The 56,611-nt window shown below is 62.6% G+C and carries 54 protein-coding genes and 2 tRNA genes (2 of these 56 cut by a window edge); 33 read left to right on the top strand and 23 right to left on the bottom strand.

Going from position 1 to position 56,611, the window contains the following annotated elements; translation table 11 throughout:
* From carB to PQR27_RS15030, 3 genes are all read left to right on the top strand, one after another.
* Positions 1-1,727, top strand: partial view of a carbamoyl-phosphate synthase large subunit gene (gene carB / locus PQR27_RS15040; RefSeq protein WP_408524398.1) — the 3' portion only. The gene continues 1,528 nt to the left of window position 1, outside the view; the window shows 1,727 of its 3,255 coding nt (coding positions 1,529-3,255); its start codon lies beyond the left edge, outside the window; its stop codon occupies positions 1,725-1,727.
* 153 nt (positions 1,728-1,880) lie between these two features.
* Positions 1,881-2,357, top strand: coding sequence for a transcription elongation factor GreA (greA, locus tag PQR27_RS15035; RefSeq protein ID WP_408524397.1), 477 nt, complete (start codon positions 1,881-1,883; stop codon positions 2,355-2,357).
* 20 nt (positions 2,358-2,377) lie between these two features.
* Complete coding sequence (locus tag PQR27_RS15030) at positions 2,378-2,887, top strand: DUF4149 domain-containing protein (RefSeq protein WP_408525498.1); 510 nt, start codon at positions 2,378-2,380, stop codon at positions 2,885-2,887.
* Positions 2,888-2,982: 95 nt separating this feature from the next.
* Here the strand turns inward: PQR27_RS15030 and PQR27_RS15025 are convergent, their stop codons facing one another.
* The gene (locus PQR27_RS15025; protein ID WP_408524396.1) at positions 2,983-3,510 is read right to left on the bottom strand and encodes a YhbY family RNA-binding protein; all 528 of its coding nucleotides are present in this window, start codon (positions 3,508-3,510) and stop codon (positions 2,983-2,985) included.
* Between the two features lie 200 nt (positions 3,511-3,710).
* Here PQR27_RS15025 and PQR27_RS15020 point away from each other — a divergent pair, with 200 nt between their 5' ends.
* From PQR27_RS15020 to phoR, 11 genes are all read left to right on the top strand, one after another.
* Positions 3,711-4,373, top strand: coding sequence for an RlmE family RNA methyltransferase (locus PQR27_RS15020; protein ID WP_408524395.1), 663 nt, complete (start codon positions 3,711-3,713; stop codon positions 4,371-4,373).
* Positions 4,374-4,564: 191 nt separating this feature from the next.
* On the top strand, positions 4,565-6,454 hold the full coding sequence (gene ftsH / locus PQR27_RS15015) for an ATP-dependent zinc metalloprotease FtsH (RefSeq protein WP_408524394.1): 1,890 nt from the start codon (positions 4,565-4,567) through the stop codon (positions 6,452-6,454).
* 78 nt (positions 6,455-6,532) lie between these two features.
* On the top strand, positions 6,533-7,432 hold the full coding sequence (gene folP / locus PQR27_RS15010; protein WP_408525497.1) for a dihydropteroate synthase: 900 nt from the start codon (positions 6,533-6,535) through the stop codon (positions 7,430-7,432).
* 28 nt (positions 7,433-7,460) lie between these two features.
* On the top strand, positions 7,461-8,819 hold the full coding sequence (glmM, locus tag PQR27_RS15005; RefSeq protein WP_408524393.1) for a phosphoglucosamine mutase: 1,359 nt from the start codon (positions 7,461-7,463) through the stop codon (positions 8,817-8,819).
* A gap of 308 nt (positions 8,820-9,127) precedes the next feature.
* Positions 9,128-10,159: a phosphate ABC transporter substrate-binding protein PstS gene (gene pstS / locus PQR27_RS15000; RefSeq protein ID WP_408524392.1), complete on the top strand. Its 1,032-nt coding sequence runs from the start codon at positions 9,128-9,130 to the stop codon at positions 10,157-10,159.
* Positions 10,160-10,292: 133 nt separating this feature from the next.
* Entirely contained in the window at positions 10,293-11,294 is a 1,002-nt protein-coding gene (gene pstC / locus PQR27_RS14995; protein ID WP_408524391.1) for a phosphate ABC transporter permease PstC, read from the top strand.
* Complete coding sequence (gene pstA, locus PQR27_RS14990) at positions 11,291-12,187, top strand: phosphate ABC transporter permease PstA (protein WP_408524390.1); 897 nt, start codon at positions 11,291-11,293, stop codon at positions 12,185-12,187. The genes pstC and pstA overlap by 4 nt, the downstream gene beginning before the upstream one ends.
* A gap of 17 nt (positions 12,188-12,204) precedes the next feature.
* Positions 12,205-13,053: a phosphate ABC transporter ATP-binding protein PstB gene (gene pstB / locus PQR27_RS14985; RefSeq protein ID WP_408267660.1), complete on the top strand. Its 849-nt coding sequence runs from the start codon at positions 12,205-12,207 to the stop codon at positions 13,051-13,053.
* Between the two features lie 27 nt (positions 13,054-13,080).
* Positions 13,081-13,785 carry a phosphate signaling complex protein PhoU gene (gene phoU / locus PQR27_RS14980; protein ID WP_408524389.1) on the top strand — a complete coding sequence of 235 codons (705 nt, stop codon included), beginning with the start codon at positions 13,081-13,083 and terminating at the stop codon, positions 13,783-13,785.
* A 26-nt stretch (positions 13,786-13,811) separates the two neighbouring features.
* Complete coding sequence (gene phoB / locus PQR27_RS14975) at positions 13,812-14,513, top strand: phosphate regulon transcriptional regulator PhoB (protein ID WP_179733302.1); 702 nt, start codon at positions 13,812-13,814, stop codon at positions 14,511-14,513.
* A gap of 123 nt (positions 14,514-14,636) precedes the next feature.
* Positions 14,637-15,950: a phosphate regulon sensor histidine kinase PhoR gene (gene phoR, locus PQR27_RS14970; RefSeq protein WP_408524388.1), complete on the top strand. Its 1,314-nt coding sequence runs from the start codon at positions 14,637-14,639 to the stop codon at positions 15,948-15,950.
* 76 nt (positions 15,951-16,026) lie between these two features.
* On the opposite strand, the gene ppk1 is transcribed toward phoR, so the two are convergent.
* On the bottom strand, positions 16,027-18,090 hold the full coding sequence (ppk1, locus tag PQR27_RS14965) for a polyphosphate kinase 1 (RefSeq protein ID WP_408524387.1): 2,064 nt from the start codon (positions 18,088-18,090) through the stop codon (positions 16,027-16,029).
* A gap of 202 nt (positions 18,091-18,292) precedes the next feature.
* Here ppk1 and PQR27_RS14960 point away from each other — a divergent pair, with 202 nt between their 5' ends.
* On the top strand, positions 18,293-19,873 hold the full coding sequence (locus tag PQR27_RS14960) for a Ppx/GppA phosphatase family protein (RefSeq protein ID WP_408524386.1): 1,581 nt from the start codon (positions 18,293-18,295) through the stop codon (positions 19,871-19,873).
* 96 nt (positions 19,874-19,969) lie between these two features.
* Here the strand turns inward: PQR27_RS14960 and PQR27_RS14955 are convergent, their stop codons facing one another.
* From PQR27_RS14955 to PQR27_RS14935, 5 genes are all read right to left on the bottom strand, one after another.
* On the bottom strand, positions 19,970-20,782 hold the full coding sequence (locus PQR27_RS14955; RefSeq protein ID WP_408524385.1) for a GNAT family N-acetyltransferase: 813 nt from the start codon (positions 20,780-20,782) through the stop codon (positions 19,970-19,972).
* A 222-nt stretch (positions 20,783-21,004) separates the two neighbouring features.
* Positions 21,005-21,463 carry a phosphohistidine phosphatase SixA gene (gene sixA, locus PQR27_RS14950; RefSeq protein WP_408524384.1) on the bottom strand — a complete coding sequence of 153 codons (459 nt, stop codon included), beginning with the start codon at positions 21,461-21,463 and terminating at the stop codon, positions 21,005-21,007.
* A gap of 240 nt (positions 21,464-21,703) precedes the next feature.
* A tRNA-Pro gene (locus PQR27_RS14945) sits at positions 21,704-21,780 on the bottom strand.
* 106 nt (positions 21,781-21,886) lie between these two features.
* Positions 21,887-22,045: a DUF3309 family protein gene (locus PQR27_RS14940; protein ID WP_408524383.1), complete on the bottom strand. Its 159-nt coding sequence runs from the start codon at positions 22,043-22,045 to the stop codon at positions 21,887-21,889.
* Positions 22,046-22,267: 222 nt separating this feature from the next.
* Entirely contained in the window at positions 22,268-22,441 is a 174-nt protein-coding gene (locus tag PQR27_RS14935) for a hypothetical protein (protein ID WP_408524382.1), read from the bottom strand.
* A 152-nt stretch (positions 22,442-22,593) separates the two neighbouring features.
* Between PQR27_RS14935 and PQR27_RS14930 the strand changes: the two genes are divergently transcribed.
* Entirely contained in the window at positions 22,594-22,764 is a 171-nt protein-coding gene (locus PQR27_RS14930) for a hypothetical protein (RefSeq protein WP_408524381.1), read from the top strand.
* 57 nt (positions 22,765-22,821) lie between these two features.
* Here PQR27_RS14930 and PQR27_RS14925 read toward each other — a convergent pair whose 3' ends face one another.
* Both PQR27_RS14925 and PQR27_RS14920 read right to left on the bottom strand, forming a co-directional pair.
* Positions 22,822-24,177 (bottom strand): MATE family efflux transporter, encoded by a 1,356-nt coding sequence (locus PQR27_RS14925; RefSeq protein WP_408524380.1) that lies wholly within the window; start codon positions 24,175-24,177, stop codon positions 22,822-22,824.
* Positions 24,174-24,482, bottom strand: coding sequence for a DUF2288 domain-containing protein (locus tag PQR27_RS14920; protein WP_408524379.1), 309 nt, complete (start codon positions 24,480-24,482; stop codon positions 24,174-24,176). Before PQR27_RS14920 ends, PQR27_RS14925 begins: the two co-directional genes overlap by 4 nt.
* A gap of 111 nt (positions 24,483-24,593) precedes the next feature.
* On the opposite strand from PQR27_RS14920, the gene PQR27_RS14915 reads away from it, so the two are divergent.
* The gene (locus PQR27_RS14915) at positions 24,594-25,310 is read left to right on the top strand and encodes a pentapeptide repeat-containing protein (protein ID WP_408524378.1); all 717 of its coding nucleotides are present in this window, start codon (positions 24,594-24,596) and stop codon (positions 25,308-25,310) included.
* Between the two features lie 126 nt (positions 25,311-25,436).
* Here the strand turns inward: PQR27_RS14915 and PQR27_RS14910 are convergent, their stop codons facing one another.
* The 4 genes from PQR27_RS14910 to PQR27_RS14895 form a co-directional block, all read right to left on the bottom strand.
* Positions 25,437-25,760, bottom strand: a complete 324-nt coding sequence (locus PQR27_RS14910) for a hypothetical protein (protein WP_408524377.1) — start codon at positions 25,758-25,760, stop codon at positions 25,437-25,439.
* A gap of 216 nt (positions 25,761-25,976) precedes the next feature.
* Complete coding sequence (locus PQR27_RS14905) at positions 25,977-26,303, bottom strand: hypothetical protein (RefSeq protein ID WP_408524376.1); 327 nt, start codon at positions 26,301-26,303, stop codon at positions 25,977-25,979.
* A gap of 141 nt (positions 26,304-26,444) precedes the next feature.
* Positions 26,445-27,164, bottom strand: a complete 720-nt coding sequence (locus PQR27_RS14900) for a peptidoglycan DD-metalloendopeptidase family protein (RefSeq protein WP_408524375.1) — start codon at positions 27,162-27,164, stop codon at positions 26,445-26,447.
* A 182-nt stretch (positions 27,165-27,346) separates the two neighbouring features.
* On the bottom strand, positions 27,347-28,255 hold the full coding sequence (locus tag PQR27_RS14895) for an aldose epimerase family protein (RefSeq protein ID WP_408524374.1): 909 nt from the start codon (positions 28,253-28,255) through the stop codon (positions 27,347-27,349).
* 186 nt (positions 28,256-28,441) lie between these two features.
* Between PQR27_RS14895 and PQR27_RS14890 the strand changes: the two genes are divergently transcribed.
* From PQR27_RS14890 to PQR27_RS14880, 3 genes are all read left to right on the top strand, one after another.
* Complete coding sequence (locus PQR27_RS14890; RefSeq protein ID WP_408524373.1) at positions 28,442-28,567, top strand: UDP pyrophosphate phosphatase; 126 nt, start codon at positions 28,442-28,444, stop codon at positions 28,565-28,567.
* Between the two features lie 299 nt (positions 28,568-28,866).
* Positions 28,867-29,697 (top strand): undecaprenyl-diphosphate phosphatase, encoded by an 831-nt coding sequence (locus PQR27_RS14885; protein ID WP_408524372.1) that lies wholly within the window; start codon positions 28,867-28,869, stop codon positions 29,695-29,697.
* A gap of 305 nt (positions 29,698-30,002) precedes the next feature.
* Positions 30,003-30,076: transfer RNA gene (locus tag PQR27_RS14880), tRNA-Arg, on the top strand.
* Between the two features lie 64 nt (positions 30,077-30,140).
* On the opposite strand, the gene PQR27_RS14875 is transcribed toward PQR27_RS14880, so the two are convergent.
* Positions 30,141-30,524 (bottom strand): DUF427 domain-containing protein, encoded by a 384-nt coding sequence (locus PQR27_RS14875; protein WP_408524371.1) that lies wholly within the window; start codon positions 30,522-30,524, stop codon positions 30,141-30,143.
* Between the two features lie 144 nt (positions 30,525-30,668).
* Entirely contained in the window at positions 30,669-30,908 is a 240-nt protein-coding gene (locus PQR27_RS14870) for a hypothetical protein (protein WP_408524370.1), read from the bottom strand.
* Positions 30,909-31,201: 293 nt separating this feature from the next.
* On the opposite strand from PQR27_RS14870, the gene PQR27_RS14865 reads away from it, so the two are divergent.
* Positions 31,202-31,591: an RT0821/Lpp0805 family surface protein gene (locus tag PQR27_RS14865; protein WP_408524369.1), complete on the top strand. Its 390-nt coding sequence runs from the start codon at positions 31,202-31,204 to the stop codon at positions 31,589-31,591.
* 85 nt (positions 31,592-31,676) lie between these two features.
* The gene (locus PQR27_RS14860) at positions 31,677-32,126 is read left to right on the top strand and encodes an NUDIX domain-containing protein (RefSeq protein WP_408525496.1); all 450 of its coding nucleotides are present in this window, start codon (positions 31,677-31,679) and stop codon (positions 32,124-32,126) included.
* Between the two features lie 49 nt (positions 32,127-32,175).
* Here PQR27_RS14860 and PQR27_RS14855 read toward each other — a convergent pair whose 3' ends face one another.
* Complete coding sequence (locus PQR27_RS14855) at positions 32,176-33,153, bottom strand: transporter substrate-binding domain-containing protein (protein WP_408524368.1); 978 nt, start codon at positions 33,151-33,153, stop codon at positions 32,176-32,178.
* 142 nt (positions 33,154-33,295) lie between these two features.
* Positions 33,296-35,005 carry a glutamine--tRNA ligase/YqeY domain fusion protein gene (locus PQR27_RS14850; protein WP_408524367.1) on the bottom strand — a complete coding sequence of 570 codons (1,710 nt, stop codon included), beginning with the start codon at positions 35,003-35,005 and terminating at the stop codon, positions 33,296-33,298.
* Between the two features lie 480 nt (positions 35,006-35,485).
* On the opposite strand from PQR27_RS14850, the gene ggt reads away from it, so the two are divergent.
* Positions 35,486-37,240: a gamma-glutamyltransferase gene (gene ggt / locus PQR27_RS14845; protein WP_408524365.1), complete on the top strand. Its 1,755-nt coding sequence runs from the start codon at positions 35,486-35,488 to the stop codon at positions 37,238-37,240.
* Between the two features lie 43 nt (positions 37,241-37,283).
* Positions 37,284-37,847: an RBBP9/YdeN family alpha/beta hydrolase gene (locus PQR27_RS14840; protein WP_408524364.1), complete on the top strand. Its 564-nt coding sequence runs from the start codon at positions 37,284-37,286 to the stop codon at positions 37,845-37,847.
* Positions 37,848-38,021: 174 nt separating this feature from the next.
* On the opposite strand, the gene PQR27_RS14835 is transcribed toward PQR27_RS14840, so the two are convergent.
* Positions 38,022-39,242, bottom strand: coding sequence for a CaiB/BaiF CoA transferase family protein (locus tag PQR27_RS14835; protein WP_408524363.1), 1,221 nt, complete (start codon positions 39,240-39,242; stop codon positions 38,022-38,024).
* Positions 39,243-39,539: 297 nt separating this feature from the next.
* Here PQR27_RS14835 and alaS point away from each other — a divergent pair, with 297 nt between their 5' ends.
* Positions 39,540-42,164 carry an alanine--tRNA ligase gene (gene alaS, locus PQR27_RS14830; RefSeq protein ID WP_408524362.1) on the top strand — a complete coding sequence of 875 codons (2,625 nt, stop codon included), beginning with the start codon at positions 39,540-39,542 and terminating at the stop codon, positions 42,162-42,164.
* A 214-nt stretch (positions 42,165-42,378) separates the two neighbouring features.
* On the opposite strand, the gene PQR27_RS14825 is transcribed toward alaS, so the two are convergent.
* Positions 42,379-43,242 carry a LysR family transcriptional regulator gene (locus tag PQR27_RS14825; RefSeq protein ID WP_408524361.1) on the bottom strand — a complete coding sequence of 288 codons (864 nt, stop codon included), beginning with the start codon at positions 43,240-43,242 and terminating at the stop codon, positions 42,379-42,381.
* Between the two features lie 115 nt (positions 43,243-43,357).
* Between PQR27_RS14825 and PQR27_RS14820 the strand changes: the two genes are divergently transcribed.
* From PQR27_RS14820 to PQR27_RS14785, 8 genes are all read left to right on the top strand, one after another.
* On the top strand, positions 43,358-44,620 hold the full coding sequence (locus PQR27_RS14820; protein ID WP_408524360.1) for a YbfB/YjiJ family MFS transporter: 1,263 nt from the start codon (positions 43,358-43,360) through the stop codon (positions 44,618-44,620).
* Positions 44,621-44,763: 143 nt separating this feature from the next.
* A complete protein-coding gene (locus PQR27_RS14815) occupies positions 44,764-45,795 on the top strand; it encodes a threonine aldolase family protein (RefSeq protein WP_408524359.1) in 1,032 nt (343 codons plus the stop codon).
* A 121-nt stretch (positions 45,796-45,916) separates the two neighbouring features.
* On the top strand, positions 45,917-46,447 hold the full coding sequence (locus PQR27_RS14810; RefSeq protein WP_408524358.1) for an NUDIX domain-containing protein: 531 nt from the start codon (positions 45,917-45,919) through the stop codon (positions 46,445-46,447).
* A gap of 85 nt (positions 46,448-46,532) precedes the next feature.
* Positions 46,533-46,982 (top strand): acyl-CoA thioesterase, encoded by a 450-nt coding sequence (locus PQR27_RS14805; RefSeq protein ID WP_408524357.1) that lies wholly within the window; start codon positions 46,533-46,535, stop codon positions 46,980-46,982.
* Positions 46,983-46,986: 4 nt separating this feature from the next.
* Positions 46,987-47,925, top strand: a complete 939-nt coding sequence (locus PQR27_RS14800; RefSeq protein ID WP_408524356.1) for a branched-chain amino acid ABC transporter permease — start codon at positions 46,987-46,989, stop codon at positions 47,923-47,925.
* Positions 47,918-49,204: a branched-chain amino acid ABC transporter permease gene (locus tag PQR27_RS14795; RefSeq protein ID WP_408524355.1), complete on the top strand. Its 1,287-nt coding sequence runs from the start codon at positions 47,918-47,920 to the stop codon at positions 49,202-49,204. The genes PQR27_RS14800 and PQR27_RS14795 overlap by 8 nt, the downstream gene beginning before the upstream one ends.
* Positions 49,201-49,953, top strand: coding sequence for an ABC transporter ATP-binding protein (locus PQR27_RS14790; RefSeq protein WP_408524354.1), 753 nt, complete (start codon positions 49,201-49,203; stop codon positions 49,951-49,953). Before PQR27_RS14795 ends, PQR27_RS14790 begins: the two co-directional genes overlap by 4 nt.
* Positions 49,950-50,663, top strand: a complete 714-nt coding sequence (locus PQR27_RS14785; protein ID WP_408524353.1) for an ABC transporter ATP-binding protein — start codon at positions 49,950-49,952, stop codon at positions 50,661-50,663. The genes PQR27_RS14790 and PQR27_RS14785 overlap by 4 nt, the downstream gene beginning before the upstream one ends.
* A gap of 663 nt (positions 50,664-51,326) precedes the next feature.
* Here the strand turns inward: PQR27_RS14785 and iolB are convergent.
* The 4 genes in view from iolB to PQR27_RS14765 are tightly spaced (at most 10 nt apart) and all read right to left on the bottom strand, a layout consistent with a single transcriptional unit that may run on beyond the window.
* Positions 51,327-52,127 (bottom strand): 5-deoxy-glucuronate isomerase, encoded by an 801-nt coding sequence (gene iolB / locus PQR27_RS14780; RefSeq protein ID WP_408524352.1) that lies wholly within the window; start codon positions 52,125-52,127, stop codon positions 51,327-51,329.
* Positions 52,124-53,047 carry a myo-inosose-2 dehydratase gene (iolE, locus tag PQR27_RS14775; RefSeq protein WP_408524351.1) on the bottom strand — a complete coding sequence of 308 codons (924 nt, stop codon included), beginning with the start codon at positions 53,045-53,047 and terminating at the stop codon, positions 52,124-52,126. Before iolE ends, iolB begins: the two co-directional genes overlap by 4 nt.
* Positions 53,048-53,057: 10 nt before the next feature.
* Positions 53,058-55,034, bottom strand: coding sequence for a 3D-(3,5/4)-trihydroxycyclohexane-1,2-dione acylhydrolase (decyclizing) (iolD, locus tag PQR27_RS14770; protein WP_408524350.1), 1,977 nt, complete (start codon positions 55,032-55,034; stop codon positions 53,058-53,060).
* Positions 55,031-56,611 carry the 3' portion of a bifunctional 5-dehydro-2-deoxygluconokinase/5-dehydro-2-deoxyphosphogluconate aldolase gene (locus tag PQR27_RS14765; protein ID WP_408524349.1) on the bottom strand. Its footprint extends 459 nt past the window's final position, so 1,581 of the gene's 2,040 nt are visible here — the last part of the coding sequence; its start codon lies beyond the right edge, outside the window — the gene reads right to left on this strand; its stop codon occupies positions 55,031-55,033. The genes iolD and PQR27_RS14765 overlap by 4 nt, the downstream gene beginning before the upstream one ends.

The following is a 56,611-nucleotide window of genomic DNA, read 5'->3' as shown; positions in this document are numbered from 1 at the left end:
CGAAGCCGGCGGAAGTGCGTCAACGCCGTATCGAGTTGAACGTGCGCCCGGTCTACAAGCGCGTCGACACGTGCGCGGCCGAGTTCGCCACGAAAACCGCCTACATGTACTCGACCTACGAGGAAGAGTGCGAAGCGAATCCGACCAACAACAAGAAGATCATGGTGCTGGGCGGCGGCCCGAACCGGATCGGCCAGGGCATCGAGTTCGACTACTGCTGCGTGCACGCCGCGCTCGCCATGCGCGAAGACGGCTACGAAACGATCATGGTCAACTGCAACCCTGAAACCGTTTCGACCGACTACGACACGTCCGATCGTCTGTACTTCGAATCGCTGACGCTCGAAGACGTGCTCGAAATCGTCGACAAGGAAAAGCCGGTCGGCGTGATCGTGCAATACGGCGGTCAAACGCCGTTGAAGCTCGCGCTCGATCTCGAAGCGAATGGTGTGCCGATCGTCGGCACGTCGCCGGACATGATCGATGCAGCGGAAGACCGCGAGCGTTTCCAGAAGCTGCTGCAGGACCTCGGCCTGCGTCAGCCGCCGAACCGCACCGCGCGTGCCGAAGACGAAGCGCTCAAGCTCGCTGAAGAAATCGGCTATCCGCTGGTGGTGCGTCCGTCGTACGTGCTGGGCGGCCGCGCCATGGAAATCGTCCACGAGCCGCGCGACCTCGAGCGCTACATGCGTGAGGCCGTGAAGGTGTCGAACGATTCGCCGGTGCTGCTCGACCGCTTCCTGAACGACGCGATCGAATGCGACGTGGATTGCATCTCCGATGGCGAAGCCGTGTTCATCGGCGGCGTGATGGAGCACATCGAACAGGCGGGCGTCCACTCGGGCGACTCGGCCTGCTCGCTGCCGCCGTACTCGCTGTCGAAGGAAACCATTGCTGAGTTGAAGCGCCAAACCGGCGCCATGGCGAAGGCCCTGAACGTGATCGGCCTGATGAACGTGCAGTTCGCAATCCAGCAGGTGCCGCAGGCAGATGGCTCGAAACAGGACATCATTTACGTGCTGGAAGTGAACCCGCGTGCATCGCGCACGGTGCCGTACGTGTCGAAGGCGACCAGCCTGCCGCTCGCGAAGATCGCGGCGCGCGCAATGGTCGGCCAGAAACTCGCCGATCAGGGCGTGACGAAGGAAATCGATCCGCCGTACTTCAGCGTGAAGGAAGCGGTGTTCCCGTTCGTCAAGTTCCCGGCAGTCGATCCGGTGCTCGGACCGGAAATGCGCTCGACCGGTGAAGTGATGGGCGTGGGCCAGACGTTCGGCGAAGCGCTGTTCAAGTCGCAACTGGCGGCGGGTTCGCGTCTGCCGGAGTCGGGCACGGTGCTGCTGACCGTGATGGATGCCGACAAGCCGAAGGCCGTCGAAGTCGCACGCATGCTGCACGAACTCGGCTATCCGATCGTCGCGACCAAAGGCACGGCTGCCGCGATCGAGGCGGCCGGCGTACCGGTCAAGGTCGTCAACAAGGTGAAGGACGGCCGTCCGCACATCGTCGACATGATCAAGAACGGCGAAATTGCGCTGGTCTTCACGACCGTCGACGAAACCCGTGCGGCGATCGCCGACTCGCGTTCGATTCGCATGAGCGCTCAGGCGAACAAGGTCACGTACTACACGACAATGTCCGGTGCACGGGCCGCGGTGGAAGGTTTGCGCTATTTGAAGAACCTGGAAGTCTATGATTTACAAGGACTCCACGCTCGCCTAAACTAAGGCTTCGAATATCTGTCCAAGATGTAAGTGCCGCGGTTAAGCGGCGTTCCGCAGGTGCTGCGGGCCAGGTCTGGTCCCGCGCTCCGGCCCTTGCGGAATGCACTTAACCGCGGTGATTTTTTTTACGGCTGTTTTTTGCACATAGAGTTGTTTATGAGCACTGTTCCATTGACGAAGCGCGGCGCGGAAATGTTGCGCGATGAATTGCAGCGCCTGAAATCGGTTGAGCGTCCTTCGGTGATCAATTCGATCGCGGAAGCGCGTGCCCAGGGCGATCTGTCGGAGAACGCGGAATACGACGCGGCGAAGGAAAAGCAGGGTTTCGTCGAAGGCCGTATTGCCGAAATTGAATCGAAGCTGGCCGGTGCGCAGGTGATCGACCCGTCCAAGGTGGAGGCGGACGGCCGCGTGGTGTTCGGCGCAACGCTCGAACTCGAAGACCTGGATTCGGGGGCGAAGGTCAAATATCAGATCGTCGGCGACGACGAGGCGGACATCGACCACGGTCTGATCTCGATCAGCTCGCCGATCGCGCGCGCATTGATTGGCAAGGCGGAAGGCGACGTTGCATCGGTGCAGGCACCGGGCGGCGTGCGCGAGTACGAAATCATCGCGGTTAGCTACGTTTGAACACGGCCCCAGTGTCCTTGATGCCGCATCGACTGTTCCGTCTGCTGACGGTGGTGTGGGTCGGTAGTCTGCTGACTATCGGCTATGCCGTCGCGCCGGTGCTGTTCACATCGCTCGACCGGATGACGGCAGGGGCGGTGGCGGCACAACTATTTCGCATCGAAGGCGTGGTGGGTGCGGTCTGCGGCATTTTGCTGCTGGTTCTGGCCAATGTGCTGATTCGGCGCGGTAGCGATGCGTATCGTCGTGCGCGCTGGTTGATCGCCGGGATGCTGGTGTGCGTGCTGGTGGGCTACTTTGCTTTGCAGCCGTTTATGAATGCAATGCGCATAGCCGCGCTCGAAGCGGGCAGCGATGTCGGGCATTCCGTTTATGCAACGCGCTTTGGCATTCTGCACGGCGTCTCGAGCCTGTTCTATCTGATCGAGAGCCTGCTGGGCGTGGCGCTGGTGTGGAAGCTGCCGGCGAGTGTTGGCGCGGTGGCGGCGGAGCAGAGTGCGCGCAGTGGGGCCGGGAAGGTAGCGGGTTAGCGTTGTTTGCCGCTGCCGCCTGAGCGGACGGCGCGACCTCGCTTTCGGTGGCACACGTTGGGGTGCGGAGATTGCCCGCACCCATCATCATTCGCTTATTTCGACGACTGATGCGCGCGCTTTGCGCTGGTCTGGCGCTTCTTGGCGCGCTTGATGTTGCCGCCTTGCGTGACGCGTTCATTGCCGCGCACCACAACGGCTTTCGCCTTCGGCTTGCGCATCGGAATTTCGCTGGGCTTCACCACCGTGACCACGCGAGGTGCGCGGCCTTTGCCCGGCTTGGCGTCAACAGCCGCTTCACGGGCGCTCGGCAGGGCGCCGCGTTTGGCCTTCACCGCCGGCTGCGAGGCTTCCGGCTTCCAGATCACCAGCAGTTTGCCGATGTGCTGGATCGGCGCGGCGTTCAGCGTGTCGCAGATCTGTTCGTAGATGGCGATGCGCTCTTCGCGCTCGTCGCCAAATACGCGGATCTTGATCAGTTGGTGGGCGCCAAGGTGGACCTTGATCTCGGACAGCACAGCGTCGGTCAAGCCTTCGGCGCCGACGAGCACAACCGGTTTGAGCGCATGCGCCTGGGCGCGCAACTCGGCGCGTTGGTCGGAAGAGACTTTGAGGGCTGGCATGGAAAGTGGGAGACTCGACTAAAATGGCGGCACCTGCGGGTCCGGTGGATTGGGCCAATCTGGCAATCCAGGGCATCCGGCAGGGCGGCGCGTCAGAACAACAGAATCGCGGATGACCGCCAGTTTTGCCGGTGTCCGCGCGAATTAACCGCGTATTATCCCCTAAAGCGCGACATAACGCAGCAAGGTTTCAACGTTTAATGGCAAAAAACAAGTTCAACACGGCGTGGCTGCACGATCACATCAACGACCCGTATGTAAAAATGGCGCAGCGGGAGGGTTACCGCGCCCGTGCCGCGTACAAGCTCAAGGAAATCGACGAGCAGGACAAGCTGATCCGTCCGGGTCAGGTGATCGTCGACCTCGGCTCGGTGCCGGGCAGCTGGAGCCAGTACGCGCGTAACAAGCTCGCCAAGGGTTCGCAGCGCGATGCAGAGCGCGAAGGCGGCATCGACGGCACGATCATCGCGCTGGACATGCTGCCAATGGAGCCGATCGCCGACGTCCATTTCATTCAGGGTGACTTCCGCGAAGATTCGGTTCTCGGACAGCTCGAAGAATTAGTCGGAGAACGCCAGGTCGACCTTGTAATTTCGGATATGGCGCCCAACCTGTCGGGAGTGGCGGTGGCGGATGCCGCGCGAATCGAACATTTGTGTGACCTCGCGCTGGAATTCTCGCAAAATCACCTGAAGCCAGATGGTGCCCTTTTAGTCAAATGTTTTCACGGCAGCGGTTACAGCCAGATTGTCGAAAAGTTCAAGCATCAGTTCAAGGTGGTGGCGGCCCGCAAGCCGAAAGCGTCGCGGGATAAATCGTCAGAAACATTTATTTTGGGTAAGCATCTGAAACGGCCCGCATAAAGCGGCGCTGCAGGACAGTTCCGCATGCTGCCCACTATGTGCCCATGGCGCCGAAATTGGCGCTGCCACGGCCCGCTACGCTATTTCTGTGGTAGTGAATCGTTATGGCAGGGGTCTGCGGACTGGATTAGAATGCTTTCGTGGTGCCGCAAGGCAAATGTAGGCGCCCGTCTAAGTGAAGGAGTGGTGCTTTGAACAACAATATGTTTTCGAAAGCAGCAGTGTGGCTGGTTATCGCACTGGTGCTGTTTACGGTGTTCAAGCAGTTCGACAAGCCCCGTGTCCAGGAAGGCGTTTCCTATTCGCAGTTCATGGACGACGCGAAGAACGGCAAAGTCAAGACTGTCATCGTTCAGGGGCGGAACCTCACGGTCACTCCAGCAGACGGCCAGAAGTACCAGATCGTGTCGCCCGGCGACATCTGGATGGTCGGCGATCTGATGAAGTATGGCGTTCAGGTGAGCGGCAAGGCTGATGACGAACCGAATGCGCTGGTGTCCGCGCTGTACTACCTCGGACCGACGATCCTGATCATCGGCTTCTGGTTCTACATGATGCGACAGATGCAGGGGGGCGGGAAAGGCGGTGCGTTCTCGTTCGGTAAATCCCGTGCACGTCTGATCGACGAAAACAACAACGCAATCAATTTCACCGACGTCGCTGGGTGCGACGAAGCCAAGGAAGAAGTCTCCGAACTGGTCGATTTCCTGCGAGATCCGCAGAAATTCCAGAAGCTGGGCGGTCGCATTCCGCGCGGCGTGTTGCTGGTCGGGCCGCCGGGAACGGGTAAGACGCTGCTGGCGCGTGCGATCGCCGGTGAAGCGAAGGTGCCGTTCTTCAGCATTTCGGGTTCTGACTTCGTCGAAATGTTCGTTGGCGTCGGCGCGGCGCGTGTGCGCGACATGTTCGAGCAGGCCAAGAAGCATGCACCGTGTATCGTGTTCATCGACGAAATCGATGCCGTTGGCCGCCATCGTGGCGCCGGCATGGGTGGTGGTAACGACGAACGTGAACAGACCTTGAACCAGATGCTGGTCGAGATGGACGGGTTCGAAGCGAACTCGGGCGTGATCGTGATCGCTGCAACGAACCGATCGGACGTGCTCGATAAGGCGCTGCTGCGTCCGGGCCGTTTCGACCGTCAGGTGTATGTCGGCTTGCCGGATATCCGTGGCCGCGAGCACATCATGAAGGTTCACCTGCGCAAGGTGCCGATTTCGAACGACGTCGACGCGGCGGTGATCGCACGCGGCACGCCGGGCTTTTCGGGCGCCGATCTGGCGAACCTTGTGAACGAAGCTGCATTGTTCGCGGCTCGCCGTGGCAAGCGCATCGTCGAAATGAACGATTTCGAAGACGCGAAGGACAAGATCTTCATGGGTCCGGAGCGCAAGTCGGCCGTGATCCGCGAAGAATCGAAGCGCGCGACGGCGTACCACGAGTCGGGCCATGCGGTGATCGCCAAGCTGTTGCCGAAGGCCGATCCGGTGCACAAGGTGACGATCATTCCGCGCGGCCGTGCGTTGGGTGTGACGTGGCAGTTGCCGGAGCATGACAACGAAACGTATTCGAAAGACTACCTGCTCGATCGTCTGGCGATCCTGTTTGGCGGCCGTGTCGCGGAAGAGCTGTTCCTGAACCTGATCAGCACCGGCGCATCGGACGACTTCAACAAGGCAACGGCTACGGCTCGCGCCATGGTAGCTCGCTTCGGTATGACCGATGCGCTCGGCCCGATGGTCTACGTCGACGACGAAAACGACGCAACGCCGTTTGGTCGCGGCTTCACGCGCACGATTTCGGAAGCGACGCAGCAGAAGGTCGATGCGGAAATCCGCCGTGTGCTGGACGAGCAGTACAACCTCGCGAAGCGCCTGCTGGACGAGAACCGCGACAAGGTCGAAGCGATGACCGCCGCGCTGATGGAGTGGGAGACGATCGACGCCGATCAGATCAACGACATCATGGCAGGCCGTCCGCCGCGTTCGCCGAAGAGCTCGCCGCCGTCGGCAAGCGACGCCTCGTCGGGCGGCAGCCCGGGCACCGAGGTCAAGCCAGGCAGCGCGACCGCGCCGGCCTGATAGGCGACCAGTAGAATGTGCGGGCCGGTGTGTTTCACACCGGCCCGTTTTGCATTTTTTTATGTGAATAACCGCTACGTGCCGACAGTCGAATTCCCTTCGTTTCTTATTCCAGAGCCGCTGCAGTGCGGACGCTTCAAGCTGAGTTTTGAACGCCCGTTGGTCATGGGCATCCTGAACATCACGCCCGACTCTTTCTCCGACGGCGGCAAATACACCGTGCGCGACGACGCCCTGCGTCAGGCCGAGCGTATGCTGCTCGACGGCGCCGACATCATTGATATCGGCGGCGAGTCGACCCGTCCGGGCGCCCCTCCGGTGCCGCTCGACGAAGAACTGGCGCGCGTGATCCCCCTAATCGAGCAACTGCGCGGCGCGAACGTGCCGTTGTCGATCGATACGTACAAGCCAGAGGTCATGCTCCACGCGTTGAGCGCAGGCGCCGACCTGGTCAACGACATCTGGGGCTTCCGGATGCCCGGCGCCATTGACGCAGTGCGCGACTCGGATTGCGGTTTATGTGTGATGCATATGCTTGGCGAGCCGCAGACCATGCAACTCGGCGAGCCCGCCTATGGTGATGTGGTGAGCGAGGTGCGGCGCTTTCTCGATGAGCGGGTGTCGACTCTGCAGCAAGCCGGTATTGTGAAGGCGCGCATCAGCGTCGATCCGGGATTTGGCTTCGGCAAGGCGGTGATCGAACATAATTACGCGTTGCTCGCGCATCTGCGGGATACCGCGCCGCGCGCCGCACAGCCGTTCCCGATTCTTGCGGGCATGTCGCGCAAGTCGATGGTGGGCGCGGTGGTCGGACGACCGGCGCCGGAACGGGTGGCGGGCAGCATCGCTGCCGCAGTGTGCGCGGCCGAACGAGGCGCTGCGATTCTGCGCGTGCACGATGTTGCACAGACAGTGGATGCATTGAAAGTGTGGGGCGCCGTGCGAGAGTCGGCGAATGTCAGCCGCGCGGGCGGCTGAACCCAAAAGCCAAGGAGGAAGATAAAAGATGGCACGTCGTTATTTTGGTACAGACGGGATTCGGGGCAAGGTCGGTGAAGGGCCCATTACGCCGGAATTTGTGTTGCGGCTCGGCTATGCGGCTGGCAAGGTGCTCGCGGGCGCGGACCGCTGGGCGAAGACGGGCACACGGCCCACGGTGCTGATCGGTAAAGACACGCGGGTGTCGGGCTATATGCTCGAAGCCGCGCTCGAATCGGGCTTTTCCGCGGCGGGCGTCGACGTAATGCTGGCCGGCCCGATGCCGACCCCGGGCATCGCCTATCTGACCCGTGCGCTGCGCCTTGCCGCGGGCGTGGTGATCAGCGCGTCGCACAACCCGTATTACGACAACGGCATCAAGTTTTTCTCCGCCGACGGCAACAAGCTGCCGGATGAGGTGGAAGCACAGATCGAACAGCAACTCGATCTGCCGCTCGCGTGCGCGGCATCCGAGCAACTCGGCAAGGCGCGGCGTCTGGACGACGCGGCCGGCCGCTATATCGAGTTCTGCAAAAGCACGTTCCCCGCCGCGTTTGACCTGCGTGGCCTGAAACTCGTCGTCGATTGCGCGCACGGCGCCGCGTACGACGTCGCGCCGCTGGTATTCCACGAACTCGGCGCCGACGTGATTCCGATCGGCGTCGCGCCGAACGGCTTCAACATCAACGACGGCGTCGGCGCCACCGCGCCGGACGCGCTGGTGCGCGCGGTGCGCGCGAACCATGCGGACCTCGGCATCGCGCTGGACGGCGACGCTGACCGTCTGCAGGTCGTGGACGCGGCAGGCCGCCTGTATAACGGCGACGAATTGCTGTACGTGCTGGTCAAGGATCGGGTCGCTACCGAGGGCAAGGTGGAGGGGGCGGTCGGCACCTTGATGACCAACATGGCGGTCGAAGTCGCGCTGCGGGAAGCCGGCGTGAAGTTCGTCCGCGCGGCGGTGGGTGACCGCTACGTGCTGGAGCAATTGCGCGAGCATGGCTGGCAGCTGGGTGCCGAAGGCTCCGGCCATATTCTCTCGCTTGACCGCCATTCCACTGGCGACGGCATTGTATCGGCGCTGCTGGTGCTCGCGGCAATGAAGCGCAGCGACAAGACGCTCGCGGACCTGCTCGAAGGCGTCACGTTGTTTCCGCAAAAGCTGATCAATGTGCGCATGAAGCCTGGCGCCGACTGGAAGAGCAGCGACCTGATCCGTCGCGCGATTGCTCAGGCCGAGGACGCGTTGAGCGGCCGCGGCCGCGTGCTGATCCGCGCGTCCGGCACGGAGCCGGTGCTGCGCGTCATGGTCGAGGCGCCGAATGTCGAAGACGCGATTCACCACGCCGAAACGATTGCTGGCGCGGTGAAGGAGGCTACGGCCTAAAGCCGGACCACCCCGAAACGGCGGCCGAGGGACAACGCACTCCGTTCGTTCCTCGCCGCCTGCCGCATCTTCCCCGCCGTACGCCTTTCGTCGTACGCAAACGTTCGCTCCCTTCTTTTTTCGCCTAATCTGCAAAGTGATGACACGCCCGTCGTGGAATCGCACCTTCCTGCTGTCCTGACGCCTTTCATCTTCGTAATCTATTTGTCACATCCGTTTCACGGTCAGTCACGTTACTGTCATAAAGAGACCCTAAGCTTCGCGGTGTTCGTGTTATCCGCTTATACCGCTCACACCTTGGAGGTCTCATGAAATTGATGCAAACCGTGTTCGCTGGCGTCGCTGGCGCGCTTTTCGCGATCGCAGCGCAAGCCGCAGACATCACCGGCGCGGGCAGCACCTTCGCAGCACCGATTTACACGAAGTGGGCCGACGCCTATCAGAAGTCCGGCGGTGGCAAGGTGAACTACCAGGGTATCGGTTCGTCGGGTGGCGTGAAGCAGATCGTCGCGAAGACGGTTGATTTCGCTGGCTCGGACGCTCCGCTGAAGGACGACGAACTCGCCAAGGAAGGCCTGTTCCAGTTCCCGACGGTAGTCGGCGGCGTGGTGCCGGTCGTCAACGTGCCGGGCGTGAAGCCGGCTGAACTGACGCTGTCGGGCGAAGTGCTCGGCGACATCTACCTGGGCAAGATCAAGAAGTGGAACGATCCGGCGATCGTTGCGCTGAACCCGAAGATCAAGCTGCCGGATACCGACATCGCCGTGGTTCGCCGCGCCGACGGTTCGGGCACCAGCTTCATCTGGACGAACTACCTGTCGAAGGTCAACGCGGACTGGAAGTCGAAGGTGGGTGAAGGTTCGACGGTCAACTGGCCGACGGGCACGGGCGGCAAGGGCAACGACGGCGTCGCGGCTTTCGTGCAACGTCTGCCGGGCGCGATCGGCTACGTGGAATGGGCGTACGCGAAGCAGAACCACATGACGTACGTTGCGCTGAAGAACTCGTCGGGCGCCGTGGTCGAGCCGAAGACGGACACCTTCAAGGCAGCGGCAGCGGGCGCGGACTGGTCGAAGTCGTTCTACCAGATCCTGACGAACGAGCCGGGCAAGAACGCATGGCCGATCGTCGGCGCGACGTTTGTGCTGCTGCACACGACGCAGGACAAGGCGCCGCAAGGCACCGAAACGCTGAAGTTCTTCGACTGGGCGTTCAAGAACGGCACGCAAGCCGCGAACGATCTGGACTACATCTCGCTGCCGGAGTCGGTTGTGTCGGAAATCCGCACGCAGTGGAAGTCGAAGGTGAAGGATGCTGCGGGCAAGGCTATCGCTGATTAAGCGCTGACTAAGCGTTGCTTTAGAAGCTGCATCACGTAACACGCTGGCTGTCCTCATGTGAGGACGGCCAGCGGCATTACCGGCCGCACGACAAGTGTCATACGGCAACTGGAAACAGGTCCATCAGGCTCTCATGTCCGATATCCATTTAGCGTCTGGCGCGAGCCGGTCGACGCCACCCGGCAGCGCGGCGCAACAGAAAGCGCCCAGCCGCGCCGGTGACGTCATCTTTGGCGGCCTCGCTCGCCTCGCCGCTGTCATTACGCTGCTGCTGCTCGGCGGCATCATCGTTTCGCTGATCGTCGCGTCCATGCCGTCGATCAAAGAATTCGGTCTCAGCTTCCTGTGGACCTCCGAGTGGGATCCACCTAGCAAGCACTTCGGTGCACTGGTGCCGATTTACGGCACGATCGCCACGTCGATCATTGCGCTCATCATCGCGGTGCCGGTCAGCTTCGGCATCGCGCTTTTCCTGACCGAACTCGCGCCCGCGTGGCTGCGCCGGCCGCTCGGCATTGCGATCGAACTGCTCGCCGCGATTCCGTCGATCGTCTACGGCATGTGGGGTCTGCTGGTGTTCGCGCCGATCTTCGCGACGTGGTTCGAAAAGCCGCTCGGCACGCTGCTGGGCGGCATTCCTGTCGTCGGCGCGCTGTTCCAGGGGGCGCCGATCGGTATCGGCATCCTGTGCGCGGGCGTGATTCTCGCGATCATGATCATCCCGTACATCGCTTCAGTGATGCGCGACGTGTTCGAAGTCACGCCGGTCCTGCTGAAGGAGTCGGCATACGGCATCGGCTGCACGACGTGGGAAGTCATGTGGAAGATCGTGCTGCCCTTCACCAAGAGCGGCGTGATCGGCGGCGTGATGCTCGGCCTCGGCCGCGCGCTGGGCGAAACCATGGCCGTTACGTTCGTGATCGGTAACACGAATCTGCTCGATAACGTCTCGCTGTTCTCGCCGGGCAACAGCATTACCTCGGCGCTCGCCAACGAATTCGCTGAAGCGGATCCGGGCCTGCACACATCGGCGCTGATGGAACTCGGCCTGATCCTGTTTGTGATTACCTTCATCGTGCTGGCGATTTCGAAGATCATGCTGCTTCGCCTCGAAAAAGGGGAGGGCGCGAAATGAGCCAGCCGACCTTGAATATGCCGGGTTCGAACGACGCCGCCGCGCTCGAAGCGATGCGTGTGCGTCTGCAAGGACGCCGCCGCATGAAGAATGCAGTCGCGCTGACGATGTCGCTGGCGGCCATGGCCTTCGGCCTGCTGTGGCTCGTGTGGATTCTCTATACGACGCTGCATCTGGGTATCGGCGGCCTGTCGGTCGAGTTGTTCACGCAATCGACGCCGCCGCCGAACACCGATGGCGGCGGTCTCGCCAACGCGATTGTCGGCAGCCTGATGCTGGTTGCGCTCGCAACGTTCGTTGGCACGCCAATCGGCATTCTCGCCGGCGTGTATCTGGCCGAGTATGGGCAGAAAGGCTGGCTCGCGAGCCTCACGCGGTTTATCAACGACATCCTGCTGTCAGCGCCGTCGATCGTTGTCGGTCTGTTCGTCTATGCGCTGGTGGTGGCGAAGATGGGCCACTTCAGCGGCTGGGCAGGCGTGTTCGCGCTCGCATTGCTGCAGATTCCGATCGTGATCCGCACCACCGAAAACATGCTGAAGCTGGTGCCGAACGCGCTGCGTGAAGCGGCTTTCGCACTCGGCACGCCGAAGTGGAAGATGGTGCTGTCGATCACGTTGAAGGCGTCGATCGCGGGCATTATCACCGGCGTCCTACTCGGCGTCGCGCGGATTGCCGGCGAAACTGCGCCGCTCCTGTTCACGGCGTTGTCGAATCAATTCTTCTCGATGGACATGAACCAGCCGGTTGCGAACCTGCCGGTCACGATCTACAAGTTCGCGATGAGCCCGTTTGCGCAGTGGCAATCGCTCGCGTGGGCCGGTGTCTTCCTGATCACGCTCGCGGTGCTGGGATTGAATATCCTCGCGCGCACGATCTTTTCGAATAAGTAAGGGCGGAGTGTAATCCGATGAATATGGCAGAAACTCAACTCAATCCGACCGTGCGTCCGACGGCGCCCGCCGGTTTCGATCCCGCCCAAAGTGGCCAGGCGCAAGCCCCGTCGCGTCCGAAGATCGAAATCAACGATCTGAACTTCTTCTATGGCAAGTATCACGCGCTGAAGAACATCAATCTGCGGATTCCCGAAGGCAAGGTGACTGCGTTCATCGGACCGTCGGGTTGCGGCAAATCTACCTTGCTGCGCACGCTCAACAAGATGTACGCGCTCTATCCGGAGCAGCGCGCCGAAGGCGAGATCCTGATGGACGGCGAAAACCTGCTGACGTCCAAGCGCGATATTTCGCTGCTGCGCGCCCGTATCGGCATGGTGTTCCAGAAGCCGACGCCATTTCCGATGTCGATCTACGACAACATCGCGTTCGGCGTGAAGATGTTCGAAACGCTGCCGCGCTCGGAAATGGACGACCGAGTGGAATGGGCGCTGACCAAGGCTGCGTTGTGGAACGAAGTGAAGGACAAGCTGGGCCAGAGCGGCTACGGTTTGTCGGGCGGCCAGCAGCAGCGCCTGTGCATCGCGCGCGGCATTGCGATCCGTCCGGAAGTGCTGTTACTCGACGAACCGTGCTCCGCACTCGACCCGATTTCGACGGGCCGTATCGAAGAACTGATCGCTGAACTGAAGAGCGATTACACGGTGGTGATCGTGACCCACAACATGCAACAGGCGGCGCGCTGTTCGGACTACACTGCCTATATGTACCTCGGCGAATTGATCGAATTTGGGGACACCGAAAAGATCTTCATCAAGCCGGTCCGCAAGGAAACCGAGGATTACATCACCGGCCGCTTCGGCTAAGCCGACAAGCACATAAGGGAGTACGACATGTCCGACAAACACCTGTCCAGTCAGTTCGACGCCGACCTGAACCTGGTTTCCTCAAAGGTGCTCGAAATGGGCGGCCTCGTTGAATCGCAGATCGTCCATGCGATGCAGGCGCTCAATGAATTCGATCTCGACATCGCCGAGCAGGTGATCGCCGCAGAAGCTCGCCTGAACCAGATGGAAGTCGAGATCGACGAGGAGTGCAGCAACATCATCGCGCGCCGTCAGCCGGCCGCGCGTGACCTGCGCCTTCTGATCGCGATCTCGAAGACCATCACGAATCTGGAACGCGCCGGCGACGAAGCCGAAAAAATCGCCAAGCGCACCAAGCGCCTGATGGAAGACGGTGCCTCGCGCACCATCAATATCGCCGAAATCAAATTGTCGGGCGAAATGGCGGTGTCGATTCTGCGCCGCGCGCTGGACGCGTTTGCGCGTCTGGACACGGTGGCGGCCGCGCAGATTGTGCGCGACGACAAGGCGATCGATGAGGAATTCCGCGCGTTCGTTCGTAAGCTGATCTCGTACATGACGGAAGATCCGCGTTCGATTTCGGTGGGCCTCGATTTTCTGTTTATCGCCAAGGCAATCGAACGGATCGGCGACCACGCGAAAAACATCGCCGAATTCATCATCTACATCGTCAAGGGCACCGACGTGCGGCACAAATCGCGCGACGCGCTCGAACGCGAAGCGCTCAGTTAATCCAGAGATAAGGACCAGAGGTGCCGATGCCCAGCAGCATTCTCGTCATTGAAGATGAGCCCGCCATTTCCGAACTGATTTCGGTCAATCTTCAACACGCCGGACACTGCCCGATTCGCGCGTATAACGCGGAGCAGGCGCAGAACCTGATCAGCGACGTGCTGCCCGACCTCGTCCTGCTTGACTGGATGTTGCCGGGCAAATCAGGCATTGCATTCGCCCGCGATCTGCGCAACAACGAGCGCACCAGGCATATTCCGATCATCATGCTGACCGCGCGTGGCGACGAACAGGACAAGGTGCTCGGCCTCGAGATCGGTGCGGACGACTACGTCACCAAGCCGTTTTCGCCGAAAGAACTGATGGCGCGTATCAAGGCGGTGTTGCGCCGCCGCGCGCCGCAGTTGACCGAAGACCTGGTCGCGATCAACGGTCTGAAGCTCGATCCGGCCACGCATCGCGTCGCCGCGCATGCGGAAGGCAGCGAGATCAAGCTCGATCTCGGTCCGACCGAATTCCGTCTGCTGCACTTCTTCATGACGCATCCGGAACGCGTGCACAGCCGTACGCAGTTGCTGGACCAGGTGTGGGGCGATCACGTGTTTGTCGAAGAGCGCACGGTGGACGTGCACATCAAGCGTCTGCGCGCAGCGCTCAAGCCGGCGGGCTGCGATGCTATGATTGAGACGGTGCGCGGCAGCGGTTACCGGCTTGCGAAGAGCGCCTAGTCAGCTGGCTGGATACGGTAACACTGCGCGTACACCAGATACGTCACGCAGGTGACGCTGGTGGCGCCAGGTGCCGCGAGGGCGGGTCTTGGCGCGTACGTTTTTCTCTTCGATCGCTAGAACATGAACATCATCTGGGCGCGCTCCGTCGTGTCGGTCGTGCTGCTAGCTGTTCTGTGCGGAGTGGTCGGCGCACTCGTGAACATCAAGGCAGGACTGATCCTCGCGATCGTCTTGCTGCTCGCGCAGAGCCTCATCAGCACCTTCCACAAGCAACGGTTGTGGCGTCTGCTCGACGCGCCAGTGTATGGCGAAGTGCCGAGCGCGCCGGGCATCTGGGGCGAAATCTATTACCGTTTGCATAAGCTCGCGAAGCGCTGGCATGCGCAGGTGCGCCAGGTCGAGCAACAGCATTCGCGTTTCATTCAGGCCATTCAGGCCTCGCCGAACGGCGTCGCCATGCTCGACGATCACGATCAGATCGAGTGGTGCAACGCCATCTCCGAACTTCATTTCGGGCTCGACGCCAAACGCGATCTGCGTCAGCACATCACGCATCTGGTGCGTCAGCCTGAATTCGTCCGCTATCTGAATTCGCACCGGTACCAGGAAATGCTGATCATGCGCGGCATGGGCGAAAAGCGCCAGAACGTGCTCTCGGTGCAGGTGTTTCCGTACGGCGAAAATCGCAAGCTGGTGCTCTCGCAGGACATCACCGAACTCGAACGCACGGACGCGATGCGACGCGATTTCGTCGCCAACGTTTCGCACGAACTAAAAACCCCGCTCACCGTGCTCTCCGGTTTTCTGGAGACGATGCGCGAGCTGCCGTTGAGCGAAACCGAACGCACGCGCTATCTCGAGTTGATGGAGCAGCAGGCCTCGCGCATGCGCCACATTGTGAGCGACTTGCTGGTGCTGGCGAAGCTCGAGGGCGACAACAAGCCGCCAAGCGATCAGATGATCGATATGCGCGCAGTATTGCGGCATCTGCAGGACGATGCACAGAGCCTGTCGAGCGACCATCACAAGATCGTGTTCGACACGGACGAAGGGTTGACGGTGACGGGCGTCGAAACGGAAATTCTCAGCGCATTCGGCAACCTCGTGACCAACGCCATCCGCTATACACCGGACGGCGGCGCGATACGCGTGAGCTGGCATTCCAGCGGTGGTCACGCGGTGTTTTCGGTCACCGATAGCGGTCTGGGCATTCCGGCAGCGGATATTCCACGTCTGACCGAGCGCTTCTATCGCGTTGATCGCAGCCGCTCGCGCGATACCGGCGGCACGGGGCTAGGATTGGCGATCGTCAAGCACGTGCTGCAACGGCACGATGCGCAACTCGACGTGAAGAGCGAAGTGGGGCGCGGCAGCACGTTCACTGTGCGCTTCCCGGCGTATCGCACCGCGCGCCGGCAACCCGCACCGGTTTGAGCATGTCAGGCTGAAAAAAAGCCCGTCTTGTGAATGGCGGGCTTTTTTATAAGCTTCGTTCGCGAGGCCGCTCGCCTCACGAACAGAATTTCCCGAGCAGGCTCATCTGCGCATTGCGCGACGACTTGCCCGGCCGCCGCCGGCGATAGTGGCCGTCGCTTTGCATCAGCCATGCGGACTGGTTGTCGCCGAGAAACGCCGAGAGGCCTTCGGCAATCACCCGCCGCTTCAGGCGACGGTTGTTGATCGGGAACGCCACTTCGACGCGGCGGAAGAAATTGCGGTCCATCCAGTCGGCACTCGACAGATACACCTGCTCCTTGCCGGCGTCGTAGAAGTAGAAGATACGATGGTGTTCGAGAAAGCGCCCGACGATCGAACGCACCGTAATGTTCTCCGACAGGCCCGGCACGCCCGGCTGCAACGAACACACGCCACGCACGATCAGATCGATCTTGACGCCTGCCTGCGATGCTTCGTACAACTCGGCAATCACGGTGGGCTCGAGCAGTGCGTTCATCTTCGCGACGATGCGCGCCTTCTTGCCGGCGCGCGCATGCTCGGCTTCAGCGCGAATCGCTTCGACCAGCTTGGGATGCAGTGTGAAAGGCGATTGCCACAACTCATGCAGCCTCAATTCGCCACCGATGCCGGTCAACTGCTGGAAGACGTGATGCACGTCTTCGCAGATTTTCTGGTCGGCCGTCATCAGGGCGAAGTCGGTGTAAAGCCGTGCGGTGCGCGGGTGATAGTTACCGGTGCCCAGGTGAACATAGCGCTTCAACGAGGTCTTGCCACCGGCCGACACGCGCCGCACGATCAGCATCATCTTCGCGTGGCACTTGTGGCCCACCACGCCGTACACGACGTGCGCGCCTACCGCTTCGAGCTGCGAGGCCCAGTTGATGTTGGTTTCCTCGTCGAAACGCGCCAGCAGTTCGACCACCACCGTGACTTCCTTGCCGTTGCGCGCGGCCTGCATCAACGCATCCATCAGCGGCGAATCGGTGCCGGTGCGATAGATGGTCTGCTTGATGGCCACGACGTTCGGATCCTTGGCGGCCTGCAACAGTAATTCGAGCACCGGCTGAAAGCTCTCATACGGATGATGCAGCAGCACGTCGCCCTGATCGAGCACGTCGAACAGGCTGGTGCTGTTGGTGATCTGCGGCGGAATCGCTGGGATGTGCGGCACGAACTTCAGATCAGGCCGGTCGACCATCTCCGGCAATTGCATCAGTCGCACCAGATTCACGGGGCCGTCGGCGTAGTAGCAGTCTTTCTCCGACAGACTGCTTTCATCGAGCAGGCGCCGTACGACATGCGCGGGCGTCTCCGCCGACACTTCGAGCCGCACCGCATTGCCCAGATGCCGCGCCGGCAGTTCGCCCTGCAGGGCGACGCGCAGATTGGTGATTTCGTCTTCGTCGACGAACAGTTCGCTATTGCGTGTGATGCGGAACTGGTTGCAACTGCGCACCACCAGATTCGGAAACAGCTCGCCGACAAAGTGTTGCAGCAGCGAGCTGAGCAGCAAGAAGCCATGCGGATAGCCCGACAACGCCTGCGGCATGCGCACAAGGCGCGGCAGCGCGCGCGGCGCCTGCACGATGCCCATCATTGCCTGACGGCCGAATGCGTCCTTGCCTTCCAGTTCGACGACGAAGTTCAGACTCTTGTTCAGCACGCGGGGAAACGGGTGGGCCGGATCGAGGCCGATCGGTGTAAGCACCGGCAGCAGTTCGTCGAAGAAGTAGTTGCGCGCCCATTCCGTTTGCGCCTCGTTCCACCCTTCGGTGCCGTGAAAATAGATGCCTTCTGCTTCAAGTGCGGTGAGCACCGTGTCGTGCAACATGGCGTACTGGCGATGCACGAGCTTCTGCGCGCGTTCGACCACGAGGTCGTACACGTGCTGCAACGACATGCCGTCCGGCGAGAGCGCGCCCGGGTTGTCGCGCATCTGCTCCTGCAGTCCGGCCATACGGACTTCGAAGAATTCGTCGAGGTTACTGCTGGTGATGCAGATGAAACGCAGGCGTTCAAGCAACGGGACGGCCGGGTCGGCGGCTTGCGCCAACACACGCTCGTTGAAACCCAGAATGCCCAGCTCGCGATTCAAAAGGGGGTAGCGGATGGACATCGGCAGCGAGAATGGAATGTCAGGAAGAGATGCATGAAGACGCTCGGAAATTCTCACAGTATGATGACGTTGTTATGACATTTGGGATCTTGCAAATTCTACGCTGGATTCGTCGCGTGTCGTCAATATGACTCAGTGTATGTGGGACCATGGTGGACCCCCATTGCTGCGAGGTGACATCGTGAGGTCCGGTACGCTTAAAATGGCGTCTTTGAACAGCGCGGTTGCTTCCCGGGCCGCCGCGCTCGCGCGCATGGGGTCCGCACAACCGATGGTCAATCCTCCACAACTTCTCGCTGCCGTCGATCTCGGTTCGAACAGCTTCAGGCTGATCGTAGGCCGGGTCGAAGAAACCGAAGCGGGTAGTCAGATCTATCAGGTCGACGCCTTGCGTGAGCCGGTGCGTCTCGCCGCGGGCTTGTCGCGCGACAAGATGCTCGATCGCGCGTCGCAGGTGCGTGGCTGGGATGCGCTCAAGCGCTTCGGCGAACGGTTGCGGGATTTTCATCCGGATCACGTTCGCGCGGTTGCCACCAATACGCTGCGTATCGCCAAGAACGCGGGCGAGTTCCTCGGCGAGGCGCAAGCCGCGCTCGGCTTTCCGATCGAAGTGATTGCCGGCCGCGAAGAAGCGCGTCTGATTTACGCAGGCGCTGCACATTCGGTGCCCGCGAGCGCGGGCAAGCGTCTCGTGGTCGACATTGGCGGCGGCTCGACGGAATTCATCATCGGCTCGCATTACACGCCGATCAAGATGGAAAGCCTTTATATAGGGTGCGTGAGCCACAGCCGCGCGTTCTTTCCAGCGGGTAATGTCGACGAATACACGATGCGTCAGGCCGAACTCGCCGCGGGCCGCGAAATCCAGATCATTTCCGCCGAGTACAAGAAAACCGGTTGGGAGCAGGCGATCGGCTCGTCAGGCACGGCGCGCGCGCTCGCGGAACTCGTCGAGGCGAACGGTTTCAACGACCCGGGCATTACGCACGGCATTTCGCGCGGCGGGCTCGAGCGGCTCAAGCGCGCGCTGATCAAGGCGGAAAACGTCAACCGTCTGAAGCTCATCGCGTTGAAGGGCGACCGCATTCCGGTGCTGGCCGGCGGTCTGTCCATCATGTTGGCGGTGTTCGACGAACTCGGTGTCGATTACGTCGATACAACGGACGGCGCGCTGCGTCTGGGCGTGCTGTACGACCTGCTGGGCCGCTCGCAGCACGAAGACATGCGTACGGTCACCGCCGAGGGCTTCATGCGCCGCTATGGGGTCGATCGGGCGCAGGCGGGGCGCATTGGCGACCTGGCAGTGAGTTTCTACGATCAGTTCTCCGAGCCAGACGACGAGCGCCGCGTGGAAAATCGTATGTTCCTTGGTTGGGCCGCGGCCTTGCATGAGATTGGGCTGTCGATTTCGCACAGCGCTTATCACAAGCATTCGGCTTATATCGCGAGCAATGCGGATATGCCGGGTTTTTCGCGCACCGATCAGGCGCGGCTCGCTGCGCTCGTGCTCGGCCACGCGGGCAAGCTCGGCAAGCTCTCGCAAACGCGCGAGGTGGAATGGCCGCTGCTGTTCTGTCTGCGGCTTGCCGCGCTGCTGTGCCGCCGGCGTGCCGACGTCGGCTTGCCCGGTATCGCGGTAGCGCAGGTGAACGGTGGTTATGAAGTGCGTTTGCCCAATGAGTGGGTAGCGAACAATCCGCTGACCGATTACAGCCTGATTCAGGAAGCGGCCGAGTGGGAGAAGGTCGGTATTCCGTATCGTGTGGTCTATACGGAGGATTGAAAAGCATTCGTCGTCAGCAAAAAAGCCCGGCAACTTAAATTGCCGGGCTTTTTTGCGTCTATCGCAGGCGCGATCAGTTGAAGGGGCTACCTGGCCTTAGCGCGGCATTGCATCGCCTAAAAAGTGCCGCGCATAACGGGCGTTGATATCCGACAGACGGAACAGCGTCAGAAAGTCCGCGGTATTGAAGTCGGGATCCCAGGCGGGCGCCCCGCAAATTTTCGCGCCAAGGCGCAGATAGCCCTTCACCAACGGCGGCGGCGCGACGTCCGCGCCCGTCTGCAATTCGTCGACCGGCAGCGGCGTGTGCGGAAACGCGCGATATTCCGGCGCCGTCAGCGCGCTGTCGCGCAGCGCGCAATACAGGTTGGCCGCGTAGTGGCCGCCGTCGACCATCGCGACGCTCGCGCAGCCGAGCATCGTTTCATAGCCGTTGTGCTTCATGTAGGCGGCGAGACCCGCCCACAGCGACATGATCACCGCGCCGCTGCGATAGTCCGGGTGCACGCACGAACGGCCTACCTCCACCATTTTCGCGCGCAGGTGGGTGAGGCGCGACACGTCGAATTCGCTTTCCGCATACAGGCGGCCGATACGCGCGGCCTGATGCGGCGGCAATGCGCGATACGTGCCGACTACTTTCAGCGTGTCGAGATCGCGCACCAGCAGATGATCGCAGTATGAATCGAAGGAATCGACGTCGAGACCGGCTGGACCCGTCAGGCGCGCGCCCATTTCATCGGCGAACACGCGGTAGCGCAGACGCTGGGCTTCGCGCAGTTCTTCGTCGGAACGCGCCCAGCTGACTTGCAGGCGATGTTGGGCGGTGACCGTTTCTTCGGCGCGCGGCAGACGGCGCGATTCGAAGAGCGAAGCGAGGGGCAGGGTGGGCGTCGGCAGTTCTCGCATGGGGCGTCCTGGTCGAAAAAAGGAGATTCGTTTTTTCGCCAATGTAGTAACGCCTGGTGACGCTCGCATGGCAAAGCCATGACGATTGGATGACTGGCCGTAAGGTCCGTGCCCACGGCTTGTAATGTCACGCGTTACGCGTGAGAGTGTTGTTTCTGTGCGACCCGGAGACGAGCTGGGCGGTCTGAGAGGCCATCGCTGCGGCGCCGGCAACCGTGGCCTTCAGATCAGATCGGGGCTCATCGCCGCGCGCAGCACGGCTTGTTCGTCGCCGTCGCGCTCGCGGCTGGAGATCCACCACACGCCGGCTTTCTTTAGCGGCCAGCTGGTCTCGCTATTGGCGAGCAGGCGGGCGGCGACATGGCCGAGGGTCGGCTGATGGCCGACGATCACCACGGTCTGTGCGATGCCGTCGGGCCAGCCGGCGGCTTTGAGCACGTCGTCGGCGCTCGCGTTGGGGGCGATTTCGCGTACCACGCGATACTGGTCGCTCAAGGTTTCCGCGGTCTGGATGGTGCGAACCGCGGGACTCGCCAGGATCACGGCGTCCTCAGGCAGGCGGGTGCGCAGCCATTTGGCGATGTTTTGCGCCTGTTTGCGGCCGCGCGTGGTCAGTGCGCGGGCGAGATCGCTGGAGGCGAAATCTTCGGCCTCGGCGTGGCGCCAGAGGATCAGATTCATCGATGTCTCCTTGACTGTGTTGCGGCGGAAACTGCAGTGCCGGTTTTTCAATCACTGTCGCATGCGGGCCCGTCAGGCCGCAAGGCAATGGCTCGCTCGGGTTGTGATTGGGTCGTGCGTTTGCGCGTTTGCGCGTTTGCGTTTGGATTGCGAGTTTGCCTTGCGAGTTTGGCTTGATAAGGCGCCCAAAAGCAAAAACCCGCGAAGCCGGAGGCGACGCGGGTTTCGTACTGCTTTTCGTGGTCGGAGCGATAGGATTCGAACCTACGACCCTCTGATCCCAAATCAGATGCGCTACCAGGCTGCGCTACGCTCCGACGAATCCGAGATTCTACGTGGCATTGGGTGCCAGAGTCAATCACGAATTGCGCCGGACCGAAAAGGGAGTTCAAAGCTGTGTGCTTGTTCTCTATATCCGTGGATCTATATTCGTCCCATCAACAGCAGCACGATCACGATGATCAGGACGACGCCGAGGAGGCCGGTCGGCCGATAACCCCAGCCACTGCTGTACGGCCAGCTCGGCAACGCGCCGATCAGCAGGATGATGAGCACGATAAGCAGGATGGTACCGATAGTCATTCGACTTCTCCCTGTCGGGCCCGCGGAACAACTGGGCCGCCTGTGATTGGTCCGGCACGCTTGTGCCGGGACGATGGCGCGCAATACACGCTTGCCTTGCAAGCTGTTAGTCAGCAAGGCGTGTGCCCGAAGGGAAATGACAGGTGGGGTACAGCGAAACAGGCGCGGTGTGCGCACCGCGCCAGGTTATGCAGACGATTGACGGGTTCCTGCCAACGCTTCTCAGTGCCGGCGGCGCATCCAGTGCGGCATGTGCTGGTGAGTAATCCAGTGATGCACCATGCCTTCGCCATCGTGTTCGCGCCGGTAGGTTCTCGATTCGAAAATCGACAAGGCAAGCAGCACGAGCAAACCTATTGCAAGTCCGACCAGGCCTGCGATCGATTCAGCGTCCATGGCAGTCTCCTATGACATGCGACCGTGCCTTAATAGTAGGTCACACGCGACGAAATGGCAGGGTAGGCAGCGCGTCCCGGCGTCATGAAATGTGCATTGCAGGTAGACTCTCGGCGCTTCGTTGCCGTTATTTCCTTTTGTCTCGAGAGTTTATGAACCGCGTTCTGCTGATTGCGTTGCTGTTCGGCGCCGGCCTCGCCGGCTGTGCCAACGATCCTTCCGGCCATCATGGCGGTCCGCCGCCGAAAGATCCGGCCGACTATCACGGCGTGCCCACCGATGATCGCCCGCCCTCAATGACGCCGACGTCTGCCGCACCTTAAGCGTAACCGCCTTGCGCGGCATATTTCGCTTTGAGACGGGTCAAACTGACGGCGGCTTTACGCCGCCGCGCCCGGCAAGCCACGCGCGACACCCGGCAGAAAGCGCACGAGCGTCAGCCCGCGTGCGGCCATGAAGATCAGCATCGCGGCCCACAAGCCGTGATTGCCGTACAGCGTCAGTAATGCCCACGACGCCGCGACGAATACGCCGAACGACACGACCATCGACATCATCAATTCACGCGTGCGCGTCGCGCCGATGAACACGCCGTCGAGCAGAAAGCCCCACACCGAAATCACCGGCGAGAGCGCGGCCCACGGCAGATACGTCTCAGCCGTGGCACGCACGGCGGCCTGGTCGGTCAGACGGTCGATGATCCATGCCCCGGCCCCCCAGTACACCAGCGAGAAAGCCAACGCGCCGAGCGCGGACCACAGCGCGGTCACTTTGATGGCCTGTGCGAAGGCGTGGCGGTCGCGTGCGCCGATCGCAGCGCCTACCAGCGCCTCGGCCGCATGTGCGAAGCCGTCGAGCCCATAGGCCATGAAGGTCTGAAAATTCAGCAGCAGCGCGTTGGCGGCGAGGGTGGCATCCCCCTGTCTTGCGCCGAGATGCGCGAACCAGCCGAACGATGACAGCAGACACAGCGTGCGTACGAAGATGTCACGATTGAGTACCACCAGGCGCCTGAGCGCCGCTGCGTCGAACAACGCCGCGCGGCTCAGGGGCGGCAGGCCGCGTGGCCGTCCGTGCCAAAGCAACGCGGCGCCGAGCACGAAGCCGAGCGCGTCAGCGGTGGCCGTAGCGGCGCCGATCCCGGCCACGCCCCAGTCGAATACGTACACATACAGGAGCACCGCCGCGATGTTCACGCTGTTGATGAACACTTGCGAAAGCAGGGCAAGTCTCACCTGTTGTGTGCCGAGCAGCCAGCCCAGCACAACGTAATTGCCCAGAGCAAGCGGCGCCGCCCAGATCCGCGCGTGACAATAGAGTTGCGCGTGCCTTTGCACCGCGTCGCTGCCGCCGATCGCGCGCAGCGCGTAGCCGATCAGGGGCACTTGCAGCGCAAGCACCATCGCGCCGATCGCAGCAGCGAGGCATAGCGCGCGAACCACGTTGTTGCGCAGCCCGGCCTGGTCGCCCGCGCCATGCGCCTGCGCGACGAGACCGGTGGTGCCCATGCGCAGGAAGCCGAAGCCCCAGAACACGAAGTTGAAGAACAGTCCGCCGAGCGCGACGCCGCCGAGATACGACGCGCCGTCCAGATGCCCGGCGACGGCGGTATCGACCGCGCCGAGAATCGGCTGGGTCAGATTGGCAAGGACGATGGGAAACGCGAGCGTCAGCACGCGCCGGTGCCAGCGCACGGGTACGGCGGGCGCGCTCGCGCCGAGCGCGGTTTCGGTCAATTGCGTTCCTGCACGCAGACCCACGGGGAAACGACCACTGCCCACAGGTCGGGGTCGCGCGCGGCGAAGTCAGTGGCCGTTTCTGCCTGCACCCGCTCGACGAGACCGGCGGACAGCCATTGCGTCACCTGGGTCGTGTCGTCGCTGGCGATGGCTTCGGCGACGCTGACCAGATCGAGGTCGCGCGCGACGCGCAGCAGCATGCCGCGCGCAAAAAAACGCTCGAGTTCAGACCAGCCGATTTTGGCGGTTTCCGCGAGCAGCTGGGCGTACAGCGGGCTATGGTTGGCGTCGTTGGAAGTCATCGTAAGGGGGATTCTGACGGGGCCGTTACTATAAACCATCGGCGAGCACCGCCATGGCGGCGCGCGTTCCGGTACGCTTAGGGCCTTTTTCGAAATTCATTCTGAACCTTCATGTCACTGGATTCAACGGCGCCGGCTTCGGGCGCGCAAGCTCACGTCATCAGCGACGCTACCCCCACGCGCGCTGACATGGAGCGCCTCGTCGCGGCAAGCCAGGAGCCGCTCCATTTCACCGACTGCGATTTCGAAGGCACTGATCTGTCGCGACTCGATTTGCGGGGCGCTGAATTCCATCGCTGCACGATCGTTGAGACTTCGTTTTTCGGCGCGACGCTGTCGCATACCCGCTGGGTCCGTTGCCGTGGCCGTGAAGCGGATTTTGCGTCGGCCGATCTGGTGGATGCGGCGTTTCAGTCGAGCGATCTGAACAACACCAGCTGGCGGCGCGCGAAACTTGCCTCGGCGTCGTTTCATAGCTGCAAGCTCACCGGCGCGAATTTCGAAGGCTGTGCCGCGCTGGGCTTGAGCTTTGTCGAAACCCTCCTGGTAGGCGCGCATTTGCGCGGCCTGTCGTTTCGCAAGGCGACATTGCAACAGCTCGACTTCTCCGACGCCGATCTGGCCGGGGTCGATTTCCGCGAAGCGATCTTCGATGGCGGCAGCCTGAAGGACGCCCATCTGAAGGGCGCGCGCTTCGACGGGGCGGATCTGCGCGAAGCGGACCTGAGCGGTGTGCGGCTCGTGGATGCAGCGCTGTTCAAGGGCGCGACAATTTCCCATCAGCAGGCCGCGGTGCTCGTGACCGAACTCGGTTTGCGAGTGGTGTAAACGCGCACGGAGTTGGCCGGTTTAAGCCAATCGGCCGACTGGAATGAATTGGCAAGAGCGCCTATCATCCGATTAATTGCGTGAATAAAAGCAGGGGTTTTACGGTTTCGCGATTTGTCAGTGGATTTAAAAGTGTGAGTTGTTCGCTATTCGCGATTTTGCATTTTGTGAATTAAATTGTTTATTGGCGCCGTTAAAATAACTTAATCGTCGTGGATGGTGCGTTGGCGCACCAAAGGCATGCGGCGCAAAAGCGTCCAGCTCAAGCCAGGCGGGGTTAGCGGAAATCAGACAACGGCCTTTCGTCAGTGTTTTAGGCGCGATTCCTGAAGGTGCTTGATTTGCGCCGCTGGTCAGCCAGTTTGCCGTTTTTGATTCGCCGATTTTATGGCGCTTCACGTCGAAAAGCGAATGTGATTTAGGCCGTTGATTTGCGTGATTTTGCTTCACGTAATGCGGACTCCGTGCGGCGCATCACATTGCATGCGAAATTAATAGATTGCACGGTTATAAGCGGGTTGTTAGATTTCGTTCTGGCGCATGGTGAACCGGTCCTTTGCCGATATGCGCCGAACCCCCGTTAGCCCGGCCCCGTGCCGGGCTTTTTTTTGCCCCGGCCATGGCCGATTCAACCGCGATGCGCCAGGCCCGATTGTTTCGGCACCCTTACTGTTTGCAGCGAACCACCATCGAGCGGTTTTTCACGTTCGCGCCGAAAATACCGCCTACCGTGCCGCCGGAAGTGGCGCCGTTGTCGACGTCTTTCGATACGACGTCGTAGCCATAATTGCCGCAGACTTCGCCAGCGCGTTTGTAGCACTCCGCCCAGCTGGAGCTGGCGTCACTGCCACTGCAGTTGATCGCGAAACCGGTGTCGCCGCTCGGCAGATAGGTCCTGGTGGTTGTGCTGGAGCAGCCGCTCAGGCTGCCGAGCGTCAGCAGGCCGAGGCCAACCGCTGCGGCCATCGCCGCCGACGCAAATGCGCTCTTCATTGCAAATTCCTTACAGATGATAAGAGGCGTGGCGAAGCGCCACGTCGTGTATCAGATTGAGCGTTTACAGCGCGCTGGGTTCCCGGGAGCGCACGTGCAGTCCGCGTGCCCGCTGCCGCTCAGCAAGCGGCAATCAGGCGCTCAGCGGGGCGGCAGGGCGCGCGACGGGTCGATCGAGCGGCCCTGATAACGCAGTTCGAAATGCAGCATGACACGGTCGGTGTCGGTGTCACCCATCTCGGCTATCTTTTCGCCGCGGGTGACAGCCTGGCCTTCCTTCACCAGCAGCGCGCGGTTATGCGCATAGGCCGTCAGATATTCGGCGTTGTGTTTGAGGATGAGCAGATTGCCATAGCCGCGCAGACCATTGCCGGCATAGACGACCGTGCCAGGTGCGGCGGCCACCACCGGCGTGCCCGCGGCAGCCGAAATATCGATACCTTTCGAATTGGCGCCGTCGAAGCGCCGTATCACCGTGCCGTCAGTCGGCCACACCAGCGAGATCGAGGACGCCGGCGTGGGCGACGGCGCAGTGTCAGTGGGCGCTGCGCGCGGTGCGGCCGAAGCGCTTGCGCCGCCGTTGCTGCGCACCGCGCCACCCGTCGACGCGGTACCCGCTGTACCACCAGGCGGTGCGACGCGCAGCACCTGCCCGACCTCGATGCTGTCCGGGTTCGTCAGATTGTTCCAGCGTGTGATGCTTTGCACCGACTGCCGGTTGCTGCGCGCGATCTTCGACAGCGTGTCACCCCGTTCGACGCGATAAAACCCCGGACCCACCGGCGCAGACCCGCACGCGGCGAGTAGCGCGAGCAATGACGCGCAGGCCACCCGTTTGATCATTCTTGTTGTTCCCAGCATTGGACCTCGCAAAGCGCTGCCACGCGCCGATCCCGATCACGCGGCAGATAGATGCAAAAGCGTCCGATTCTAACGGTTTTGCGCTGCAGCATCCGAAAAACGGGCGGCAAGGCGCCCGTCCGCAGTGGAAACGCGGCGAAACGCCGCGAAACTCACCAAGGACACTGCGGAAAAAAGGGAAATCAGCGCAGCGCGCTGACAGTGATGCGCAGGGCTGCCGTTTCGCGTTGGCCCGGCTCGAGCCAGCGCAGGCCCAAGCCGTTATGGATGGCGTCCGGCAGGCCCAGCCAGGGTTCGACGCAGTAAAAATCCGACTCCGGGGTTTCGGTCCAGGTCGTCACTGCGTACCAGGGTACCGAGTCCGGACGTTGCAAGTCGATCGTGATGAGCCGGTTCAGGCCAGGCGCGACGATGCGCACAGGCTGGTCCGGCGCGCCGTCGAGGCAATGAAAACGGTCGTAAATGCGGGCTTCGTCGAGCGTATAGCGCGGCTCGCCCGGCTCCGCGGCGCTGATCGAGCCATCGGCCTGCTGGTAACACCGTTTGGTGCGCGGCAACTCCAGCGTTGTCTCACCGCGTTGCCCGTGCGGCAGCGTGAAGTAGAAGTGGTGGCCGGCGTAGTAGGGCAGCCGCGCGTCGCCCGTATTCTCGGTGGTCAGCGTCACGTCGAGCGTGTGCGCATCGGCGAGGCTATATGCGGCTTCGAAGCGAAAGCCGAACGGATAGCCGCTACGGGTTGCCTCGCTGTCGCGCAGGACCATGCGCAGACCGGCGCCGTGCACATCCGCATGCGCCTCGAACGGCAGGTCGCGCGCAAAACCGTGCATCGGCAACTCGCGTACGGTGCCGTTGGCATCACGCCAATAGCCGATCTTGCCGTCCACGCGATGCCGCCCGAGAAACGGAAACAGCAACGGGTTGCCGCCGCGAATCCGCGCGGGCACGCTCCAGTCGGCGTGCTGTGGCCAATGAATCACTTCTTCGCCGTCGATGAGCCACGATAGAAGCCGGCCGCCGGCTTGCGGCGCGAAGCGCAGCACGGAGGCGTCCTGGGCGATCTCGAGAATGTCCTGTTGCGGGGAAAGCGGCATGGTCGATGAGCTGGTTGGTTGTGGGTTGATTGCAATGGATCGCGAGGCATGGGCGCGCGGCAAGCGTCGCGCGACACCCTGCGAGAGACCGATTTTGCGCTGCTTTGCGCTACGGGGAAACCCTTCTGGGGAAATTGCGGGTGTCGCACAAGCGCGGTCCCTGTCGATAATTCATACAAGTGCCCGGTGTCCTCGACTGCCGGGCGAGAACGTTCAGGAGGCTTCATGGATCTCGCAATGGCAATGGGTGTGGCTTTGTTCGGCATGTTCGCGGCAAGCACGGTCTACTTCTTCTACACGCTCGAACGCTGATCCAACCTCAGCCTCATCTTTGCTGCTTCGTTATTGCGAGTCCCGGCACGCATCTGGCGCTTAAATAATACGTTCTATCCGCATGATCGCAGGGCTGCCGTTACGGCGGCCCGTTTCTTTTTCTGGTGCGTAAAACGGTTTCGAGTTGTGACGCACTGCATCAATATTTCCCCCCAGGTGGTTCAAAAGCTTGGCGCTGACATTCCAGCCAGGCATAATCGGTGCGCCTTTGACGCGCTGCCGGTTTCCTTACGCGGCGCGCTTTACCCCGACATTTCGCTTACAAAGAGGACCGCCGCGTGAACCTGTCGTTTCTGATTTTCCTGAGCGTGCTGCAAGGCGTCACTGAACTCTTTCCGGTGAGCAGTCTTGGTCATACGCTGCTCGTGCCCGCTTTGTTTGGTATGCATATCGACAAGCATGCGCCGCAGTTGCTGCCGTTCCTCGTCGCACTGCATCTCGGCACGGCGCTCGCGCTGCTGTGGTACTTCCGCAAGCGTTGGTGCGCGTTGGTGCGCGGTTTCTTCGCGTCCTTTGGCGGCCGTCGCAACGATGACGCGCACATGATGTGGGCGCTTATTATCGGCACAATCCCGGCCGGTCTCGTCGGTCTGCTGCTGGAAAAGCGGCTTGAACGGCTCTTCCACGATCTGCGCATTGTCGCGCTCGCGCTGATCGTCAACGGTGTGTTGCTGTGGTTCGGCGATCGGCTGCAACGTACACGTGCGCATCAGGCGCCGGAGAAGCTGACTTTCCGCCAGGCGTTTTTTGTCGGTCTCGCGCAGATCGGCGCATTGATTCCGGGCTTCTCGCGCAGCGGTCTGACGATGATCGCGGGCAATGCGGCCGGCCTGACGGCGGAAAAATCGGCTGAGTTTTCATTCCTGCTCGGCACGCCGATCATCTTCGCCGCCGGCGTGCTTGAATTGCCGAAGCTGTTCCATGCACCCGGCCAACTGGCCGACGCGCTGCTCGGCGGCGTGCTGACCGCGATCGCCGCTTATCTCAGCGTGCGCTTCCTGATGCGCTATTTCGAAGGACGCGGCCGTCTGGCGTCGTTCGGTGTGTATTGCGTGATCGCCGGGATCGTCTTCCTCGGCTGGTTCATGTTGCATCCGCAACCGGTCTGATTGCGTTGGATTGCTCCGCCGCTGGCCGTCACGTGCTGGCGAGCGGGAGATGATCGGTTATAATCCGGGCCCGGCTCAACCTGCCGGGCCCGTTTGGTTTAAGGCGTGGCGACGGCCGGTGAAGCCACTGAAGCCGGTTTGGGATTTCCAGTCGCTGGGATACCCAGTACCAGGCCTGGTCAGTTAGAATTTCGGTATCCCACAAACCCTGTGGCGCGTTGCGACAGAGGGTTCAATGCCCGAGTGCGGGTTCTCATTGCGGGTGATGCATGCCGTTCGCGTGCGTGGCATCACCTCTCTTCATTACGGCAGTAGCTCAGCTGGATAGAGCATCGGCCTTCTAAGCCGAGGGTGGGGGGTTCGAGTCCCTCCTGCCGTACTTCATATTTCAGGCGCGTGCGCCGCGCATCGAAGCGACATCGCTACGACGCGCGCCTTGCCATTCACGCCGCCAGCTGCACGTCGATCGAGTCGACCCGATCCGGGTAGAACGCCAGATGTTGCGCGATCTCCTTCACTGCCGCGTAGGGCGACTCGTACGTCCACACCGCGTTCACCGTCCGCTCGCCGCCAACGGGAATGCTGTAGTACGCGCATTCGCCCTTGTACGGGCAATAGGTCGCGTGATCGGTGCGTTCCAGCAGCGTCATTTCGACGTCGTTACGCGGGATGTAGTACGCGGGCGGATACGATGCTTCGCGCAGCACCAGCGCATGACGGGTGTCGGCGATGACGCGGCCTGCCACGGTCACCACCACACGCGCGTTGCCTCGTTCGACCATGATCGGATGATCGGGACCTGGGACCTTGATGATTCGTTCAGCCATGCTGTCGTGCTCCTGGATAAGTGGGGCGGGGTGTGCAACGCACTGCGGTGGGTTTCGAGCGGCCATCGACGGGAACGATCGCGCCCTCGGTCGAAGCATACGCCGGTAACAAAAACGCGTTGTGTCAGCGCTGCCGTCCGCGCATTAGCCCCGTGCGCCGGCGAGGATGTAGTAGCAGCCGATCAAGAGCAAGGCGAACGATGCCAGTACGCAAGCAATGCCGACGCGTGTCAGCAGGTTAGGCCAACGCGGGCGCGGTAAGCCATCCATGCGCACAATGCGCCGTGCGAGGCCTGGGTCGCGCCGGATGGCGACCGGCATGAGCAGCACACAAAACAGCGCGAGCACGACGGCGAAAATTTCGAGGGCGAGGGAGGTATCCATGAGAGAGCGTTCGAGCGTGACCAGCGTTGTGGGGTAATGTCCGATCTTAGAAAGGCTTTCACCAAGAAGGTATGAGACATTTCCTAAAACACTGGGAAGGCAATGCGCGCATCCGCCCGCCAACATGAACATGACGATGGACAAGACGTCCGCGGACGCCGGCGGCAAGGTGGTCGCGCGACGACCTCAGACGGTCACCTCAAGGGCGACATGCTATGCTTTTGAGGTCCAGATCACGCGCCGCAGTCAGCGTACCCGTGCCCGCCTGCAACACTCTTCGAGGAGAATCCTTTATGTCGATGCGAACCCGTGCCCTGTTTCACCTGACCGTCGGCGGCCTCCTGCTTGGCGGCGCAATCGGCGCGCAAGCGGCCAACCTCGGTTTTCTGAACGACACGCCGATCAGCTACATGAAACAACGCGATGTCGATTCGGTCAAGAAAGCCGTCTTCGCTGCGCTCAATGACAAGCAGGATGGCGAAAGCGTCAACTGGGTCAACGAAGGCACCGGCAATAGCGTCAAGATCGACGCGACCATCACCATCGCCAGCACCGCGAAGGACGGCGAGCGCACCTGCCGTGACGTCGGCGTCGTGCTGAACGCGAAAGGACAATCGATGAATCTGCGCCCGCAGTTCTGCAAGCAGGGCAGTGGCAACTGGCAGTTGCAGAAAAAGCACTAAGCATGCGGGTTGGCATGGCGACGCGCGCCGGTTTCCGCCCGGCGCGGCTCGAAGCCGGGCGTGAGCGCTACGGGGCGAGGCGATGATGAGCGCACGAGTTGTCTCGTGTGGCATCGTCCTGCTCGACCCGCGCGGCCGGGTGCTGCTCGCGCACGCCACCGAGACATCGCACTGGGACATTCCGAAAGGGCACGGGGAAGAAGGCGAAGCGCCGCACGTGACGGCGCTGCGCGAGATGGTCGAGGAGACCGGCATCGCGATCGCTGCGGAGCGTCTGAAAGATCTCGGCCTGTTCGTCTACCGGCGCGACAAGGATCTGCATCTGTTCGCCGCGCGCGCCACGGACGACGAACTGGATCTGACGTCCTGCACCTGTACGTCACTATTTCCACGTCGCTCAGACGGCACGCTGATCCCCGAAATGGACGCCTACAGATGGGCCGCGCCGGATGAAGTCGAACGGTATGCGAGCCGCAGTCTCACGCGGCTCTTCCAGACCACGCTTTCGCTCGCGGAGCTGCATGGGGCGCTCTAGCGGCTGAACGCGTGGCAGCCTGGTGGATGGCACGGCGTGGCATGGCGTGTCAGTCGAGCGCGCGGTCGTTCGGATGCGCGAACAGCGAGCGATTCTGTTCCGACAGCGGGAAATTCAGATTGATGCCATGCGGCGGAATCGGCTGCGTGAACCACAGCTTGTAGAGTCGTTCCGCGTCACCGGAGGTCTGGCCGCGCGCGATCACGCTATTCACAAGCGTGCGGAATGGCTCGTCGCCCTTGCGGAACATGCATGCGTAGACCTCGTAGCCGAGCGGCGTGCCGGTCACAACAAAGTCGTCGGGGCGCGGGTCGGTCGACTTGAAGCCGTACACGATCGGCTCGTCCATCACGAAGGCCACCGCCCGGTCGTCCTTGAGCGCGGTGAAAGCCTCAGGGTGATCGCGCGCACTCGTGATGCGCATGTTCAGGTGCTTGTCGGTATTCAGGCGGCGCAACAGGCGTTCGTCGGAAGTGCCCGCGGTGGTTACGACCGTTTTGCCGGCGAGGTCCGGAAAATCCATGATGCCGCTGCTTTTGCGCGCGATCATGCGCACGGCGTACTGGAAGAAGCTGTTCGAGAAGGCGGCGACATTCTCACGCTCCACGGTATGTGTGGTCGAGCCGCACTCCAGGTCGATCTGGTTGTTCAGCAGCATTGGCGTGCGGTTCGACGAAGTCACGGTGATTTCGTGAACCTTCAGTTGCGGCATGCCGAGCGTCTTCTTGATTTCGTCGACAATCTGCAGCGCGATGGTCTGCGAGTAGCCGACTGTCTGCTTGCCGTCGAAGTAGGAAAAGGGAATCGACGCTTCGCGTACGCCGAGCACGACCACGCCGTCGTCGTGGATCTTCTTCAGCGTGCCGGTCAGCTCGTCGGCATGAGCGGGGCAGGCGAGTAACGCGACGCCCGATGTGACCAGCGCCACAAGCGCGCCACGCACGCCGTGTGCAATGCGCGTGGCATAAAAGGTACCCGCGAGACGCGCGCCCCGTGCACTCGCCCTGTGGCGGGCTGCAACTTTCATCGGACCTCCCGGACTCGCACGCGCATTTTTGCTGCGCTGTCACTATCGATGGAACATGGTGCAACACAACGGCGCGCATCCCACTCACAAGATGCACGCCGCATTTAACCTCAGATGCGCGACAAGCGGTAGCTGCCCCAGCTTACGCCGGCTTGCCCCAACTGTCGCGCAGACTGACGATACGGTTGAAGACGGGCTTGCCCGGTTTTGAATCGACGCGGTCGGCGACAAAATAGCCGTGGCGCTCGAACTGGTAGCGTTGCTCGGGCAGCGCTTCGCGCGCGCCGGGTTCCAGATAGGCCTGGACCACGCGCTTCGAGTCCGGGTTCAGCGCTTCCAGGAAATCGCGCCCGCCGGCGTCCGGCTGCGGATCCTTGAACAGACGGTCGTAGATGCGCACTTCGGCCGGGCACGCGCCTGCGGCGCTGACCCAGTGGATGTTGCCCTTGACCTTGTAGTTGTTCGCGCCTTCGGTGCCCGATTTGCTGTCCGGGAAGTAGTTGCAATGCACCGCGACGACGTTGCCGTTTTCGTCTTTCTCGGCGCCCGTGCATTCGATCACGTAGCCGTAGCGCAGGCGCACCTTGTTGCCCGGGAACAGGCGGAAGTAGCCCTTCGGCGGTGTTTCGGTGAAGTCGTCCCGCTCGATCCACAGTTCACGCGAGATCGGGAATTCGCGCATACCCTGTTCCGGATGGTGCGGGTGGACCGGTGCGCTGCAAGGCTCGGTGACGCCTTCGGGGAAGTTGTCGATGATCAGCCTGACCGGATCGAGCACGGCCGCCGTACGCGGCGCCTTCGCATCCAGATCGTCGCGCAGCGCGCCTTCGAACACGCTCATGTCGATCCACGAATCGACCTTCGTGACGCCGATACGCTCGCAGAACAACTGAATCGCCTCGGGCGTGAAACCGCGCCGGCGCACGCCGACGATGGTCGGCATACGCGGATCGTCCCAGCCCTCGACGTGGCCTTCGGTCACCAGTTGCAACAGCTTGCGCTTGCTGGTGATCGCGTAGGTCAGGTTCAGACGCGAAAACTCGATTTGTTGCGGCAGCGGGCGCGTGAAAATGCCGGCTTCGGCCAGCTCGTTCAGAATCCAGTCGTACAGCGGACGGTGGTCTTCGAATTCGAGCGTGCACAGCGAATGCGTGATGTTTTCCAGCGCGTCCGAGATGCAGTGCGTGTAGTCGTACATCGGGTACACGCACCATGTGTCGCCGGTGCGGTAGTGATGCGCAAAGCGGATCCGGTAGATGACCGGATCGCGCATGTTGAAGTTCGGCGACGCCATGTCGATCTTCGCGCGCAGTACGTGCTCACCTTCCTTGAATTCGCCGGCCTTCATGCGGCGGAACAGGTCGAGGTTTTCCTCGACCGAACGCTCGCGGAAGCGCGATGGCGTGCCGACTTCAGTAGCGGAGCCGCGGTTCGCGCGCATTTCTTCCGCCGACTGGCTGTCCACATATGCCTTGCCGCGTTCGATCAGCAGCTCCGCGAATTCGTAGAGCTTGTCGTAGTAGTCGCTCGCGAAGTAAAGCTGCTCCTTGCCGTCTTTTTCCCATTCGAACCCGAGCCAGCGGACGGAGTCGATGATCGAATCGACGTATTCGACGCTTTCCTTTTCCGGATTGGTGTCGTCGAAACGCAGGTGGCACACGCCACCGTAGTTGCGCGCCACGCCAAAATTCAGGCAGATGCTCTTGGCGTGACCGATATGCAGATAGCCGTTCGGTTCGGGCGGAAAGCGCGTTTCGACGCGCTGACCCCACTTGCCGCTGCGGTTGTCGTCGTCAATGATGTTGCGAATGAAATTGGATGCCGCTGGCGCGTCGTTGCGTTCGGTATTCATGCGAGAAGGTGAAAGTCTGTCGAGGGCGCGCAATGCGCTCACTTATCTATCAATTCTACCTGACGAGCCCCTTCACGGCAGGCGAGTGCGGCGTGCAGCCAACGTTTGAGCGGTTTTGACGGAAAATCAGGGGCGCGAGCGGTGCTGTAACAGGAGGTAAAACGGTTTGTTGAGGCGCCCGCGAGGGACTTAGGATGCGGGCGGCGCGGGGCGATCCGTGAGGTGTTCGTGCCCTGATGCTTCCCCTGCGCGGTGTTACCTCCGCGCTGCGCCTCTATTGCGCCTGACGTGCGCAAGCCGCGTAGCCACGTGCTTTTCGCCCCCTTGCTCAACCCTTTCGGGGTGGTGCGGCCTGCGTCCCGACCGCGCGGTCCATGCGGGCGAGGCGGCCCGCCAGAAAGGCTGCGCCACCCCCGGCCGCCTTGCACAGACGCTCGCCGTTCGTGCAACATGGCAGCCTTAGTCCCCGGAGTTTCTCGGATGTCCGTCCCGACGCATGACGCGCCTCGTGCGCCTTTCGCCTCTTTTTCCCTGGCCCGGATCCTGACGGCCGCGGCCATATTCGCCGCGTTCACAGGCAGTTTCGTCGCGCCCGCGCCGGCGCTGGCGAAAACGGCTGCGCCCAAGGCGGTGCTCGATGCATCGGCGGTGGCCGTGCCGGATCGCTACAGCGCCGACACCGCGCAGCAGATTTTTGCCGCTGGCGGCAACGCGGTGGACGCCGCGGTGGCAATCGCCTTTACGCTCGCCGTGACCTATCCGGACGCGGGGAACATTGGCGGGGGCGGTTTCATGACGGTGTTCATGGACGGCAAACCGTACTTTCTCGACTATCGCGAACGCGCGCCGCAACAGGCGACCCGCGACATGTACCTCGACGACAAAGGCAACGTCATACCGGGCATGAGCCTCGTCGGCCACCGTGCCGTGGGGGTGCCGGGCACCGTCGAGGGAATGTGGGAAGCGCAGCAGCGCTTCGGCAAACTGAAGTGGAAACAGGTGCTGGCGCCCGCGATCCGCTACGCCACCGACGGCTTCCAGGTTGAGCCGTGGCTGCAGCAGCGCCACGACTTCGCGGCGAAGAACTTCGCCGGCAAGACCAATTTCGACGCGTACTTCTCGAGCCTGAAAGCGGGCACCAACTTCCGTCAGCCCGAACTCGCGCAAACCCTGTCGCGCATTGCCAGCGACGGCGGGCGTGAGTTCTACGAAGGCCGCACGGCCGATCTGATCGCCCAGCAAATGTACGGCCACGGTCTCGTGACCAAACAGGATCTGATTCAGTACAAGGCCGTCTGGCGTCAGCCGGTCACCGCCGACTGGAACGGCTACAGGATCGTTTCCGCGCCGCCGCCGAGCTCGGGCGGAGTCGGGCTGATCCAGATGCTGAAGATGAAGGCAGATCTGAAGCCCGCTTTTGACGGTCTCGAGTTGAATTCCGTGCCGTACATTCATTTGATTGCGCAGATCGAAGACCGTGTGTTCGCCGATCGGCAGCAGTACATGGGCGATCCGGATTCGTACAAGGTGCCGGTCGACAAACTGATCGACGACGCCTATCTCGCGCAACGCGCCGACGAGGTCAAGCCCGATGAAGTGCCGGGCGCGACGCCAGTCAAGCCGGGCCTCGGGGACGCGATGCCGGAAAAAGCGCAAACCACGCATTTCTCGGTGGTCGACAAATGGGGCAACGCTGTGTCGAACACCTATACGCTGAACGGGCCGTTCGGCTCAGGTGTCGTGGTGGACGGTGGCGGCTTTGTGCTGAACGACGAGATGGACGACTTCGTCACCAAGCCGGCTGCCACGAATCAGTTTGGCGTGACCGGCAATGAGGTCAACACGGTGGCACCGGGCCGCCGGCCGCTGTCGTCGATGGCGCCGACCATTCTGTTGAAGGACAACAAGGTTTCGCTCGTGATCGGCACGCCGGGCGGCTCGCGTATTTTCACGTCGATCTTCCAGGTGATGACGAACCTGTACGACTTCAATATGGCGCCTGCCGACGCACTGGCCGCCATGCGCTTTCACCACCAGTTACTGCCGCAGAAGACGATTTTCTTTGAGCCTTACCATCCGCTCACCGGCGAGCTGGCCGAGCAGTTGACGGCCAAGGGCTATACGCTCGAAGGACAGCCGTTCAACGGCGATGTGCAAATGATCCGGGTAGAAGGCACGACGCCCGAGCCGGCCGCCGATCCGCGCGGCGTGGGCGTGGGCCGCGTGATTCACTGAGCAGCCCCGGCTGCTTGAAAAAACGACAACGACGGGGAAGGCGATGAGCGGACAACAACCCAGGGTGCTCGTGCTGCCGGGCTACCAGAATTCCGATGCGGGTCATTGGCAAACGCGCTGGGAGGCGCTCGATGCCGGCTTCGAGCGCGTGCAGATGCCGGACTGGGACCACCCGGCGCGCGACGCGTGGTGCCGCACACTCGACGCCGCAGTGAGCGCGGCCGACGCGCCCGTGCTGTTCGCCGCGCATAGTCTCGGCTGCCTGACCACGGCCTTCTGGGCGTCGCAGTATGCGAGCGCCGCCCAGCTCGCGAAGGTAGCGGGCGCGTTGCTGGTGGCCGTACCCGACCCGTCCGGGGCGAATTTTCCGCAGGATGCCAGCGGTTTTGCGCCGGTGCCGCTCTCGCGCCTGCCGTTCCCGAGCATGGTCGTGGCGAGCAGCGACGATCCGTACGGCGCCGTGCCGTTCTCACAGGCTTGCGCTTCGGCGTGGGGTAGCCGCTGGGCCGACATTGGCCCGCGCGGCCACATCAATGCCGATAGCGGACTTGGCGACTGGAACGACGGGCGGAGCTGGCTGGCTTCGCTCTGCAAGCCTGCGGCTTGACGCTTTCTCGAGCGGCGGATCGATGTAGTTTGATGCCGCGACTGCCGCTGAGCCCGGCGCGCTGAACCCTCTACGCACAGCGCAACGAGCGGAATTACCGTCGCTGCCGCGATTCGTTGCGGCGCACCAGGCGTGCCGCCCAGTCGCGCCGCCACATTCGATTCAGAGTCGGGTTCAGATCACCGCTTGCTGTCGCAGCGTTGCAATTCGGGCTTCGTCATAGCCGAGCACCTCGCGCAGGATGCTCTCGGTGTGCTCGCCGAGCGTGGGCGGATGCGCAAGCGCTTCAGGCGGCGTGCCGCTCATGTTGATCGGATTGCGCACCAGCTTGACCGTTCCGCCGGACGGATGCGGCAAGTCAACCTGCAGCCCGCGCGCCACCACCTGCTCGTTTTCGAACACTTCGCCCAGATCGTTGATCGGCCCGCACGGCACGCCGGCGGCCTCGAGCGCGCCGATCCATTGCTGTTTGCCCTGCAGGCGGACCATGTCGGCCAGGATCGGCACGAGGATGTCGCGGTTGCGCACGCGTGCCGGATTGGTGGCGAAGCGTTCGTCGTCAGCCAGTTCCGGCCGGTTGCCGGCTTCGACGAATTTGCGGAACTGGCCGTCGTTGCCAACCGCGACGATGATCCAGCCATCACTGGTCTGAAGGGTCTGGTAGGGCACGATGTTCGGATGCGCGTTGCCCCAGCGCGCTGGCGGCTGGCCGCTCGCGAGGTAATTCGAATTCATGTTGGCCAGCATCGCCACCTGCACGTCGAGCAAGGCCATGTCGATGTACTGGCCTTCACCCGTACGGTCGCGATGCGTGAGCGCCGTGAGGACGGCGACGGTGGAATACATGCCGGTCATCAGGTCGGCGATCGCCACGCCGGCTTTTTGCGGACCGCCGCCCGGCTGGCCGTCGCGTTCGCCCGTAATGCTCATGAAGCCGCCGATGCCTTGGACGATGAAGTCGTAGCCGGCGCGTTGCGCGTACGGGCCGGTTTGTCCGAAGCCGGTTACCGAGCAGTAGATCAGATCGGGCTTCAGCTCTTTCAGCGAGGCGTAATCCAGGCCGTACTTCTTCAGTTGGCCGACCTTGTAGTTCTCCAGCACCACGTCGCTTTGCGCGGCCAGTTCACGAATGATCCGCTGGCCCTCGGGCGAGGCAATGTCGACGGTGACCGAGCGCTTGTTGCGGTTCGCGGCCAGGTAGTAGGCAGCCTCGCGCGTGTCCGTGCCCTCGGGCGTTTTCAGGTACGGGGGCCCCCAGTGACGGGTGTCGTCGCCGACTTCGGGGCGTTCGATCTTGATGACGTCCGCGCCGAAATCGGCGAGCGTTTGCGCGCACCACGGCCCGGCGAGCACGCGCGTGAGATCCAGCACGCGGATATGACTGAGAGCGCCCATATTGTTCGATGTCTCCTAGGTAGCCACAGAGGCGCGCACGGCGCCGTCGATGGGGGCAATCTTAAGCGATTCCCGTGTGCGGGCGCAGTCGGCCGAACGATATAGGACGACCCGCAGGACGGACGACCCGCCTCGCCGTGTTGCGTGCTGCCCGGCCAATCCTGGCCGAACGGCTAACGGTGCGGGGCGCGTCGCCGCGCGCGGGCGCCGATCCCGTATAATCAGTCGTTTAAGAAACAAACAGTTGGCGCATCCCCATGATGCCGCCGGTAACAGTCAGGACCGTCCCCGCCCGCTATGAAAGCCGCCGAAATCCGCGAGAAATTCCTCAAGTTCTTCGAATCGAAGGGCCATACGATCGTTCGCTCGTCGAGCCTTGTGCCCGGCAACGACCCGACACTGCTCTTCACCAATTCGGGAATGGTGCAGTTCAAAGATGTGTTCCTCGGCGCGGAATCGCGTCCGTATTCGCGCGCCACGACCGCGCAGCGCAGTGTGCGCGCTGGCGGCAAGCACAACGATCTGGAAAACGTCGGCTACACCGCGCGCCACCACACGTTCTTCGAAATGCTGGGCAATTTCTCGTTCGGCGACTACTTCAAGCGTGACGCGATCCACTACGCGTGGGAGTTGCTCACCGGCGTGTACCAGTTGCCGAAAGACAAGCTGTGGGTCACGGTCTACCACGAAGACGACGAAGCGCACGACATCTGGGCGAAAGAAGTGGGCGTACCGGTCGAGCGCATCATCCGCATCGGCGACAACAAGGGTGCGCGCTACGCGTCGGACAATTTCTGGCAAATGGCCGACGTCGGTCCGTGCGGCCCGTGCTCGGAAATCTTTTACGACCACGGCCCGGACGTGTGGGGTGGCCCGCCGGGATCGCCGGAAGAAGACGGCGACCGCTATATCGAGATCTGGAACCTCGTGTTCATGCAGTTCAGCCGGGACGCGCAAGGCAATATGACGCCGCTGCCCAAGCAGTGCGTCGACACGGGTATGGGTCTTGAGCGCATTGCGGCGGTTCTGCAGCACGTGCACAGCAACTATGAAATCGACCTTTTCCAGGCGCTCATCAAGGCCGCTGCCCGCGAAACCGGCGTGGCCGATCTGGCGAACAACTCGTTGAAGGTGATCGCCGATCACATCCGCGCGTGCTCGTTCCTGATTGTGGACGGCGTGATTCCGGGCAACGAGGGCCGCGGCTACGTGCTGCGCCGGATCGTGCGCCGCGCGATCCGCCACGGCTACAAACTGGGCAAGAAGGGTTCGTTCTTCCATCGCATGGTGCCGGACCTCGTCGCGCAAATGGGTGAGGCGTATCCGGAACTGAAAGACGCCGAACAACGCGTGACCGACGTGCTGCGTCAGGAAGAGGAGCGCTTCTTCGAAACCATCGAGCACGGCATGTCGATTCTCGAAGGCGCGCTGGCCGAACTGGACGCGAAGGGCGGCAAAACGCTCGACGGCGAACTGGCATTCAAGCTGCACGACACCTATGGCTTCCCGCTCGATCTCACGGCAGACGTGTGCCGCGAGCGCGAAGTGACCGTCGACGAAGCCGCCTTCGACGAAGCGATGGCGCGTCAGCGCGAACAGGCTCGCGCGGCGGGCAAGTTCAAGATGGCGCAGGGTCTCGAATACTCGGGCGCGAAGACCACTTTCCACGGCTACGAAGAAGTGATGTTCGACGACGCGAAGGTCATCGCGTTGTACGTGGACGGCGCATCGGTCAAGGAAGTGGCAAACGGTCAGCAAGCGGTGGTCGTGCTCGATCACACGCCGTTCTATGCGGAGTCGGGTGGCCAGGTAGGCGACCAGGGCGTGCTCGCGAACGCGAGCGTGCGCTTTGCGGTGAGCGACACGTTGAAGGTGCAGGCTGACGTGGTCGGCCATCACGGCACGCTGGAGCAAGGCACGCTGAAAGTTGGCGACGTCGTCAAGGCGGAAATCGACGCGGTGCGTCGCGCGCGCACGGAACGCAATCACTCGGCAACCCACCTGATGCACAAAGCGTTACGCGAGGTACTTGGCTCGCATGTGCAACAGAAAGGCTCGCTGGTCGACGCGGACAAGACCCGTTTCGATTTTGCGCACAACGCGCCGATGACCGACGAGCAGATCCGTCAGGTCGAAGCGATCGTCAACGCTGAGGTCCTCGCGAATTCGCCGGGTGTGGTGCAGTTGATGCCGTTCGACGAAGCGGTGAAGGGCGGCGCGATGGCGCTGTTCGGCGAAAAGTACGGCGACGAAGTGCGGGTGCTGGACCTTGGGTTTTCGCGCGAGTTGTGCGGCGGCACGCACGTGCAGCGCACGGGCGACATTGGCTTCTTCAAGATCGTGATGGAAGGCGGCGTGGCTGCGGGCATTCGTCGCGTGGAGGCCATTACGGGCGATAACGCCGTGCGTTTCGTGCAGGATCTGGATGCGCGGATCAATGCGGCTGCGGCTGCGTTGAAGGCGCAGCCGTCGGAACTGACGCAGCGGATCGTGCAGGTGCAGGAGCAGGTGAAGTCGCTGGAGAAGGAACTAGGCGCGTTGAAGTCGAGGCTTGCTTCGAGTCAGGGCGATGAACTGGCCGGTCAGGCGATCGAAGTGGCCGGCGTGCATGTGCTGGCAGCCACGCTGGAAGGCGCGGACGTGAAGACGTTACGTGAGACGGTCGACAAGCTGAAGGACAAACTCAAGAGCGCGGCGATCGTGCTGGCCTCGGTTGAGGGTGGCAAGGTGAGTCTGATTGCCGGTGTGACTGCTGATGCCAGCAAGAAGGTGAAGGCTGGTGAGCTGGTTAATTTTGTTGCGCAGCAGGTCGGGGGTAAGGGCGGCGGGCGGCCGGATATGGCGCAGGCTGGCGGGACTGAACCGGGGAATTTGCCTGCGGCGCTTGCAGGAGTTCGGCAATGGGTTGAGGGCCAACTTTAAGTTGGCGGTTTGGTTATTATTTTTGCCTACGGCGTTGGCTTATTAGCGTTTCCGCTGCTGTTTGCCTACGGCGTTTGGTGTTTTCTGTTCTTATTGGTTTATTAGCGTTCCCCCTGTGCGGGGGGGAACGCTAATAAACCAAAAGCAAAAGAAACAACCACCGCCGTAGGCATACAGCAAAAAAATGCCGCCGCCCAAGGCAAACAAAAAAACCTCAACTCACTAGCACTTCCTTCAACGCATTCAAAGCAGAAGAAAAATGCCCCCTTCTCCAGACGAGAAGCGTCTCAATCACCCCAATATCCGGCAACGGATGAACCGCAATATTGCTGGTAACGGATTGCAAATCCAGCACCGACCGTGGCGCCACAGCCACCCCAGCCCCTGCGGCGACGCAAGCCACAATCGCGTGATAAGAGCCAAGCTCCAACACCCGAGCCGGCCGCACCCCGTGCTCCGCATACCATTTCTCGATGTAAGAACGATAAGCACACCCACGCTCGAACGCGATCAGCGTGGATAACGCAATATCCCGTACTCCGTGAATCGGTCGATGTCCCCGTGGCGTCAACATCACCAGTTCTTCGCGGAATACCGCCACCGTCTCGAACAATTCGCCAAGCGCAGCAGTATCCAGCGGCCTCGCCACCAACGCGGCGTCGACCTCGAATTCGCGCACCCGCTCGATCAGCTTGCCAGTGGTCCCGATCTCGAGTTCGAGCGCGACGGTCGGCCATGTCTGGTGATAATGCGCAAGCAATCCGGGCAGGCGGGTCGCCGCAATGCTCTCCATCGTACCCAGACGCAAACGTCCGCTCGGACGATCCTCCCGCACGGCATGACGTGCCTCATCGGCGAGTGCGAGCAGACGCTCGGCATAGGGCAGCAGGGTCTCGCCCGCAGGCGTCAGCACAAGACGCCGCCCGTCGCGGATGAACAACTCAGCGCCCAGTTGTTCTTCAAGCTGCTTGATACGCGTCGTAACGTTCGATTGCACGCGATTGAGCTTCGCCGCGGCCCGCGTCACGCCGTTTTCCCGCACGACCGCACGGAAAATAGTCAGGGCGGACAGATCCATGGTTCTCTCGCAGAGATGGATGATATCGAAATTATTCATGTTTCATGATTGAAAGGTCAAGCTAATATGGATTCACTGCGTCGGCGCCCGCTGGCGCATCCGAATTCCATCCGCCATGAACGATCTCACCTCGAACGCGCTCGGTACGCCCGTTGAGCGCCATGCCGCCCGCCGCGCGGCGCTTGCCTGCATGGTCACGCTGGCTGTGGCGCTCGGCATCGGGCGCTTCGCCTTCACGCCGCTATTGCCCTTGATGCTCTACGGCGGCGCGTCCGGCCAGCCCTCGCTCGATATCCAGCACGGCGGCTGGCTCGCGTCGTTCAATTACGCCGGCTATTTCGTCGGCGCCGTCACGTGTGCGGCCTTGAGAGTCGACGCCGCGCGCATGGTCCGCATGGGCCTGGTCGTTACGGTCCTGATGATGCTGGCAATGGGCGTCGCCAGCCAGTTCTGGATGTGGGCCGTGGCGCGTTTCGTCGCTGGCGCGATCAGCGCCTGGACCTTCGTTTTCGCGTCGCAGTGGGGCTTGCGGCGGTTGACCGAACTCGGTGCCCACGGTTGGGGCGGAGTGATCTATACCGGCCCGGGTGTCGGCATCGTTGGGACGGGGCTGTTGGTCAGCGTCGCCGGCGGTTATGGCGCGACGGTGGGGTGGATCGGCTTCGGGCTCATCGCGGCGGTGCTGTCGGCCATGGTGTGGCCCGCATTCGGCGCGGTATCCGTATCCACGGCGCGCAGCGCTCAGCCGCGTGCGGGCAGCGCGCCTCCCTCTGCCCACGCGGGAGGCAATGCCGCCCATCGCGCCGACGCCTTCTGGCTGGTGCTGCTTTACGGTATACCCGGCTTTGGTTACATCATCACAGCGACATTCCTGCCAGTGATCGCGCGCCATGCGCTGCCGGACTCGTCCTGGCCCGATCTGTTCTGGCCGATGTTCGGCGCCGCGTTGATCGTCGGCGCGCTGCTGGCTGCGCGGCTGCCGGCCCATTGGGACAACCGCACGCTGCTTGCCGGATGCTATGTGATCCAGACTGTCGGCATCGCGCTCGGCATCATCTGGCCGACGGCAGGCGGTTTCTCGCTCGGCAGCATTCTGATCGGTCTGCCGTTCACGGCCATCACGCTGTTTGCGATGCGCGAAGCACGGCGGCTGCGCGGTGACAATGCCGCCGGTCTGATGGGTTACGCGACCGCGGCGTACGGCGTCGGTCAGATCGTAGGCCCGCTGGTGGCCGCGCCGATTGCGGCACACACGGGCTCGTTTTCGCCTGCGCTGTGGCTGGCCGCGGGCGCGCTACTGGCAGGCGCAGTCGGGCTGTTGATCGTGGCACGGATGCCGCGCGGACGGGGTCGCATGCCTGATTGCGGCTGCAACTAACGGCCGCGTTTCGGTGAAAACACGCGTATGTCGATTCGCCGCCCCGCAAATCGAGGCAATCGAAAACAAAATAACCGGCTGGCGCACTAAAATGACCGCTTCCCGTCATCTCAGCGCGCCTGTCGCCAGGCGTGCCGCCATCCATGCAACATTTCGCGTCCGACAACTACGCCGGCATCTGTCCCGAGGCGCTCGAGGCGCTGATCGCCGCCAATAACAGCGGCCACGAGCCGGCCTATGGCGACGACTCCTGGACCAACCAGGTGTGCGACCGTCTGCGCGAGCTGTTTCAGACCGACTGCGAAGTGTTCTTCGTCTTCAACGGCACGGCGGCCAACTCGCTGGCGCTGGCGTCACTGTGCCAGTCGTATCACTCGGTGATCTGCCACGATCTCGCGCACATCGAAACCGACGAATGCGGCGGCCCTGAATTCTTCTCGGGCGGCTCGAAGCTGCTGACCGCGCCGGGCGTCGGCGGCAAGCTCACGCCGGACGCGATCGAAGCGGTCGTCACGCGCCGCGCCGACATCCACTATCCGAAACCGAAGGTCGTTACGCTGACGCAATCGACGGAGGTGGGCACCGTCTACAGCGTTGAAGAAGTGCGGGCGATCGCGGCGATCGCCAAACGGCGTCATCTGAAAGTGCATATGGACGGTGCGCGTTTCGCCAACGCGGTCGCGGCCCTCGACGTGCATCCGTCCGAAATCACGTGGCGCGCGGGCGTGGACGTGCTGTGCTTCGGCGGCACCAAGAATGGCCTGCCGGTCGGCGAGGCGGTAGTGTTCTTCGACCGCGCGCTCGCCGACGATTTCGCCTACCGTCTGAAACAGGCCGGCCAGCTAGCCTCGAAGATGCGCTTCATCTCCGCGCCGTGGCTCGGCCTGCTCGACAACGACGTCTGGTTGCGCAACGCCCGCCATGCGAATGCGATGGCGCAATTGCTGCAAACGCGGTTGCAGGAAATTCCCGGCGTCAGCATCATGTTCCCGAGCGAATCGAACGCGGTATTCGCGCAATTGCCGGCACAAGCCGCGAAGGCGATGCGCGCGCGAGGCTGGAAGTTCTACGAATTCATCGGCGCGGGCGGTTGCCGGCTGATGTGCGCATGGGACACGCAGCCGGAAACCGTCGAGCGCTTCGCCGCCGAAGTGCGCGAACTGTGCGCGGCATAGAGCGGTTGTGAAGCCGCGCCGAAACCGCACTGAACCCCGTGTCGAATAAAGCGGGCCGCACCGACCCCGATCGTTACAGAACATCATCAGATACAAGACATAAGAGACGTCTCCACTCGCCATGACCGAATACCGATTTTGTCCTCGCTGTGCCACGCCGCTGACCGAGCGTACCGATGCCGAGCACGAGGGTGGCCGCATCCGCCAGACCTGTCCCGATACGGCATGCGGCTACGTCCACTGGAACAACCCGCTGCCGGTCGTGGCCGCGATCGTCGAGTACGAAGGCAAGATCCTGCTCGCGCGCAACGCGGCCTGGGCGGAAGGCATGTTCGCGCTGATCACCGGCTTCCTCGAAAACGGCGAGACGCCGGAAGAGGGCATCGCCCGCGAAGTGTTCGAGGAAACCTCGCTGCACGCGGAGACGGTCGAGCTGATTGGTGTGTACGAATTCATCCGCAAAAACGAACTGATCGTCGCCTATCACGTGAAGGCGTACGGGACCATCGCGCTGTCGCCGGAGTTGCTCGAATATCGCCTTGTCGAGCCGGCCAAACTGCGGCCGTGGCGCGCGGGCACGGGTCAGGCGCTCGGCGAATGGATGCGCCGGCGCGGTCTGCCATTCGAATTCGTCGAGAAGCCGGGACAATAAATTTTCGCCAGGCGAGGAGCACGAGCCTGGCTTACGTCTTCGATCCAACCGGCACCACACGTTCCCACTCATTCGTCACGTCACAATGAACAAACCCGCCCCCGACACGCGCACCGCCTATTCGCATTTTCTGCCGATCACGACGCGCTGGATGGACAACGATGTCTACGGCCATGTGAACAACGTCGTCTACTACAGCTACTTCGATACGGTGGTGAACGAGTATCTGATTCGCGCGGGCGTGCTCGACTTCGAGCACGGCGCCACCATCGGCCTCGTGGTCGAGACGCATTGCAATTACTTCGCGCCGCTGGTGTTTCCCGAGCGCGTGGAGGCGGGGCTACGAGTGGTACGTCTCGGCACATCGAGCGTGCGGTACGAAGTAGCGCTTTTCAGGGAAGGCGAAGATCAGCCCGCCGCGCAAGGGCACTTCGTGCACGTGTACGTGGATCGCGTCACACGTCGTCCGGTGACATTGCCGGCCGAACTGCGTGCGGCGCTCGAACCGCTGACCGTCGCGACGGTGGCGGAATAGGCGCGTGCAGTCGTTTGTCATCAATCTGCTCAACGGCGTCAGTTATGGCCTGCTGCTGTTCATGCTGTCGGCAGGCCTCACGCTGATCTTCAGCATGCTCGGCGTGTTGAATTTCGCGCACGCGAGCTTCTATATGCTCGGCGCGTACGTCGGCTTTTCGGTGGCGGCGCGCACGGGATTCTGGAGTGCGCTGGTGATCGCGCCGTTGATCGTGGGTCTGATCGGCGCCGCCCTGGAGCGCTGGCTATTGCGGCGGGTACGCCCGCACGGTCATCTCGCCGAATTGCTGCTTACGTTCGGCGCTGCCTATCTGCTCGGCGAAGCGGTCAAGCTCGGCTGGGGCTTGAGCGCGCTCAGCGCAACGGTGCCGGCCGTGCTCGACGGACCGCTTTTCACGCTCTACGGCGCGGCGTTCGCGCGCTACCGGGCGTTCATGATGGCGGTGTCGCTGGCGATGCTGGTGGCGTTGTACGCGGTGCTGCGCGTGTCGAAAGCGGGGTTGATCGTGCGGGCCGCGCTCACGCACGCGAGCGCCGTCGAAGCGCTCGGCCATAACGTGCCGCGCGTATTCACTGGCGTCTTCGCGGCGGGCACGGCGCTCGCCGCGTTGGCCGGCGTGATCGGTGCGCCGCTCTTCGTCATCGAGCCGGCGATGGCGGAATCGGTCGGCTCGATCGTGTTTGTCGTGGTTGTGATCGGCGGGCTGGGTTCGTTGAGCGGGGCGCTCGCGGCATCGCTGATCGTCGGCTGCGTGCAGACTTTTGCGGTGGCGAGCAATGTCTCACTGGGCGATCTCATCGCGGTTTTCGGCGAACCGCTGCCAACCGAATGGGACACGCTGACGCTCGCGCAACTGGCGCCTTTGATTCCCTATCTGCTGCTGGTCGCGATGCTGGCGCTGCGCCCGCGCGGCCTGTTCGGACGGCGAGACGACCATGCGTGACATGCCCGCGGCGAGCGCCTCGTCCGCGGCGCGGTCCGGTTCGATCGTGCGGCTGACCGCGCCATGGCTTGCGCTCGTCCTGTTTCTCGTCGTGCCGCCATTCGTGTGGCCACAAAGCTGGCTGCTCGCCTATCTCGCGCAGACCGCGACGATGATCGTATTCGCGCTCTCGTACAACCTGCTGCTCGGCGAGACGGGGCTGCTGTCGTTCGGTCACGCGGCTTATGCGGGCCTTGGCGCGCTGATCGCGGCGCAAGTGTTCAACCGCGTCGGCGTGCCGCTTGCGGTGCTGCCGTTGATCGGCGGCATCGGTGGCGCGCTGTGCGGCGTGCTGTTCGGCTTCGTGTCGACGCGGCGCTCGGGCACGGCCTTCGCGATGATCACGCTCGGCATCGGCGAACTCGTCGCGGCCGCCGCATGGACGTTGCCCGACTGGTTCGGCGGCGAGGCTGGCGTGCCGATCGACCGGGCAAGCGGGCCGATGGTCGGCAGCTGGAGCTTCGGCCCGGCTCGCGAGGCGTATGCGCTGATCGTGCTGTGGTGTCTGCTGGCGAGCGGGGCGATGTTCGTCCTGTCGCGCACGCCTTTTATGCGTCTCGCCAACGCCGTGCGTGACAACCCGGCCCGCGCTGTGGCGATCGGCTGCTACCCGCGCCGCATCCGCTATGGCGTAGTCGTATTTTCGGCGTTTTTTGCGGGCCTCGCGGGTACGCTGGGGTTGATCAATGTCGAGCTGGTGTCGACCGAAAGCGTCGGCATGATGCGCTCGGGCGCCGTGCTGATCGCTACCGTGATCGGCGGTACGGCGGCGTTTTTCGGGCCGGTCGCGGGTGCGATCGTGCTGACGTTTTTCAGCGTCGCGGTGGCGAGCGTCACGCGGGCGTGGCTGTTCTATCTCGGGCTGTTCTTCATCGTGGTCGTGGTGGCCTCGCCCGACGGAGTGGCGGGCTTCGTGCGACGGCACACGGCGCGCATCGCCGAATATGGCTGGCGAGCGAGCAGCGCTGCTTATCTCGCCGGTACCGTGGCCGCGCTGTTGTGGGCGGCAGCAGTGGTACTCGTGGTGCAGTGGGCATATGCCGTGCAATTCGGCGCGGACGACGGCGCGGCTTTCACCATCGCCGGCATGTCGATCGAAGTGGCTTCTTCGCCTCTGCGGCTGGGTACGGCGGTTTTCGTGCTTGCCGTGGTGGGCGGCCTCACCGCGCGTTACGCCATGCGCGCGCAACAGCGGCTTGCTCATCGCACCCCATCGGCCGCCACGGGAGACGCGCGGTGATCCCGGCGCTCGCGCTCTACGGCATCGAAAAGCGCTTCGGCGCTACACGAATTCTGCGTGGCGTCGATCTCGCGATCCAACCCGGCGAGCGTCACGCGCTGATCGGCCCGAACGGCGCCGGCAAGTCGACGCTCTTTAACCTGATCGCCGGCGGCGCGCGACCAAACGCGGGACGTATCGTTCTGTTCGGTGCTGACATTACGCGCCTCGCGCCGGCCGCGATCACACGGCGTGGCCTCGCGCGTAGCTTCCAGACCACCAGCGTGTTCGCTCAGCTCGATGTATTCGACAATCTGCGTTGCGCCGCGATGCTTGCCGAGCGCGACCGCACCCGCTGGTGGCAGCGTTTCAGCGGTTCGCGCACGGTCGACGCACGTGCCGAACAGGTGCTCGAAGCCGTCGGCTTGAGCGCACGCCGGCACATGCAGGCCGGCACGCTCAGTTATGCCGAACAGCGCGCGCTCGACCTGGGTCTGGCGCTCGCGGGCGGCGCGCACACTTTGCTGCTCGACGAACCGACCGCCGGCATGAACCGCGCCGAAGCTGCCCGCGCCATCGAGCTGATTCGCGAGACCACGGCCGGCCGCACGCTGCTGATGGTCGAGCACGACATGGAGGCGGTGTTCGCGATTGCCGACCGCATTTCCGTACTGGTGCAGGGCCGTGTTATCGCGACCGGCACGCCGTCGGCGATTCGCGCGGACGCGGCGGTGCGAGCGGCCTATCTCGGCGAGGACTTCGAGACATGACGCCCTTGCTCGATATTCAAGGACTGAACGCCTGGTACGGTGCCAGCCAGGCGTTGCACGGCGTCACGCTGCATATCGACGCCGGTGAAGTCGTCGCGCTGGTGGGACGCAACGGTTCTGGCCGCTCGACGCTGGCACGGGCGATCATGGGTCTCGTGCGTAGCGAGGGCGGCTTGCGTTTTGCTGGTCAGTCGCTTGGCGCGCGGCGCACCTTCGAGATCGCGCGTCTCGGGCTCGGCTATGTTCCCGAGCATCGCGACGTGTTTCCGACGCTCAGTGTCGACGAGAATCTGCAACTTGGTGTGGCGCCGCGGGATCGTGGGCGCACGCCGCGGTTTGGTTTTGAGGATGCGTACGAACTGTTCCCGGTTCTGCGCGAACGAAAGCGTACGCGGGCTGGGGCGCTTTCGGGCGGCGAGCAGCAGATGCTGACCCTGGCTCGGGCGCTGCTTGGAGACCCGGATCTGCTGGTAGTCGACGAACCCGGCGAGGGGCTGGCAAGCCAGGTGATGGTGCAGGTTGCTGAGTGTCTGCGGACGTTGCGGGATCGTGGTGTGGCGATGTTGCTGATCGAGCAGCGGCTCGTTATCGCAAGGGGTATCGCCAATCGGGTGGCGGTGATGGGGCATGGGGAGATTGTGTTTGATGATGTGGTCGATTCATTTGTTAAGCGCTCTGATGTGATGCAGGAATGGCTTGGAATTGGATAGGTTCTTTTTGCCTTTTGCGGCGGCATTATTTGGTTCGCCTACGGCGTTGGTTGTTTCTTTTCTTATTGGTTTATTAGCGTTCCCCCTGTGCGGGGGGGCACCTACTTTTCTTTGCCGCCGCAAAGAAAAGTAGGCAAAAGAAAGCGGCTCCAACCGCCAATTCTTAAGCGGCTCTCCTGGCTTGGAGGGGATCGTGGCTCCGTAGAGATTGAGCCTGCGCACCTTCTGGCCTGAGTGACCAGGCCGTCATGCTTCCGGCGGCGCTGCGCGCGCCGGGGCGGTACTTCACAAAACCATCGGTGTTTTTCGGCGCCTCGCCGAGGCGAAGCCGATGGCCCCCACCGCGCACAAACGAAGCGCCCGGTTTCCGTGGTGGACCCGTCCGCGACGCACGCAGTGCGGAGTGGGAGCGAATGACGGCTGTGTCACAGACCGTAAAGGACCGAGGTGTGATCCGTTAATCGGACCACCAGCCCCTCCAAGCCAGGGGACCCGCTTAAGAATTGGCGGTTTGAGCCGCTTTCTTTTGCCTACTTTTCTTTGCGGCGGCAAAGAAAAGTAGGTGCCCCCCCGCACAGGGGGAACGCTAATAAACCAATAAGAAGAGAAACAACCAACGCCGTAGGCACACAGCAAAAATGCCGCCGCTAAAGGCAAAAAACCTCAGCAATCTTTATCAATAATCCACTCATGCGCTGGATCATTGCGAAAATGCCAAACCCTCTGCCCCCCGGCCATGACATTCAAGTAATAACTCTCATACCCGTAGGGCACAACAACCGGATGATACCCACGCGGCACCATCACCACATCGTGGTTCTCGACAGCCATCGACTCATCGATATCCCGCATATCGGTATACACGCGTTGAAAAGCGAACCCTTGCGGCGGATCGAGCCGATGATAGTAAGTCTCTTCAAGAGAACTCTCATGAGGCACATTATCGGTATCGTGCTTATGCGGCGGATAGCTGGACGCATGCCCCCCAGGTGTCCTCACCTCAACAACCAGCAAAGACTCCGCAAGCTCAGTCTGCGGAAGAATATCGCATACGTATCGCGTATTTAAACCCTTCCCGCGCGTCGAGCGCTTCATGGAAGAAGGCTCAATCACCCGCGCCGGATAAGCGCCCTTGGCAGGCGCACTAGCCACACCAACCTCGGCATCGCGGCAAGCCCGCACAGTCGCCCGCACGCCAGGCGGCAAATACAAAGCACACGGCGCAGCATCCTCGAACACGCTATCGCGTGAGCCCAAAGAACGCCATGTCGAATCAGCAGTCTCGACATCCACCGTGCCTGTGAGTACCACAATACACACCTCGCGCGACGGCTCGAGTACATGCACCACTTCATTCTCACCCAACCGGTAAGCGGCAAACCCCACATACCGCCAACACGCCGACTCGGGCGTCACCCGCGCGATCGTCTGGCCCTCGCGCTGCGCCTTTACCAATAAACTCATGCTGCCTCCTGCGTCGCGCCACCCGCATCGAGCGGTGCGTCGACCAATTCCCGCAATGTCCGATATCCCTTTTGCGCATACTCGAACGACGGCGCGACCGCCGGGTCCTGTTCCGCTTCGACCACCAGCCAGCCGCGATAACCGCGCCGTTTCAATCGATCGATGATCGCCGGGAAGTTCACGGCGCCATCGCCCGGCACAGTGAACGCGCCGTTGATCACCGCATCCAGAAAGCTCCAGTTGCGATTGCGCGCCAGCTTCATCACCGCCGGGCGAACGTCCTTGCAATGCACGTGGCACACACGCCCAATGTGTCTGTCGAGCACGGCGAGCGGATCGCCGCCCGCAAAGGTGATATGCCCGGCGTCGAACAGCAGGCCAACCGCGTCGCTCGTACGTGACATCAGTTGATCGACGTCCGCGGGCGTCTCGACGTACGCACCCATATGATGATGGTAAGCAAGACGCACGCCGCGGCTTAGCGTATATCGCGCGAATTCATCGACACGCGCAGCATACGCGGCCCACTGCGCGTCGCTGAAAAAACGGGGGCGCTGATACAGCGGTTGTGGCGCGCCCTGGATCGAATCGGCGACTTCGCCATAGACCATCGCCGTCGCGCCGTTTTGCGCGAGCAGTTCGAGATGCGGGCCAGCCGAGGCGATTTCTTCCTCCACGCTGCGTCGCGCGAGCCGGCCGGAGTACCAGCCTGAAACCAGAGCCAGGTCGTATTGCGCAAGCAGCGTCTTCAACGCTTGCGGCTCGCGCGGAAACTTGTTGCCGAGTTCAAAGCCCTGATAGCCGATCTGCCGACCCTCGGTCAACGCGACTTCAAGCGGCGTCTCGCCACCGAGCGACGGCAGATCGTCGTTCATCCACGAAAGCGGGTTGATGCCGATACGTACGTCGAAAGCAGTCATGCGGGCGTCCTCATTCGTGGTCGGTAGGCGCAGCGGGGCGCGGCGCATCGTCAGGCTCGGCGCGCGCCGCGAGCTGCGCGTCGTAGCGCGCACGGGCGGCACGCACGGTGTCGCGCGACGATACTTCGGGTACGGCGACTTCCCACCACCAGCCGCCGTCGTCGGTGGTGCGGGCAGGGTCGGTGTCGATGCTGATGACGTAGGTTCGGTCGGCGTCGCGCGCGCGTTGCATTGCGGCCTCCAGACCGGCCACGTTCGCAACGTGCTCGGCCTGGGCGCCGAGCGCGCGCGCATGGGCGGCGAAATCGATTTTTGGTGCGCCGAGCGGACCTTGCACGCAATCGTCGAGCAGGTTATTGAACGGCGCGCCACCGCAGGCCTGCTGCAAACGGTTGATACACCCGTAGCCGCGATTGTCCAGCACCACCACGATCAGCTTCGCGCCGATCATCACGGAGGTCGCGATTTCGCTATTCATCATCAGGTAGCTGCCGTCGCCGATCATCACGATCACGTCGCGCGCCGGCCGCGCGAGTTTCACCCCGAGGCCGCCCGCGATCTCGTAGCCCATGCACGAGTAGCCATATTCGACGTGATACGCGCCCGGCTTGCCGGCGCGCCATAGCTTGTGCAACTCGGCAGGCAAGGTGCCGGCAGCGCATACGACGATGTCGTCCGTTGCCGATCTCGCGCTCGACCGCTGCACCGCACCGATCACGTCGCCCTCATAGGGCAGCACGGTATCGCGTTGCGGCGCATGCGTGAGCGTGCTGACGGTGTCGCGCCAGCTTGCCGCGAGCTTGTGCGCGTGCGCGGTCCAGGTGCGTTCGGCGTGCCAGCTCTGCAGCGGTTCGGCGAGCGCCTCGAGCGCGAGACGCGCATCGGCTTCGACCACCAGCGCGCGATGCTTGAGGCCGTCGAAAGCATTCGCGTTGATGCCGATCACGTCGGCCTGAGTGAACAGCGTGTTCGAGCCGGTCGTGAAGTCCTGCAGGCGCGTGCCGATCGCAACCACGCAGTCGGCATCATGGGCGAGCGCGTTCGCGGCCGGTGAGCCGGTCACGCCCAATGCACCGACATTCAACGGATCGTTCCAGGCGAGCGAGCCTTTGCCGGCCTGGGTCTCCGCAACCGGAATGCCGTGCGCGGCGGCGAAGCGGTGCAGCGCGTCGGTGGCGCGGCCGTACAGCACGCCACCGCCTGCCACGATCAACGGCCGTTTGGCGCGCCGCAAACGCGCGTAGGCCGCATCGATATCTTCAACGCGCGGGGCAGGCGAATGAAACCTGACAACCCGCGGCGCGAAGAAGTCCACTGGAAAATCCCAGGCCATTGCCTGGACGTCTTGCGGCAGCGCGAGCGTGACCGGACCGCACAGTGCAGCGTCGGTCAGCACGCGTAGGGCACGCGGCAATGCGTTGAGCAACTGCGCCGGATGCACGATGCGATCGAAGTAGCGTGACACCGGCTTGAGCGCGTCGTTGGCGGAGACGTTGCCGTCGTGGAAATCTTCCACCTGCTGCAGCACCGGATCGGGTGCGCGCGAGACGAACACATCGCCTGGCAGCAGCAGGACAGGCAGACGGTTCACATGCGCGAGCGCGGCGGCTGTCACCAGGTTGGTCGCGCCGGGTCCGATCGAGGTCGTGACGGCCATCATGCGGCGCCGGAAATGCGCCTTCGCAAAAGCAATCGCACTATGCGCCATCGCCTGTTCGTTGTGGGCGCGCAGGGTAGGCAGTTCGGCGCGATGCTGATACAAGGCCTCGCCCATGCCCGCCACATTGCCATGGCCGAAGATCGCGAAGACGCCGCCAAAGAGCGGCTCGGTGCCGCTGCCGTCTTCGATCGTGACGCGTTGCGCGGCGAGATAGCGGACGAGCGCCTGCGCGGTCGTCAGACGGATGGTGCCGCCAGTGGTTGATACGTGTGCCTGGGTGGCGTCGTTGGCGGACGCCGTGTCGTGATGCAATACGCGCTGGTTCATGCCGCCTGCTCCTGATGAACGTGGCTCGATGCGGCAGGCTGGGCCGCCGCGTTGCCCCGCGTTGCGCGCCACGAGTCGATCAGCGTTTCAAATGTACGGCGGACCCGTGCGATGAGTTCGTCGTCGCCAATTTCACCGGCCAGCCACGCATGGCTCGGCTCGTGGAAGATCGTGCGGCCCACCGTAAAGCCGCGGCACGTCGCCGACTGCGCGGCCGCGCGGAAGCCATCCTGCAACTGCTCGACGCCCGCCGACAAGCCGAGCAGCACCACGCCACGGCAATACGGATCGCGCTCGGCAATCAGCGCATCGACAGCCTGCCATTGCGCCGCATCCATCGGTTCGAGCTTCCACCATTCCGGATAGATGCCGATGTTGTACAGCCGCTTGAGCGCGCGGTACACGATATCCGGTGCTTGCGGCAGATGCGCGTGCTTCGGCGGGATCACTTCGAGCAGTAACTCATGGCCGCTCGCCTGGGTCGCATCGTAGAGCGCGCGCAACTGGGCTTCCTGTTCGAGACGCTGCTCGACCGGTTCGTCCGGATGGAACTGCACGAGACATTTGGCGACGTGCTCCTGCGGCCACGGAACCAGCGTTGTGCCGATCGAGCGGCCATGGTCGAACACCAGCGGCACGGAACCCGGCAGTTCGACCGGGCGCCCGATCCACCAGCCGCGGCCGGTGGCCGCATTCAGGGCGTCCTGACCATAGCGGTCGTCGATCAATACGCCGATGCGGCCTTGCAGACCGAGTGCGCTCTCGGTTTGCGCAACGGCCTGAACAAACAGGCCCTTCAGTTGCGCGATGCGCGCTTCGTCGGCACCGGTCTGTTGCGCCAGTTCGAAGAACTGGTTGCGATGGTCGAAGGCGAAGCCGAGTACCTCGTGCCACTGTTTGCGGGCAGGGGAGACGCGATGCAGGCGGGCGAGCGCGGTGTCGCGGTCGGGGCGGCGCATGCGTTGCGGGTCGGCCTTGGCTTCGCGCAGGAAGTAATCGAGTTCGGCCGGTGTCGGCATGGCCGGTGCGCAGCCGTGGCGCGATACCACCAGCGCGCCGCTCGCGTTGGCGGCTCGCGCGCAGGCTTCAAGTGGTTGATCGCGCAACCATCCCGAGAGAAAACCCGAGGCGAATGCGTCGCCCGCGCCGAGCACGTTCAACACTTCCACCTCCACGCCGCCATGGATCGGCGCCGCGTCGAGCGAAGCGGGCACGGCGCCGTCGATGATCTGGCAGCCCAATGGGCCACGCTTGACCACCAAAGTGGCCGGCGTCACCGCACGCACCATCGCAAGCGCTTCGATGAGTTCGGTTTTGCCGCCGGCGATACGGAACTCCTCTTCGGTACCGATCACGAGATCGAAGAGCGGCAGGATGCGCTGCAGATGCGCGGTTACGCCTTCATCGGCGACAAAGCGGGTTTCGCCATCCGCTTTGCCGGTGAGCCCCCACAACACCGGGCGATAGTCGATGTCGAGCACGGTGCGCACCTGGTTGGGCCGTGCGTAGTCGAGTGCGCGGCGGCTGGTGCGATTCACCTGTTCGGTCGAGAAATGGGTGCCGGTAATCAGCAACGC

This window comes from Paraburkholderia fungorum (assembly GCF_046027215.1).
Lineage (GTDB): Bacteria > Pseudomonadota > Gammaproteobacteria > Burkholderiales > Burkholderiaceae > Paraburkholderia > Paraburkholderia fungorum_D.
Note: the sequence above shows the minus strand (reverse complement) of the source record. Positions and strands in the feature narration are given on the sequence as shown.

Bases quoted from the DNA above. Each gene is read 5' to 3' on its own strand.
- greA (WP_408524397.1), top strand. From the start codon at position 1,881: ATGAGCACTGTTCCATTGACGAAGCGCGGCGCGGAAATGTTGCGCGAT.
- PQR27_RS15030 (WP_408525498.1), top strand. From the start codon at position 2,378: ATGCCGCATCGACTGTTCCGTCTGCTGACGGTGGTGTGGGTCGGTAGT.
- PQR27_RS15025 (WP_408524396.1), bottom strand. From the start codon at position 3,510: ATGCCAGCCCTCAAAGTCTCTTCCGACCAACGCGCCGAGTTGCGCGCC.
- PQR27_RS15020 (WP_408524395.1), top strand. From the start codon at position 3,711: ATGGCAAAAAACAAGTTCAACACGGCGTGGCTGCACGATCACATCAAC.
- glmM (WP_408524393.1), top strand. From the start codon at position 7,461: ATGGCACGTCGTTATTTTGGTACAGACGGGATTCGGGGCAAGGTCGGT.
- pstS (WP_408524392.1), top strand. From the start codon at position 9,128: ATGAAATTGATGCAAACCGTGTTCGCTGGCGTCGCTGGCGCGCTTTTC.
- pstC (WP_408524391.1), top strand. From the start codon at position 10,293: ATGTCCGATATCCATTTAGCGTCTGGCGCGAGCCGGTCGACGCCACCC.
- pstA (WP_408524390.1), top strand. From the start codon at position 11,291: ATGAGCCAGCCGACCTTGAATATGCCGGGTTCGAACGACGCCGCCGCG.
- pstB (WP_408267660.1), top strand. From the start codon at position 12,205: ATGAATATGGCAGAAACTCAACTCAATCCGACCGTGCGTCCGACGGCG.
- phoU (WP_408524389.1), top strand. From the start codon at position 13,081: ATGTCCGACAAACACCTGTCCAGTCAGTTCGACGCCGACCTGAACCTG.
- phoB (WP_179733302.1), top strand. From the start codon at position 13,812: ATGCCCAGCAGCATTCTCGTCATTGAAGATGAGCCCGCCATTTCCGAA.
- phoR (WP_408524388.1), top strand. From the start codon at position 14,637: ATGAACATCATCTGGGCGCGCTCCGTCGTGTCGGTCGTGCTGCTAGCT.
- ppk1 (WP_408524387.1), bottom strand. From the start codon at position 18,090: ATGTCCATCCGCTACCCCCTTTTGAATCGCGAGCTGGGCATTCTGGGT.
- PQR27_RS14960 (WP_408524386.1), top strand. From the start codon at position 18,293: ATGGCGTCTTTGAACAGCGCGGTTGCTTCCCGGGCCGCCGCGCTCGCG.
- PQR27_RS14955 (WP_408524385.1), bottom strand. From the start codon at position 20,782: ATGCGAGAACTGCCGACGCCCACCCTGCCCCTCGCTTCGCTCTTCGAA.
- sixA (WP_408524384.1), bottom strand. From the start codon at position 21,463: ATGAATCTGATCCTCTGGCGCCACGCCGAGGCCGAAGATTTCGCCTCC.
- PQR27_RS14940 (WP_408524383.1), bottom strand. From the start codon at position 22,045: ATGACTATCGGTACCATCCTGCTTATCGTGCTCATCATCCTGCTGATC.
- PQR27_RS14935 (WP_408524382.1), bottom strand. From the start codon at position 22,441: ATGGACGCTGAATCGATCGCAGGCCTGGTCGGACTTGCAATAGGTTTG.
- PQR27_RS14930 (WP_408524381.1), top strand. From the start codon at position 22,594: ATGAACCGCGTTCTGCTGATTGCGTTGCTGTTCGGCGCCGGCCTCGCC.
- PQR27_RS14920 (WP_408524379.1), bottom strand. From the start codon at position 24,482: ATGACTTCCAACGACGCCAACCATAGCCCGCTGTACGCCCAGCTGCTC.
- PQR27_RS14915 (WP_408524378.1), top strand. From the start codon at position 24,594: ATGTCACTGGATTCAACGGCGCCGGCTTCGGGCGCGCAAGCTCACGTC.
- PQR27_RS14905 (WP_408524376.1), bottom strand. From the start codon at position 26,303: ATGAAGAGCGCATTTGCGTCGGCGGCGATGGCCGCAGCGGTTGGCCTC.
- PQR27_RS14900 (WP_408524375.1), bottom strand. From the start codon at position 27,164: ATGCTGGGAACAACAAGAATGATCAAACGGGTGGCCTGCGCGTCATTG.
- PQR27_RS14895 (WP_408524374.1), bottom strand. From the start codon at position 28,255: ATGCCGCTTTCCCCGCAACAGGACATTCTCGAGATCGCCCAGGACGCC.
- PQR27_RS14875 (WP_408524371.1), bottom strand. From the start codon at position 30,524: ATGGCTGAACGAATCATCAAGGTCCCAGGTCCCGATCATCCGATCATG.
- PQR27_RS14870 (WP_408524370.1), bottom strand. From the start codon at position 30,908: ATGGATACCTCCCTCGCCCTCGAAATTTTCGCCGTCGTGCTCGCGCTG.
- PQR27_RS14865 (WP_408524369.1), top strand. From the start codon at position 31,202: ATGTCGATGCGAACCCGTGCCCTGTTTCACCTGACCGTCGGCGGCCTC.
- PQR27_RS14860 (WP_408525496.1), top strand. From the start codon at position 31,677: ATGAGCGCACGAGTTGTCTCGTGTGGCATCGTCCTGCTCGACCCGCGC.
- PQR27_RS14855 (WP_408524368.1), bottom strand. From the start codon at position 33,153: ATGAAAGTTGCAGCCCGCCACAGGGCGAGTGCACGGGGCGCGCGTCTC.
- PQR27_RS14850 (WP_408524367.1), bottom strand. From the start codon at position 35,005: ATGAATACCGAACGCAACGACGCGCCAGCGGCATCCAATTTCATTCGC.
- ggt (WP_408524365.1), top strand. From the start codon at position 35,486: ATGTCCGTCCCGACGCATGACGCGCCTCGTGCGCCTTTCGCCTCTTTT.
- PQR27_RS14840 (WP_408524364.1), top strand. From the start codon at position 37,284: ATGAGCGGACAACAACCCAGGGTGCTCGTGCTGCCGGGCTACCAGAAT.
- PQR27_RS14835 (WP_408524363.1), bottom strand. From the start codon at position 39,242: ATGGGCGCTCTCAGTCATATCCGCGTGCTGGATCTCACGCGCGTGCTC.
- alaS (WP_408524362.1), top strand. From the start codon at position 39,540: ATGAAAGCCGCCGAAATCCGCGAGAAATTCCTCAAGTTCTTCGAATCG.
- PQR27_RS14825 (WP_408524361.1), bottom strand. From the start codon at position 43,242: ATGGATCTGTCCGCCCTGACTATTTTCCGTGCGGTCGTGCGGGAAAAC.
- PQR27_RS14820 (WP_408524360.1), top strand. From the start codon at position 43,358: ATGAACGATCTCACCTCGAACGCGCTCGGTACGCCCGTTGAGCGCCAT.
- PQR27_RS14815 (WP_408524359.1), top strand. From the start codon at position 44,764: ATGCAACATTTCGCGTCCGACAACTACGCCGGCATCTGTCCCGAGGCG.
- PQR27_RS14810 (WP_408524358.1), top strand. From the start codon at position 45,917: ATGACCGAATACCGATTTTGTCCTCGCTGTGCCACGCCGCTGACCGAG.
- PQR27_RS14805 (WP_408524357.1), top strand. From the start codon at position 46,533: ATGAACAAACCCGCCCCCGACACGCGCACCGCCTATTCGCATTTTCTG.
- PQR27_RS14795 (WP_408524355.1), top strand. From the start codon at position 47,918: ATGCGTGACATGCCCGCGGCGAGCGCCTCGTCCGCGGCGCGGTCCGGT.
- PQR27_RS14785 (WP_408524353.1), top strand. From the start codon at position 49,950: ATGACGCCCTTGCTCGATATTCAAGGACTGAACGCCTGGTACGGTGCC.
- iolB (WP_408524352.1), bottom strand. From the start codon at position 52,127: ATGAGTTTATTGGTAAAGGCGCAGCGCGAGGGCCAGACGATCGCGCGG.
- iolE (WP_408524351.1), bottom strand. From the start codon at position 53,047: ATGACTGCTTTCGACGTACGTATCGGCATCAACCCGCTTTCGTGGATG.
- iolD (WP_408524350.1), bottom strand. From the start codon at position 55,034: ATGAACCAGCGCGTATTGCATCACGACACGGCGTCCGCCAACGACGCC.